The sequence below is a fragment of the Pseudomonas sp. Marseille-Q1929 genome, assembly GCF_017316265.1.
GTDB lineage: Bacteria > Pseudomonadota > Gammaproteobacteria > Pseudomonadales > Pseudomonadaceae > Aquipseudomonas.
The window spans coordinates 113,510-164,690 of the sequence record NZ_JAFLWU010000013.1; the positions used below are offsets into that span (position 1 = coordinate 113,510).

The 51,181-nt window shown below is 59.2% G+C and carries 38 protein-coding genes (1 of these 38 only partly in view); 20 read left to right on the forward strand and 18 right to left on the reverse strand.

Features of this window, described 5'->3' with window-relative positions; genetic code table 11:
* Together trmA and J1G37_RS16055 are read right to left on the reverse strand one after the other, a co-directional pair.
* Positions 1–890, reverse strand: the 5' portion of a protein-coding gene (gene trmA / locus J1G37_RS16050; RefSeq protein WP_124527808.1) for a tRNA (uridine(54)-C5)-methyltransferase TrmA. The gene continues 190 nt to the left of window position 1, outside the view; only the first 890 of its 1,080 coding nucleotides appear in the window; its start codon is at positions 888–890; its stop codon lies off the left edge, out of view.
* A complete protein-coding gene (locus tag J1G37_RS16055; protein WP_017737405.1) occupies positions 887–2,182 on the reverse strand; it encodes an NCS2 family permease in 1,296 nt (431 codons plus the stop codon). The genes trmA and J1G37_RS16055 overlap by 4 nt, the downstream gene beginning before the upstream one ends.
* 222 nt (positions 2,183–2,404) lie before the next feature.
* Between J1G37_RS16055 and J1G37_RS16060 the strand changes: the two genes are divergently transcribed.
* Positions 2,405–2,851 (forward strand): DUF4879 domain-containing protein, encoded by a 447-nt coding sequence (locus J1G37_RS16060; RefSeq protein ID WP_207043222.1) that lies wholly within the window; start codon positions 2,405–2,407, stop codon positions 2,849–2,851.
* A 92-nt stretch (positions 2,852–2,943) separates the two neighbouring features.
* Here the strand turns inward: J1G37_RS16060 and J1G37_RS16065 are convergent, their stop codons facing one another.
* Together J1G37_RS16065 and J1G37_RS16070 are read right to left on the reverse strand one after the other, a co-directional pair.
* Positions 2,944–5,895, reverse strand: coding sequence for a membrane-targeted effector domain-containing toxin (locus tag J1G37_RS16065; protein ID WP_242551610.1), 2,952 nt, complete (start codon positions 5,893–5,895; stop codon positions 2,944–2,946).
* Positions 5,896–6,035: 140 nt separating this feature from the next.
* The gene (locus J1G37_RS16070) at positions 6,036–7,274 is read right to left on the reverse strand and encodes an MFS transporter (protein ID WP_207043223.1); all 1,239 of its coding nucleotides are present in this window, start codon (positions 7,272–7,274) and stop codon (positions 6,036–6,038) included.
* A 317-nt stretch (positions 7,275–7,591) separates the two neighbouring features.
* Here J1G37_RS16070 and J1G37_RS16075 point away from each other — a divergent pair, with 317 nt between their 5' ends.
* Genes J1G37_RS16075 through J1G37_RS16085 form a run of 3 tightly spaced genes read left to right on the forward strand, consistent with a single transcriptional unit; the run spans position 7,592 to position 10,220 of the window.
* Positions 7,592–9,031, forward strand: coding sequence for a cytochrome ubiquinol oxidase subunit I (locus J1G37_RS16075; protein WP_017737408.1), 1,440 nt, complete (start codon positions 7,592–7,594; stop codon positions 9,029–9,031).
* A gap of 1 nt (position 9,032) precedes the next feature.
* Positions 9,033–10,040 (forward strand): cytochrome d ubiquinol oxidase subunit II, encoded by a 1,008-nt coding sequence (gene cydB, locus J1G37_RS16080; RefSeq protein WP_124527804.1) that lies wholly within the window; start codon positions 9,033–9,035, stop codon positions 10,038–10,040.
* 12 nt (positions 10,041–10,052) lie between these two features.
* Positions 10,053–10,220, forward strand: coding sequence for a DUF2474 domain-containing protein (locus J1G37_RS16085; protein ID WP_017737410.1), 168 nt, complete (start codon positions 10,053–10,055; stop codon positions 10,218–10,220).
* Positions 10,221–10,287: 67 nt separating this feature from the next.
* Here the strand turns inward: J1G37_RS16085 and J1G37_RS16090 are convergent, their stop codons facing one another.
* Together J1G37_RS16090 and J1G37_RS16095 are read right to left on the reverse strand one after the other, a co-directional pair.
* Positions 10,288–11,412 carry a methyltransferase gene (locus J1G37_RS16090; RefSeq protein WP_207043287.1) on the reverse strand — a complete coding sequence of 375 codons (1,125 nt, stop codon included), beginning with the start codon at positions 11,410–11,412 and terminating at the stop codon, positions 10,288–10,290.
* A gap of 159 nt (positions 11,413–11,571) precedes the next feature.
* Positions 11,572–12,282 (reverse strand): LuxR family transcriptional regulator, encoded by a 711-nt coding sequence (locus J1G37_RS16095; RefSeq protein ID WP_207043224.1) that lies wholly within the window; start codon positions 12,280–12,282, stop codon positions 11,572–11,574.
* Positions 12,283–12,738: 456 nt separating this feature from the next.
* Between J1G37_RS16095 and J1G37_RS16100 the strand changes: the two genes are divergently transcribed.
* Positions 12,739–13,515, forward strand: a complete 777-nt coding sequence (locus J1G37_RS16100; protein WP_207043226.1) for a ferredoxin--NADP reductase — start codon at positions 12,739–12,741, stop codon at positions 13,513–13,515.
* Between the two features lie 45 nt (positions 13,516–13,560).
* Here J1G37_RS16100 and mscL read toward each other — a convergent pair whose 3' ends face one another.
* A complete protein-coding gene (gene mscL, locus J1G37_RS16105) occupies positions 13,561–13,977 on the reverse strand; it encodes a large-conductance mechanosensitive channel protein MscL (protein WP_017737414.1) in 417 nt (138 codons plus the stop codon).
* A gap of 287 nt (positions 13,978–14,264) precedes the next feature.
* On the opposite strand from mscL, the gene katB reads away from it, so the two are divergent.
* The 3 genes from katB to radA are packed head-to-tail and all read left to right on the forward strand — an operon-like array spanning position 14,265 to position 17,807.
* Entirely contained in the window at positions 14,265–15,806 is a 1,542-nt protein-coding gene (gene katB, locus J1G37_RS16110) for a catalase KatB (protein WP_207043231.1), read from the forward strand.
* Positions 15,807–15,864: 58 nt separating this feature from the next.
* Entirely contained in the window at positions 15,865–16,404 is a 540-nt protein-coding gene (locus J1G37_RS16115) for an ankyrin repeat domain-containing protein (RefSeq protein WP_207043232.1), read from the forward strand.
* A gap of 35 nt (positions 16,405–16,439) precedes the next feature.
* Positions 16,440–17,807 (forward strand): DNA repair protein RadA, encoded by a 1,368-nt coding sequence (radA, locus tag J1G37_RS16120; RefSeq protein ID WP_017737417.1) that lies wholly within the window; start codon positions 16,440–16,442, stop codon positions 17,805–17,807.
* A gap of 128 nt (positions 17,808–17,935) precedes the next feature.
* Here the strand turns inward: radA and J1G37_RS16125 are convergent, their stop codons facing one another.
* Positions 17,936–18,304 (reverse strand): PilZ domain-containing protein, encoded by a 369-nt coding sequence (locus tag J1G37_RS16125; RefSeq protein WP_207043233.1) that lies wholly within the window; start codon positions 18,302–18,304, stop codon positions 17,936–17,938.
* Positions 18,305–18,478: 174 nt separating this feature from the next.
* On the opposite strand from J1G37_RS16125, the gene J1G37_RS16130 reads away from it, so the two are divergent.
* The 3 genes from J1G37_RS16130 to yjiA all read left to right on the forward strand — a co-directional run bounded on the left by J1G37_RS16130 (position 18,479) and on the right by yjiA (position 21,886).
* Positions 18,479–20,545, forward strand: coding sequence for a carbon starvation CstA family protein (locus tag J1G37_RS16130; RefSeq protein WP_159937320.1), 2,067 nt, complete (start codon positions 18,479–18,481; stop codon positions 20,543–20,545).
* Positions 20,546–20,560: 15 nt separating this feature from the next.
* Positions 20,561–20,758 carry a YbdD/YjiX family protein gene (locus tag J1G37_RS16135; RefSeq protein ID WP_017737420.1) on the forward strand — a complete coding sequence of 66 codons (198 nt, stop codon included), beginning with the start codon at positions 20,561–20,563 and terminating at the stop codon, positions 20,756–20,758.
* Positions 20,759–20,926: 168 nt separating this feature from the next.
* Positions 20,927–21,886: a GTPase gene (gene yjiA / locus J1G37_RS16140; protein WP_207043234.1), complete on the forward strand. Its 960-nt coding sequence runs from the start codon at positions 20,927–20,929 to the stop codon at positions 21,884–21,886.
* Between the two features lie 184 nt (positions 21,887–22,070).
* Here the strand turns inward: yjiA and glyA are convergent, their stop codons facing one another.
* Positions 22,071–23,324 carry a serine hydroxymethyltransferase gene (gene glyA / locus J1G37_RS16145; protein WP_017737423.1) on the reverse strand — a complete coding sequence of 418 codons (1,254 nt, stop codon included), beginning with the start codon at positions 23,322–23,324 and terminating at the stop codon, positions 22,071–22,073.
* Positions 23,325–23,570: 246 nt separating this feature from the next.
* The gene (locus tag J1G37_RS16150) at positions 23,571–27,422 is read right to left on the reverse strand and encodes a bifunctional diguanylate cyclase/phosphodiesterase (RefSeq protein WP_207043236.1); all 3,852 of its coding nucleotides are present in this window, start codon (positions 27,420–27,422) and stop codon (positions 23,571–23,573) included.
* Positions 27,423–27,707: 285 nt separating this feature from the next.
* On the opposite strand from J1G37_RS16150, the gene ettA reads away from it, so the two are divergent.
* Together ettA and gdhA are read left to right on the forward strand one after the other, a co-directional pair.
* Positions 27,708–29,372 carry an energy-dependent translational throttle protein EttA gene (gene ettA / locus J1G37_RS16155; protein WP_017737425.1) on the forward strand — a complete coding sequence of 555 codons (1,665 nt, stop codon included), beginning with the start codon at positions 27,708–27,710 and terminating at the stop codon, positions 29,370–29,372.
* Positions 29,373–29,722: 350 nt separating this feature from the next.
* Positions 29,723–31,060: an NADP-specific glutamate dehydrogenase gene (gene gdhA, locus J1G37_RS16160; RefSeq protein WP_207043238.1), complete on the forward strand. Its 1,338-nt coding sequence runs from the start codon at positions 29,723–29,725 to the stop codon at positions 31,058–31,060.
* Positions 31,061–31,075: 15 nt separating this feature from the next.
* Here gdhA and J1G37_RS16165 read toward each other — a convergent pair whose 3' ends face one another.
* The 4 genes from J1G37_RS16165 to J1G37_RS16180 all read right to left on the reverse strand — a co-directional run bounded on the left by J1G37_RS16165 (position 31,076) and on the right by J1G37_RS16180 (position 34,339).
* A complete protein-coding gene (locus J1G37_RS16165; protein WP_207043240.1) occupies positions 31,076–31,432 on the reverse strand; it encodes a hypothetical protein in 357 nt (118 codons plus the stop codon).
* Positions 31,433–31,520: 88 nt separating this feature from the next.
* A complete protein-coding gene (locus tag J1G37_RS16170) occupies positions 31,521–31,814 on the reverse strand; it encodes a chorismate mutase (protein ID WP_207043242.1) in 294 nt (97 codons plus the stop codon).
* Positions 31,815–31,905: 91 nt separating this feature from the next.
* Positions 31,906–33,759 (reverse strand): DUF4105 domain-containing protein, encoded by a 1,854-nt coding sequence (locus J1G37_RS16175; RefSeq protein WP_207043244.1) that lies wholly within the window; start codon positions 33,757–33,759, stop codon positions 31,906–31,908.
* A 91-nt stretch (positions 33,760–33,850) separates the two neighbouring features.
* Positions 33,851–34,339: a DUF3015 domain-containing protein gene (locus tag J1G37_RS16180; protein ID WP_026137099.1), complete on the reverse strand. Its 489-nt coding sequence runs from the start codon at positions 34,337–34,339 to the stop codon at positions 33,851–33,853.
* Between the two features lie 267 nt (positions 34,340–34,606).
* On the opposite strand from J1G37_RS16180, the gene J1G37_RS16185 reads away from it, so the two are divergent.
* Both J1G37_RS16185 and J1G37_RS16190 read left to right on the forward strand, forming a co-directional pair.
* The gene (locus tag J1G37_RS16185) at positions 34,607–37,045 is read left to right on the forward strand and encodes an ATP-binding protein (RefSeq protein ID WP_207043246.1); all 2,439 of its coding nucleotides are present in this window, start codon (positions 34,607–34,609) and stop codon (positions 37,043–37,045) included.
* Between the two features lie 313 nt (positions 37,046–37,358).
* Complete coding sequence (locus J1G37_RS16190) at positions 37,359–37,667, forward strand: hypothetical protein (protein WP_207043247.1); 309 nt, start codon at positions 37,359–37,361, stop codon at positions 37,665–37,667.
* 3 nt (positions 37,668–37,670) lie between these two features.
* Here J1G37_RS16190 and J1G37_RS16195 read toward each other — a convergent pair whose 3' ends face one another.
* Positions 37,671–39,494, reverse strand: coding sequence for a hypothetical protein (locus tag J1G37_RS16195; protein ID WP_207043250.1), 1,824 nt, complete (start codon positions 39,492–39,494; stop codon positions 37,671–37,673).
* Between the two features lie 161 nt (positions 39,495–39,655).
* Here J1G37_RS16195 and J1G37_RS16200 point away from each other — a divergent pair, with 161 nt between their 5' ends.
* On the forward strand, positions 39,656–40,144 hold the full coding sequence (locus J1G37_RS16200; RefSeq protein ID WP_017739158.1) for a TIGR00645 family protein: 489 nt from the start codon (positions 39,656–39,658) through the stop codon (positions 40,142–40,144).
* A gap of 15 nt (positions 40,145–40,159) precedes the next feature.
* Here J1G37_RS16200 and J1G37_RS16205 read toward each other — a convergent pair whose 3' ends face one another.
* Together J1G37_RS16205 and J1G37_RS16210 are read right to left on the reverse strand one after the other, a co-directional pair.
* Positions 40,160–41,593: a glycosyltransferase family 39 protein gene (locus J1G37_RS16205; RefSeq protein WP_207043252.1), complete on the reverse strand. Its 1,434-nt coding sequence runs from the start codon at positions 41,591–41,593 to the stop codon at positions 40,160–40,162.
* Positions 41,594–41,737: 144 nt separating this feature from the next.
* The gene (locus J1G37_RS16210; RefSeq protein ID WP_207043254.1) at positions 41,738–42,235 is read right to left on the reverse strand and encodes a hypothetical protein; all 498 of its coding nucleotides are present in this window, start codon (positions 42,233–42,235) and stop codon (positions 41,738–41,740) included.
* A 337-nt stretch (positions 42,236–42,572) separates the two neighbouring features.
* On the opposite strand from J1G37_RS16210, the gene J1G37_RS16215 reads away from it, so the two are divergent.
* From J1G37_RS16215 to J1G37_RS16230, 4 genes are read left to right on the forward strand one after another with little or no spacing between them, the layout of a single operon-like run.
* Positions 42,573–44,549: a class I SAM-dependent DNA methyltransferase gene (locus tag J1G37_RS16215; protein ID WP_207043256.1), complete on the forward strand. Its 1,977-nt coding sequence runs from the start codon at positions 42,573–42,575 to the stop codon at positions 44,547–44,549.
* On the forward strand, positions 44,546–45,928 hold the full coding sequence (locus J1G37_RS16220; protein WP_207043258.1) for a restriction endonuclease subunit S: 1,383 nt from the start codon (positions 44,546–44,548) through the stop codon (positions 45,926–45,928). Before J1G37_RS16215 ends, J1G37_RS16220 begins: the two co-directional genes overlap by 4 nt.
* Entirely contained in the window at positions 45,928–49,128 is a 3,201-nt protein-coding gene (locus J1G37_RS16225) for a DEAD/DEAH box helicase family protein (RefSeq protein WP_207043260.1), read from the forward strand. The genes J1G37_RS16220 and J1G37_RS16225 overlap by 1 nt, the downstream gene beginning before the upstream one ends.
* A gap of 25 nt (positions 49,129–49,153) precedes the next feature.
* Positions 49,154–50,065: a restriction endonuclease gene (locus J1G37_RS16230; RefSeq protein ID WP_207043262.1), complete on the forward strand. Its 912-nt coding sequence runs from the start codon at positions 49,154–49,156 to the stop codon at positions 50,063–50,065.
* An 863-nt stretch (positions 50,066–50,928) separates the two neighbouring features.
* On the opposite strand, the gene J1G37_RS16235 is transcribed toward J1G37_RS16230, so the two are convergent.
* Positions 50,929–51,181: transposase (locus J1G37_RS16235; RefSeq protein WP_207043264.1), on the reverse strand; the 253-nt coding region annotated here is incomplete at its 5' end.

Below are 51,181 nucleotides of genomic sequence, written 5' to 3' on the forward strand. Positions count from 1 at the left end.
CCTGCACGCGGCGGATCGACGAACACGCTGCCGAATTCGTAGCTCTTGAGGTCGATGCCGTGCAAGCGACGGAACGGGCGCACTTCATTCAGGGCTTCGGTGAGTTCTTCGGCGGAGAGGCGCACCAGGGTGACGTTCTCCACCGCATTTTCATCGAGGTTGCTCAGGGCGGCATTGACCGAGGTCTTGCTGATCTCGGTGGCCAGCACTTTGCGCACGCGGGTGGCCAGGGGCAGGGTGAAGTTGCCGTTGCCGCAGTACAGCTCCAGCAGGTCATCCGGGCGATCGCCCAGCGCTTCATAGGCCCAGTTGAGCATCTTCTGGTTCACGGTGCCGTTGGGCTGGGTGAACGCGCCTTCGGGTTGGCGATAGCTGAAGGTGCGACCGCCGACGTCGAGTTTCTCCACCACGTAGTCCTGGCCGATCACATCGCGTTTGCCCTTGGAGCGGCCGATGATGCTCACGTTCAAGTCTGCCGCCAGTTTGTTCGCGGCGGTGTGCCAATGCTCGTCCAGCGGGCGGTGATAGCACAGGGTGATCATCGCGTCGCCGGCCAGGGTGGTGAGGAACTCCACCTGGAACAGCTTGTGGCTCAGGGCGGCGCTGGCTTGCCAGGCGGCCTTGAGTTGCGGCATCAACTGGTTGATGCGCAGGCTGGCGATGGGGAATTCTTCGATCAGGATCGGCGTGCGCTTGTCGTCCTGGGAAAACATCGCGTAGTGGCGATCACCGCCTTCGCGCCACAGGCGGAACTCCGCCCGCAGGCGGAAGTTCTGCAGCGGCGAGTCGAATACCTGTGGTTCAGGCGCATCGAACGGGGCCAACAGGTCACGCAAGCGCGTGACCTTGTCTTGCAGTTGAGCGGTGTAGCTTGCGGCGTCAAAAGTCATGCGTTGAACCAGCCCAGCTTGATCACAAACAGAATCGACAGAATCACCAGCGCCGGGTTCAGCTCACGGTAGCGGCCCGAAAGCAGCTTGATGGCGGTCCAGGCGATGAAACCGAAGGCGATGCCGTTGGCGATGGAGTAAGTGAAGGGCATCGCCAGGGCGGTGATCACCACCGGCGCTGCAACAGTGATGTCATCCCAGTCGATTTCTGCCAGGCCCTGGGTCATCAGTACGGCCACGAACAGCAGCGCTGGCGCGGTGGCGAAGGCCGGGACGCTGCCTGCCAATGGCGAGAAGAACAACGCCAGCAGGAACAGGATCGCCACGACGATGGCGGTCAAGCCGGTGCGGCCGCCGGCGCTCACGCCCGCTGCGGATTCAATATAGCTGGTGGTGGTCGACGTACCCAGCAGCGAACCGGCCATGGCGGCGGTGCTGTCGGCGATCAGCGCACGGCCCATTTTTGGCATGTGGCCGTCCTTGCCCATCAGGCCGGCGCGCTTGGCGACGCCGATCAGGGTGCCGGAGTTGTCGAACAGGTCCACGAACAGGAAGGCGAAGATCACGCTGACCAAGCCGATATCCAGCGCGCCCTTGATGTCCAGTTGCAGGAAGGTCGGGCCCAGGGACGGTGGCATCGACACTACGCCGCCGAACGGGGTTACGCCCAAGGCGATCGACGCAATGGTCACCGCGAGGATGCCGATCAGCACCGCGCCGCGCACGGCCAGGGCTTCCAGCGCGACGATCAGCACGAAACCGAGGGTGGCAAGGATCGGCGCCGCTTTGGTCAGGTCACCGAGGCCAACCATGGTGGCCGGGTTGCTGACGACGATGTCGGCGTTGTGCAGGGCGATCAACGCCAGGAACAGGCCGATACCCGCGGCAATCGCCGAGCGCAGGGGCAGTGGGATGGCGTTGATGATCCACTCACGGATGCGGAAGATCGACAGCAGGAAGAACAACACCGCCGAAATGAATACCGCGCCCAGCGCCACCTGCCAGGTATGGCCCATGTGCAGGACCACGGTGTAGGTAAAGAAGGCGTTGAGGCCCATGCCCGGCGCGAGTGCGATCGGGTAGTTGGCGATCAGGCCCATCACGGTCGAACCGATGGCCGCCGCCAGGCAGGTCGCGACAAACACCGCGCCCTTGTCCATGCCGGTCTGGCTGAGGATGCTCGGGTTGACGAACAGGATGTAGGCCATGGCCAGGAATGTGGTGATACCCGCGAGAATCTCGGTGCGCACATTGGTGTTGTGGGCTTTGAGTTGAAACAGCTTTTCCAGCATGCCGGCTCCCTGTGACGCTATTTTGCGTCGTGATTTGTTGACCTCTAAGTCAAAGCACAAACTGCGCCAAGCGCCTGTGGTTTCAGAGAGGATCGGAAAAAGCGGCGCATCATACCAGCAGCCGAGGCCCTGTGGTGTTCGGCCTCGCCCTTGTGAACAATCGCTCAGGATCATGGCCTTGAGGCATACTGCGCCGACGTTCAAACCAGGGTCATCGACAGCATGAAAAAAGCCAACGCGTGGAGTCTAGCTCTGATCCCTTGTCTCGGCCTGTGGCTCGGCGCAGCACCGGCGTGGGGCGCGACTGCACCGCCGTTGAGCGAGGTGCGGGTGTTCAAGGTCGAGTCGGCGCGCTGCACTGAAACCATTCCCGAACGCGCGCAGGGCACGCAGATGTGTACCCACCGTGGGCCCACCAAAGTCTCGGTGATGGAAGTCGGCCTGGGCAACAACCCCGTGGGCCGCTTCGATGGTGCCGAGCTGAACGGGCAGCGCACGCCGGTGTGCCAGGTTGGCAGCGTCAGCGAGGTGTGCAACGGCGCTGGCACGTTGATGGGCTACATCTATGTGTTCGACCTGAATGTCGAAGCCCAAGGCTGGTTTGAATACAGCAACTCGTCGATCAACGGCCCGCAGAACACCCTGAAGACCTTACTCAATATCCGTTGATCCATTGCCGGGTACGCCACCGTTTTTGAGTTCCCAAGGGCAGGTCACTCAAAAAACGGTGGGGGCTTCAGACGCTTTCTGTTGCTCTGCGCTCAATGAGTTCCCAGGTCAATATATATTGCGGTCTTGTCACGCGATTGAGTGATCGAGGTTGGGGTGTTTGAAGGAGCATTGTCGATGGACACTCCCGTTGCGCCCGTCAGCTCCGAGATGCCTCGAACGGGAGGTTCACCGTCGTAGGTGAATACGTGGTCGCTACCGACTCTTGCCACCCATTTCTCCCCCGGGTTCATTGCCTGATCGTGCTCGATCACTTTGCTGGCGTAGAAGTTCATGTTTTTCAGTCGCCTGGTTTTTGGTTCAGCAGAGGGCACGTCAATCGCTTTGACTCGAATACCGTTCTTTCGCATGGTTAAAAGGAGATTTCTATTCGTATAAGGCTCATGCCCGAGGTGCGCACGGTCGATCAACTTTAAGTTCTGGCGCAGCGCGGGTGAGAACTCACCCGTTTCGAAAAATTTGTCCAGGTCGGGTTGAAGTGAATGTTCGAACCCTTCCGAATAATACGTGCTCACTTTGTTTGCCTTAAAGCGCTCGGCATTGTCGATAGAGAAGCGCAGCGCAGCAGACTGGCTATGATCCTCGCCGATAATCATGCCAGGTGACTTTTGATACACCGTATCAATGACGTCGCTTTGCGACGCGTTTTTGGGCAGATCTGAAAGTGTTGGACGGGCCTTTGTCTTTGCGCTTTTGTGATACGTGTCGGCATCCTGCTTAAGGCGTTTATCGATTTTTTCGGTCGTTTTCGATGAGTGAGGTTCTTCTTTGGTCGGGTAGTCGTAGGCGCCAGGATCAAACTCTTGAGCCCCGGAGTCTTTCTTTTGCCAAGGGAGTTTTATCCCTCCCTGCACGCGAACCGCTTCCCATGTCTCGTCGCCGACGTTGCGAACCGTCATCACGGGTTTGCGGGTGAATGGGTCGATAATCTCGACGGTGTCGCTGCCCAGTTTAAAGTTGCTCTTGATCTCAAATACCCGGGTGGTGTTTTCGTCAAAGCTCACTTTGATCAACCACCGGTCTTCACCGCGCGAGCCTTTGACGTAATAGACACCGTTGGCGTTTGGGGTGACGCCTGAGATCAGTTGTTCACCGTCCTCAACGGCGTAGTCCTTGATTTCATTCGACTCAATGCCAGGTTTTGGATTGGTGTGCGGTTCAATTTCATTTTCTGGCGCCGGCGTAGAGGGGGTTGTTTCGCTGCTGGGCGGCACGGCCTCCTCCTCGGGTATTGTCCGTGGAGGTTTGACTTCATCGACGACACCTTCGCCAGCACTGCCCCCTTTAAAGATACGAGGGGCTACGACCGACGCGGCATTGAATACGCCAAAGATGATTCGTTCATTGCCTTTGGGTTTATCTTTTATTTTATCGTCGATCCCTATACCCGTTGAGATTGCCCCTACCGTCAGGTAGAACACTCCCAGCGCCGCCTCGACCTCAGGCATCACTAAAGCCAGCGGGGCTAGGAACAGCGCAGCTTTCATGGCTTTGTCCACGAAGGCCAGGACATTTTTTTTATTGACGTCTGCATCAGTGGTTATTTCAGTGGCGGCATCGGCGTATGAGCGATCCTTTTGGCGCTTAGCGACTTCATCGAACGGCAGGTTGCTGGGCTCGGTCGTGATGAAATCCTGCGGGTCCCAGTACCCGGTAAATGCCCGATGGTCATAGGAAAACAACCCGCCAGGTGTTTCGCGTTTTTGCGGCCAAGTTCCCAGCCCGGCGAGGGTCTCGTCTATACCCGCTTGCGCGTAGCCGTTGGGCTTGTCCTTAAGGGGAAAGTGCGCGGCCATGGCTTCACGTTTAACCGGATCAGCCATTTGCCCGGCGAGCCATGTTTTCATTTCAGCCTGGCTACTGAAACTGTGAATGGGTGAGGAGTTCCCTGGTATGTAAAGCAGGGTCAGGGGAGGGATCTTGTTTCCGTTGGCGTCCAGTTTGACTTTGGTATCGGTGATGTACATAAGGTCGGTGGACTGATAGTTGCCAAGTTTTAGCAACCCAACTTCAATGTTAGGGTCCTTGGGTGGGTTCTTTTGCAGTTGTTCATACGTGATATCCGGCCATGACGCTTGGTTGTCTGGTAAACCTGCAGCCCGTCTAGCCAGGTCCCGACCCTCGGCGGTCAGGCTTCCCTCCTGGTGCTGGGCCATGGCTGATTTGGCGAAAGATGCTTTGGCTATCGTCGGATATTGTTCTTTGTGACGGCTCCAGAACGTGTCCAGGAACGTCGTGTAGGGTGTCTGAAAGTCGGCCTTCCAAATCAGGCTCTTGAACTCTTTTGGCGTGATCGAACTTTGATTTCCACCGTTGTACACCGGCGCAGCTTCTTCAGCGGATTCAATGTAAATCCCTTGATAGGTGTGCGTGATGTCAGATTTTTCACTGTTTGGGTTAAAGCGGCTCGGGAAGTCAAATACGCCAGGCTTTTTGGTTTTTATGTCGGGCTTGACGATTACCTCTGGGCCGCCCGGGTAGTAGGGCACCAAGTAGCCTTTTCCTTCTGGGGTATCTTGTGCGTTCGTGATGAGCGCCTGGGTCAGGGAGATTCTTTTGATGACTTTTGCGGGATAAGGGGGCTCCCCCGTGGTGTTGTAATCGAACGTAACCAGAAAAGTGTTATCCGGGTCTATATCCCACTTTTCCTTTTCGGCAGGTGACTGTGCCTTCGCGGCCATCTCGGCGAATTTTTTCTTGAGGAAGAGGGAGGCTTCTTGTGAGACGGTTTTGTACGACTCGTTAAGTTCCGTCGTGACGGGGTCGATGCTGGGGTTGGGGCCCACATTGGCGGGTACAGATATTTTCTGCCCAACTTCGATATTTTTGTCGGGTTCAGGGTTGTCACTGACACTGTTTTCCTGACTTGGATTTGAGTTGATAGCCCGTTTGTCACGAGTGGGCGGATCAGCGTTCTCTTGGTGAGATAACGCTGGCTCAGGAAAGATGCGCTGAGTGGGCGAGGTTGTAGCGTGGATGTGCATAGATGTCGTCCAGAAGTGTTTCTCGGTAATAAGCTCCTTTTGTGTGGCTGCGTAGTAAGAAGAGTTCCGGCGCCTGTATCAGCTTCTTCATCCTCTGAGGTACGACATTGCGCCGGCGAAATGGACCAATGTAACGGTGTTTAAGCGCTTTTCTGCTCCGCCGGCACATGCATGCGGTCGCGATTGGCCAGGGTCGGGAACAGTTTGATCCACGTCCCGGTCACCACCAGCGTGCCGATCCCGCCCATGACTACCGCTGGCACGGTGCCAAACCAGTGGGCGGTAATCCCCGATTCAAACTCGCCCAACTGGTTGGACGCGCCAATAAACAGGCCGTTGACCGCGCTGACCCGACCGCGCATTTCATCCGGCGTCTCCAACTGCACGAACGATGCACGGATCACCATGCTGATCATGTCGGCCGCGCCCAGCACCACCAGCACCGCCAATGAAAACCAGAACGAGGTCGACAGGCCGAACGCGATGGTCGCCACGCCAAACACGCCGACGGCGGTGAACATCACGCGGCCGACGTGGCGGTCTACCGAGAACCGCGCCAACCACAACGACATCAACAACGCCCCCACTGCCGGCGCCGAGCGCAACAGGCCCAGGCCCCAGGCGCCGGTCAGCAGAATGTCCTTGGCGAACACCGGCAGCAACGCGGTGGCGCCCCCCAGCAGCACGGCGAACAGGTCCAGGGAGATAGCGCCGAGGATGTCCGGGCGGCTGCGGATAAAGCGGATGCCGGCCAGCAGCGAATCCAGGGTGGCCTTGCCTTTGTTGAGCGGCGTCTGGCGGGCGGGCAGGTTGAGGGTCAGCCCGCAAGCAATCAGGTACAGCACCACGGTGGGGCCGTACACCCACACGCTGCCAAACGCATAGAGCAAACCGCCGAGGGCCGGGGCGACGATGGTTGCCAGTTGCTGGGCCGACTGCGACGACGCCACCGCGCGCGGGAACAACGCGCTGGGCACGATGCTCGGCAGCAACGCCTGGGTGGTGGGCATTTCAAAGGAGCGTGCGGCGCCGAGCAGGAAGGCGAGGATAAAGATCATCTCGCGGGTGACGTTGCCGGTCAGGCCGCCAATGGCCAGCGATAGTGCAATCAACGCCTGCAGTGTCTGGCAGATGGCCGCGACCTTGCGCCGTTCATAGCGGTCGGCCACATGCCCGGTGTGCAGCATGAATAGTACGCGCGGGACGAACTCCACCAAGCCGACCAAACCCAGGTCGAGCACGTTGCCGGTCAATTGGTAGAGGTTCCAGCCAATGGCCACGGTGAGCATCTGGAAGCCGCTGGCGGTGAAGATGCGCGCCAGCCAGAACGCGATGAAAGGGCGGTGGTGGCGCAACAGCAACACGGGTTCACTGGGCATCGGGAATTCAGGTCAGGGCCGGAGGAGAGGCCGAGATTAGCATTAAGTTGTAACAGATAGTTGCTGAAACTGAGCTGAGACAGTCTGTCACGCGGCAAAAGACCACGCCGTCCTACATTGAAAATGGGACTACTCTTTCAGCAATGCTTGATCCAGATCAAAACCTCCCCAGGGATTGCTCTGGCGGCCTTAGGGCCTGATTCCCTACGTGGTTGGTTAAAAAAAGAACGAATTGAAATTCGCCAGACTCCATATCCGTGGGGGCAGTGGGTGCAGGCTCCCGCCAGCAGCCGGTATTACCTGACAGAGGAAGACTTATGTTCGGTTTGGAGGCGCTAGATCTCGCCCGAATTCAATTCGCGTTCACCATCTCATTCCACATCCTGTTCCCGGCGATCACCATCGGCCTGGCCAGTTACCTTGCGGTGCTGGAAGGCCTGTGGCTCAAGACCCACAACGACACCTACCGCGACCTCTACCATTTCTGGTCGAAGATCTTTGCCGTCAACTTCGGCATGGGCGTGGTGTCCGGGTTGGTGATGGCCTACCAGTTCGGCACCAACTGGAGCCGCTTCTCGGACTTCGCCGGCGCCGTCACCGGGCCGCTTCTTACATACGAAGTGCTCACGGCCTTCTTCCTTGAGGCGGGTTTCCTCGGGGTGATGCTGTTCGGCTGGAACAAGGTGGGGCGCAAGCTGCACTTTTTCGCCACGGTGATGGTGGCCGTCGGGACGTTGATCTCCACCTTCTGGATCCTTGCGTCCAACAGCTGGATGCAGACGCCCCAGGGCTTCGAAATCATCGACGGCCGAGTCATTCCGACCGATTGGCTGGCGGTGATCTTCAACCCATCCTTCCCTTACCGCCTGGCGCACATGGCTACGGCAGCGTTTGTGGCCACCGCGTTTTTCGTCGGTTCCTCCGCCGCCTGGCACTTGCTGCGTGGCAAGGACAACCCGGCGATCCGCAAAATGCTCTCGATGGCGATGTGGATGGCCCTGATCGTTGCGCCTATCCAGGCGGTGATCGGTGACTTCCACGGCCTCAATACCCTGAAGCACCAACCGGCGAAAATCGCCGCGATTGAAGGCCACTGGGAAAACAAAGGCAATGAGCCGACCCCGCTGATCCTGTTCGGCTGGCCGGACATGAAGGCGGAAAAGACCAAGTACGCCGTCGAAATCCCCTACCTGGGCAGCCTGATCCTGACCCACTCCCTGGACAAACAGGTGCCGGCCCTCAAGGAGTTCCCGCCTGAGGATCGCCCCAATTCGACCATCGTGTTCTGGTCGTTCCGGGTCATGGTCGGCCTGGGCTTCCTGATGATCTTCACCGGTCTGTTCAGCCTTTGGTTACGCCGGGGCGACAAGATGTACACGTCCAAGCCGTTCCTGTACCTGGCGCTGTGGATGGGACCGTCGGGGTTGATCGCGATTCTCGCCGGTTGGTTCACCACTGAAATCGGTCGCCAGCCGTGGGTGGTCTACGGGCTGATGCGCACGGCGGATGCGTCCTCCGGGCATAGCCTGGTGCAGATGACGATCACCCTGGTGTTGTTCGTGGTGGTGTACTTCGCGCTGTTCGGCGCCGGTCTGGGCTACATGATGCGTCTGGTGCGCAAAGGTCCGCAGACCCACGAAGGCGATGAGCCGACCCACGGTGGTCCTGGCCAGAAACGCACCCCAGCCCGTCCTCTGTCTGCCGCCGATGATGGCAGCGATGACGACCACACCCACATCCAGCACAAGGGGCATTGAGATGGGTATTGATCTTCCGCTGATCTGGGCCGTGATCATCATCTTCGGCATCATGATGTACGTGGTCATGGACGGCTTCGACCTGGGTATCGGCATCCTCTTTCCGTTTATCCCGGGCAAGACCGACCGTGACGTGATGATGAACACCGTCGCCCCGGTGTGGGACGGCAACGAAACCTGGCTGGTCCTCGGCGGCGCGGCGTTGTTCGGCGCGTTCCCACTGGCGTATTCGGTGGTGTTGTCGGCGCTGTACCTGCCGCTGATTCTGATGCTGATCGGCCTGATCTTCCGTGGCGTGGCCTTCGAGTTCCGCTTCAAGGCCAAGGACGATAAGCGTCACCTGTGGGACAAGGCGTTTATCGGCGGCTCGCTGGCGGCGACGTTCTTCCAGGGCGTGGCGCTGGGGGCGTTTATCGATGGCATCCCGGTGGTGGACCGCCAGTTCGCCGGCGGCTCGCTGGACTGGGCGACGCCCTTCACGATGTTCTGCGGTGTGGCGCTGATCGTGGCCTACGCGCTGTTGGGCTGCACCTGGCTGATCATGAAGACCGAAGGCTCGTTGCAGGAAAAGATGCACAACCTGGGGCGGCCGTTGGCCTTCGCACTGTTGGCGGTGATTGGCATTGTCAGTATCTGGACGCCGCTGGCGCACCCGGAAATCGCTGCGCGCTGGTTTACTTTGCCGAACCTGTTCTGGTTCCTGCCGGTGCCGATCCTGGTGCTGGTGACCCTGTACGGTTTGATCCGCGCCGTGGCGCGCAATGCGCACTACACGCCGTTCCTACTGACGCTGGTGCTGATCTTCCTCGGCTATAGCGGCCTGGGGATCAGCCTGTGGCCGAACATCATCCCGCCGTCCGTGTCGATCTGGGATGCCGCCGCGCCGCCGCAAAGCCAGGGCTTCATGCTGGTGGGCACGCTGTTTATCATCCCGTTCATCCTGGGCTACACCTTCTGGAGCTATTACGTGTTCCGCGGCAAGGTCACCCACGAAGACGGTTATCACTAGGAGGGTCGTTCCATGTCCGGCAAACCTTCGTTGCACGAGATTGAACAGGCCGAGAAGCAGCCACTGTGGCGGCGCTTGGGGTGGTTGGCGATGATCTGGACCGGCAGCGTGCTGGCCCTGTTTGTCGTGGCCAGCCTGATGCGTATGTTCATGAATGCGGCGGGCCTGAGCACACACTGACATCCCAAAACCGGGCTTGATGGCCCGGCCTTTCAACCCTGCCCTTCGCAAGAGCGGCAGGGTTTTTTTACTTGCGCGCCTTGAGGATCACGAATTTTGGCGTGGTGGCGACTTGCTCTACGCCGCGAAACAGCCGTGCCAGCTTGGTGTGATAACCCAAGTGGCGGTTGCCGACTATATAAAGGGCGCCACCCACCACCAGTGTTTCCCGTGCCTGCTGGAACATGCGCCAGGCGAGGAAGTCGCCGACCACTTGCTGCTGGTGGAACGGCGGGTTGCACAGCACCACGTCCAGGGAATCGGGCTCCTGGCCGGCCAGGCCATCGGCGGCGCGAACGATCACCTCACGTTGGCCGAGGGCGGCTTGCCAGTTCTCCTGCGCCGACTGCACGGCCATATAGGACTCGTCCACCAGGGTGTACTGCGCGTCGGGGTTTTGCAGGGCGCTGGCAATCGCCAGCACGCCGTTGCCGCAGCCGAGGTCCGCGACGCGGGCACTTCCAAGGTTTTTCGGCAGGTGCGGCAGGAAGGCCCGCGTGCCGATATCCAGGCCTTCGCGGCAAAACACGTTGGCATGGTTGAGCAGTTCGATGGCGGGCGTGTCCAGCATGTAGCGGGTCGGGTAGGGCGAGACCGCCAGGGGGCGATCCTCAACGGTGGCGATCAACAGCCGCGCTTTTTTTACGGCGAGCGAGGCGTGCATCGGCCCGATATAACGCTCCAGTAACTCCCCGGCGGCCCGGGGCAAGTGCTTGATCATCGCCCCGGCGATGACTTCGGCGCCGGGTGCGAGTTGGCCTTGCAGGCGAATCAGTTGCTCTTCCAGCAGCGCCAGGGTCTTGGGGACACGGATCAGGACCCGGTCAAAGGGCCCGCTCGGCACCTGGCTGGCAGGTATGAACTGCACCGTATCGAAGGCCTTGCCGTTGCGCGCCAGGTTCTTCTCAAGCCCCTGGGCCGCGAGGAACGAGTCGCCGCTGGAGGTCACCTGCACCCGGCCTTCCAGGCTGGCAGCCAGGGCACCAAAGCTGTCGTTGAGCACCAGCACGCGGGTGGCGGCGCTCGGCTGCTGTTGCGCCAAATGGCTGAGCAGGTACTCGTCGGCGGCATCGAAGGCTTGCAGCGGATCGTTGTGTTGTTCTGGCTGGCGAATCAGATCGAGCTGGGCGAAGGGGCTTTCGAGCAGGGGCATGGCGGGGAGGCTCTGGGTCATCGATGGGTGTTCGGCAGTTGCCGGCCAAACCGTCTGAGTGAACGGCGAGGCGAGACCCGGAGGCTGCTTCATCACTCAGAATTGGCCGTAAATGTTACGTTTTTTCCGATCGGATTACATGGGGTGTTTCTGCACTGTCTAGAAAAGCCCTGCTCTGGACGCGCAGAGAACGGCAGCGATCTTGTTGGTGACACCGAGCTTTTTGAGTGCGCTGCTGATGTGAAAGCCTACCGTGCGCGGTGAGATCGAGATAATGCTCGCGATTTCTTCCGCGGTCTTGCCCATGCCTGACCACTTGAGAATTTCTGTTTCTCGCGCCGTCAGCGTGCAAGGGGAGTTGATACTGGACTTGTCCGCGTACTGCTGTGCAACGGCAGCGTGCATGGCATGGCACAACCACAAGACGTTGCCGGCCTTTTCATACAGCTCTTGCGGGCTGACTTCACCGGTACTGCGCCCCAGCGTCAGCATGCTATAGACACCCTGGAAGTCGTGGACAGGTTGTGTCCATGCCTGATGCACTCCAAACGATTGGGCCAGTGACCACAACCCAGGTGCGGCACTGAACGCCTTCTCTTCCCATACGATAGGCAGTACGCAGCGTTTGCAGTGGGCAACTACAGGGTCTACATCAAAGAAGTGAGCTTGTTGATAGAGATTGCTCCATCCATTTGGATAGTTGTTGATTTGGATCGGCTTGGTTTGGTTGTTGGGTAGTTGAGAACTCATTGTGAAGGAACAGTATTGGAAGCCGAGTTCAAGGATATGGTGGGTGACCATGTCAAAAATTGCTTCGATCTCGCTTTTATCTTCCAGTTTGGGGAGCCGAGTATTACGCCAGTTCACCATTGGTAAATCTCCATGGGTTTCTGCGTGGCTTGGGTACGTCCTCATCCCAGAGCTGCACGAAAATTAGTGTAGGACATGCCTTACACGGTTATGAGAAAAAAAATTGAATTTCTGCCGGGTCGTACAGGGCTTGTTTGTGTGCGCGGAGCAGCTTTTTGACACGATAATCTACCGGTCGATGATTTTTTATTAAATTTAAGGGGTTGTAGGTAGTGTCAGGGTGATGGCGGTTACAGGGGGCTTTTCATCTAGTGGTAAATCGCGCGCGTGTTAATAGCCAAATAGTTAGTCGGAACTAATGCCGTCGGTTTTAGCCCGATGGGCTTGAACATTTGACGCACTTTCCCGCGTGCGCAATGCAAACGCTCTGGCCCGCGGCAATGCCAGTACAAATCAACGGTGTTTGCGCACACGGCTTTGAGCGACACTAGGCGCCTGTGTAAAACGGAGTTCCCCATGACGGCCAGTGCTGAGAAATTTACCCGGCAGACCTTGCTCGACGTGCAATCGCTGACCCCAAGCCTCTTCACCTTGCGCACCACCCGTGATCCAGGCTTTCGGTTCACCGCCGGCCAGTTCGTACGCCTGGGCGTGACCAAGGCGGATGGCAGCACCGTATGGCGTGCTTATTCCATCGTGTCGTCGCCATTTGACGAGCATCTGGACTTCTTTTCCATCGTCGTCCCCGGTGGTGAGTTCACCAGCGAGCTGAGCCGCTTGCAGGTAGGCGATACGTTGATGGTGGAACGCCAGGCCACGGGCTTCCTGACCCTGAACCGTTTTGTCGACGGGCGTGACTTGTGGCTGTTGGGCACGGGCACCGGGGTGGCGCCGTTCCTGTCGATCCTGCAGGACTTCGAAGTCTGGGAGAAGTTTGAGCGCATCATCCTGGTGTACAGCGCCCGGGAGGCCAAGGAGCTGGCGTACCAGTCACTGATCAATACATTGGGCGAGCGCGAATACCTGGCCGAGTACGCGCACAAACTCACCTACATCCCCATCGTCACTCGCGAGCAGCACCCGGGCGCCTTGAACGGGCGCATCACCACGCTGATCGAAAATGGCGAACTGGAGCGCGCCGCAGGCGTTGAGCTAGCCCCGGAACATTCCCGGGTGCTGATTTGCGGCAACCCGCAGATGGTCGATGACACCCGCCAGTTGCTCAAGCAGCGCGACATGCAACTGAGCCTGAGCCGACGCCCGGGCCAGGTGGCGGTGGAAAACTACTGGTAATAAAAAAGGCACCTCATGCAGGCGCCTTTTTCAAACCCGCTCCTGTCAGAGCGGTTTGTCGTTCTGTGCCTTGAGCAGATCGCGGATCTCACCCAGCAACACTTCTTCCTTGGTCGGCGTCGGCGGCAGGCTTGGCGCCACGGCCTCTTCACGCTTCAGGCGGTTGATCGCCTTCACGCCCATGAAGATCGCAAACGCGACGATCACAAAGTCGATCACGCTTTGGATGAACTTGCCGTACGCCAGCACCACCGCAGGCACGTCGCCTTGTGCGGCCTTGAGCGTTATCGCCAAATCACCAAAGTCCACGCCGCCGATCAACAGACCGATGGGTGGCATCACCACGTCGCCTACAAACGAGGAAACAATTTTGCCGAAGGCTGCGCCGATGATGATACCGACGGCCATATCGACCACATTACCTTTGACCGCGAAGGCCTTGAACTCACTGATCACGCCCATAGGTTATTCCTTGTTACAGATGAGAAGGGTGGAGGTCAGTGTAAGTCAGTCGTAGAGGGCTTGCGCGACACAACTGTTAACACTGTTAGGTTTTATCGACACATTAAATCGCAAATAGTTTGCAAAGTGCCATCAATTGCGCGCGAATTACTCGTCATTTCAACGGCTTACCACATTTTTTTCTCAATCGGCCCGGTGGTGTTTTTCTATTTATCTTCTGGCGCTCGGGTCACTAGCCTCTGGCAAGCACAACTGAATGTGCACTAAAAAAACCAGAGGAAACCTCGATGAAGAACCCAATGAACCGCGGGCCTGTTTCAGCGCGATCCGTGCTGGTACTGGTGACCGCCAGCCTGCTGTCCCTGTCGGTGCAGGCTGCCAACCTGACCCGCGATAACGGCGCTGCCGTGGGCGACAACCAGAACTCGCAAACCGCCGGCGCCAACGGCCCGGTACTGCTCCAGGACGTGCAGCTTATTCAAAAGTTGCAACGCTTCGACCGCGAACGCATCCCCGAGCGTGTGGTGCATGCCCGCGGCACGGGGGCCCACGGTACGTTCACCGTTACCGACAATCTCAGCGACCTGACCAAGGCCAAGGTCTTCGCCGCAGGCGAGGCGACCCCGGTATTCGTGCGCTTCTCGGCCGTGGTCCACGGCAACCATTCCCCGGAAACCCTGCGCGACCCACGCGGTTTCGCCACCAAGTTCTACACCGCCGAAGGCAACTGGGACCTGGTTGGCAATAACTTTCCGACGTTCTTTATCCGTGACGCCATCAAGTTCCCGGACATGGTCCATGCCTTCAAGCCGGACCCGCGCACTAACCTGGACGACGATTCGCGCCGTTTCGACTTCTTCTCCCATGTACCCGAGGCCACCCGTACATTGACCGAGTTGTACTCCGACTCCGGTACCCCGGCCAGCTATCGTGAAATGGACGGCAATGGCGTACATGCCTACAAGTTGATCAATGCCAAGGGCGAAGTGCACTACGTCAAGTTCCACTGGAAGAGCCTGCAAGGCATCAAGAACCTTGATCCCAAGCAAGTTACCGAAGTGCAGGGGCGCGATTACAGCCACATGACCAACGACTTGGTCACCCATATCAACAAAGGCGACTTCCCCAAGTGGGACTTGTACGTGCAAGTGCTCAAGCCTGAGGACTTGGCCAAGTTTGACTTTGACCCGCTGGACGCCACCAAGATCTGGCCTGATGTTGCCGAGCGCAAAGTCGGGCAGATGGTGCTGAACCGCAACCCGGCGAATGTGTTCCAGGAAACCGAACAGGTTGCCATGGCCCCGGCCAACCTGGTGCCGGGCATCGAACCGTCGGAAGACCGCCTGCTGCAAGGCCGGGTGTTTTCCTACGCCGACACCCAGATGTACCGCTTGGGCGCCAATGCCCTGCAACTGCCGATCAACGCACCTCGGGTGACGGTCAACAACGGCAACCAGGATGGCGCGATGAACTTCGGCAAGACCACCAGCGGTGTGAACTACCAGCCAAGCCGCCTGCTGCCACGGGAAGAACCGCAAGCCGCGCGCTATAGCCAGTCGCCACTGGCGGGCAGCAGCCAGCAAGCGAAGATCCAGCGTGAGCAGAACTTCAAGCAGGCGGGCGATCTGTACCGTTCCTTCAATAAGAAAGAGCGTCAGGACTTGATCGAAAACTTCGGCGGCTCCCTGGCCACCACCGATGACGAGAGCAAGCACATCATCCTGTCGTTCCTCTACAAGGCAGACCCTGAGTACGGCACCGGCGTGGCCAAGGTCGCCAAAGGTGACCTGGCGCGCGTGAAGGCGCTGGCAGACAAACTGACGGACTGATCCGTCGGTCACGGCTGGCGCCCTTGATCGGGCGCTGGCCTTTGGCAGGAGAGCACCCATGCGTATTTCCATAGGACTGCTGTTGGCCACGCTGGCCTTTGTCGCCCATGCCGGGCCTCCCGAACCGGCGGCGCTCAAGGCGCAGTTGCAGGACTACTATTTCGACGCGGCCCGCCGTGGCGATCTCGACATGCTCAACACCTTCATCGACTCTGGCTACAGCCTCAATACCAGGGACGACAAGGGCTATACCGCGCTGATCCTGGCGGCGTATCACGGCCAGGGCCCATTCGTGGAGCGCCTGCTCGCTGCCGGCGCCGACGCCTGTGTGCAGGACAAGCGTGGTAACACTGCGCTGATGGGCGCGATCTTCAAGGGCGAGCTGAAAATCGCCCAGCGCCTGCTGAGCACCGACTGCAACCCCGACCAGCGCAATGGCGCCGGGCAGACGGCGGCCATGTACGCCGGGTTGTTCAAGCGCCTTGAGCTGTTGGACGAGCTGAAAGCCAAGGGCGCTGATCTCAACGCAGAAGACCCCGTCGGCAACAGCGCTTCAAGATTGGCCAGCGGTGAAATCCGGACCCCGGCGTCGCGCTGAGCTATCATCGCGGTTTTTCGGTTGGAGGTTCTCAAATGGCAAAGGCCAAGCGCATGTACGGCTGCACAGAGTGCGGCGCGACCTTTCCCAAGTGGGCCGGCCAGTGCGGCGAGTGCGGTGCGTGGAACACCCTCACTGAAACCATGATCGAAAGCGGTGGCGCCGCAGCGCCTACCGGGCGTGCGGGTTGGACCGGGCAGCAGGCGCAGATCAAGACGCTGGCCGAAGTCAGCGTCGAAGAGATCCCGCGTTTTTCCACCGCCTCCGGTGAGCTGGACCGCGTCCTCGGCGGTGGCCTGGTGGACGGCTCGGTGGTGCTGATCGGTGGCGACCCCGGCATCGGCAAATCGACCATCCTCCTGCAAACCCTGTGCAGCATTGCCAGCCGCATGCCGGCGTTGTACGTCACCGGCGAAGAATCCCAGCAACAAGTGGCCATGCGCGCCCGTCGCCTGGGCTTGCCCCAGGACCAACTGCGGGTGATGACCGAAACCTGCATCGAAAGCATCATCGCCACGGCACGGATCGAAAAGCCCAAGGTCATGGTGATCGACTCGATCCAGACCATTTTCACCGAACAGCTGCAATCGGCGCCGGGTGGCGTGTCCCAGGTGCGTGAGAGTGCGGCGCTGCTGGTGCGCTATGCCAAGCAAAGTGGCACGGCGATCTTCCTGGTCGGGCATGTGACCAAAGAGGGTGCGCTGGCCGGGCCTCGGGTGCTGGAGCACATGGTGGATACCGTGTTGTATTTCGAGGGCGAGTCCGACGGCCGCCTGCGTTTGCTGCGGGCGGTGAAGAACCGCTTTGGGGCGGTCAACGAACTGGGGGTGTTCGCCATGACGGACCGGGGGCTGAAAGAAGTCTCCAACCCATCGGCGATTTTCCTCACGCGCGCCCAGGAAGAAGTCCCCGGCAGCGTGGTGATGGCAACGTGGGAAGGCACCCGGCCAATGCTGGTGGAAGTGCAAGCGCTGGTGGATGACAGCCACCTGGCCAACCCGCGCCGCGTGACCCTGGGCCTGGACCAGAACCGCCTGGCGATGTTGCTGGCGGTGTTGCATCGCCATGGTGGCATTCCGACCCATGATCAGGACGTGTTCCTCAACGTGGTGGGCGGGGTCAAGGTGCTGGAGACCGCGTCCGACCTGGCATTGATGGCGGCGGTGATGTCCAGCTTGCGTAACCGGCCGTTGCCGCATGACCTGCTGGTGTTTGGTGAGGTTGGCCTGTCGGGCGAGGTACGCCCGGTGCCGAGTGGCCAGGAGCGGTTGAAAGAGGCAGCCAAGCATGGCTTCAAGCGGGCGATCGTGCCCAAGGGCAACGCGCCGAAGGAGTCGCCGCCGGGGATCCAGATTATTGGCGTGACACGGCTGGAACAGGCGTTGGATGCGTTGTTCGAATAATCAGCAACACTGCAAAACCAATGTGGGAGCGGGCTTGCTCGCGAATGCGGTGGGTCAGTCAATGAATGTGTATCTGACACACCGCCTTCGCGAGCAAGCCCGCTCCCACAGTTGATTTGTGTTGTTTGTTATGTCTCCAGCAGCGCCGCCAACTCCCGGTGCAGTTCTTCCTCATCGCCCAGGTTCAACTCGATCAACTTTCTCAAGTGACTGATCGAGTCCAGGTCAATGTGCTGGCACACAAACCCCAATTGCCCATTGTCCTCATGGCTCAGCCGCACTTGCATCTTGATAGGGGTCGTGGGGTCCAGGCGTATATCGACATCGAACGGTAGTGCCTTGTTGCCCTTCCAGTCTTCGGGCCGTTGCACCAACAAACCCTTTAACGACAAATCCACCAATTGCACTGGCCATTCCCGGCCGTTTTGCCGAAGTTCGGTCTTGGCATCAAAAGCAATCCGCCGGAAACGACGGCGATCAGACGCTTGCTCGGTCATGGTGAAACCCTCTGGAGATAGGGGGATTGTAGCCCTGCGCCATCATTGGCTCGATATTTCTGCTTTTTTTGCCCACAGAAGGCTCTAGACCAACGTAGGGGGGTGGTCTTTAAAGCCAACAGCGCTAAACTCGGAACGGCTGTCCTTTCTGTCCACCCTGGCTGGAATATAAAAATGAAAAATAATAATAGCCTGCTACGCCACCTACCCTGGCTGGTGCTGGCAATCGTAGGAGCGTGCGCCCTTGGCGTAGTGGCCTTGCGCCGCGGCGAGGCGATCAACGCCTTGTGGATTGTGGTCGCTGCTGTGGCCATCTACCTGGTCGCATACCGCTACTACAGCCTGTTCATCGCGAATAACGTGATGCAACTCGATCCACGGCGGGCTACCCCCGCAGTGATCAACAACGACGGTCTGGACTATGTGCCGACCAACAAACACATCCTTTTCGGTCACCACTTTGCGGCGATTGCCGGTGCAGGCCCCCTGGTCGGCCCGGTGCTGGCGGCGCAAATGGGCTACCTGCCCGGCACGCTCTGGCTGATTGCCGGCGTGGTCCTGGCCGGTGCGGTGCAGGACTTCATGGTCCTGTTCCTGTCCACCCGTCGTAACGGCCGTTCCCTGGGGGATATGGTGCGCGAAGAGATGGGCCGCATTCCGGGGACCATCGCACTGTTCGGCTGCTTCCTGATCATGATCATCATCCTCGCGGTGCTGGCGCTGATCGTGGTCAAGGCCTTGGCCGAGAGCCCGTGGGGCATCTTCACGGTGATGGCGACCATCCCGATCGCGATGTTCATGGGCATCTACATGCGCTACATCCGCCCGGGCCGCATTGGCGAGATTTCGATCATCGGCGTGCTGTTGCTGCTGGGTTCGATCTGGCTGGGCGGGCAGATTGCGGCTGACCCGGTGTGGGCCAAGGCCTTCACCTTCACCGGCATTCAAATCACCTGGATGCTGATCGGCTACGGTTTCGTCGCGGCGGTATTGCCGGTGTGGCTGATCCTGGCGCCGCGTGACTATCTGTCTACCTTCCTGAAAATCGGCACCATCATCGCCCTGGCCATCGGCATCCTGGTCACCATGCCAGACCTGAAAATGCCGGCGCTGACCCAGTTCATCGACGGCACTGGCCCGGTGTGGAAGGGCGGCCTGTTCCCGTTCCTGTTCATCACCATCGCCTGTGGCGCGGTCTCGGGTTTCCATGCACTGATCTCCTCGGGCACCACGCCCAAGTTGCTGGCCAACGAAAGCCACGCGCGCTACATCGGTTACGGCGGCATGTTGATGGAATCGTTCGTGGCCATCATGGCGATGGTTGCCGCTTCGGTGATCGAGCCAGGTGTGTACTTCGCCATGAACAGCCCGGCTGCGGTGGTCGGTTCTGACGTGGTGACCGTGGCGCAAACCGTCAGCAGTTGGGGTTTTGCAATTACGCCTGAGGCGCTGTCGGCCGTGGCCCACGACATCGGTGAAACCACCATCCTGGCCCGTGCCGGCGGTGCGCCGACGTTGGCGGTGGGTATCGCGCAGATCCTGCACAGTGTGTTGCCAGGTGAAAACACCATGGCGTTCTGGTACCACTTCGCGATCCTGTTCGAAGCGCTGTTCATCCTGACTGCGGTTGACGCCGGTACCCGTGCCGGTCGCTTCATGCTGCAAGACCTGCTGGGTTCCTTCGTGCCGGCGCTGAAACGCACTGAGTCGTGGACCGCCAACCTGATCGCGACCGCAGGTTGCGTGGCGATGTGGGGTTACCTGCTGTATCAAGGCGTGATCGACCCACTGGGCGGCATCAACACCTTGTGGCCGCTGTTCGGTATCTCCAACCAGATGCTCGCAGGCATCGCGCTGATGCTGGCGACGGTTGTACTGATCAAAATGAAACGCCAACGCTACATCTGGGTGACCATGCTGCCAGCCGTCTGGCTGCTGATCTGCACCACCACCGCAGGCTTCATCAAGCTGTTCGACGCCAACCCGGCGATTGGCTTCCTGTCGCTGGCGAAGAAGTACAGCGATGCGTTGGCCAACGGCCAGATCCTCGCGCCGGCGAAGAGCATCGACCAGATGCAGCACGTGATCTGGAACGCCTACACCAACGCAACGCTGACGGCGCTGTTCCTGTTCGTGGTATTCAGCATCCTGTTCTATGCGCTCAAGGTCGGCGTCGCTGCCTGGGGCAACAAAGAGCGTACGGATAAAGAAGCCCCGTTCCAGGCCCAGCCGGACGCGTGATAGAGGATTGCAGCCATGTTCAATGACATCAGTCGCCTCGGTAAATACCTCGGTCAGGCCGCGCGCCTGATGGTCGGCATGCCCGACTACGACACGTACGTCGAGCATATGCAAACCAAGCACCCGGACAAGCCGATGATGGACTACAAGACGTTCTTCCGGGAGCGTCAGGAAGCCCGTTACGGCGGCAAGGGTGGGCCCAAGTGCTGTTGAGTTAACGCAATATCCCTGTGGGAGCACGGCTTTATGTGGGAGCTGGCTTGCCTGCGATAGCATCACCTCGGTCTGACTGAAAACCGAGTTGTCTGCATCGCAGGCAAGCCAGCTCCCACATTTGCTTTGTGTGCCTTCATTATTCTTTCACCAAAAAGGAGAATCTCTTTGTCCTCTCCCATCCCCGTCACCATCCTCAGCGGCTTCCTCGGCGCCGGCAAGACCACCTTGCTGCGCCACCTGCTCAAAGCCGAGCACGGCCTGAAAATCGCCGTGATCGAAAACGAATTCAGTGACGCCGGTATCGACACCCAGCTGTTGGGCGATGAACCGGTGCAAGTCATGACCCTGTCCAACGGCTGCGTGTGCTGCACCATCCACACCGACCTGACCAAAGCCCTGTACCTGCTGCTCGAACGCCTGGACAGCGGCGAGATCGCCTTCGACCGCCTAGTGATCGAGACCACCGGCCTGGCCGACCCGGCACCAGTCGCGCAGACCTTTTTTATCGACGAGGAACTGCGTGAGCGCTACATTCTCGACGGCATTATCACCCTGGTGGACGCGGCCCACGCCGAGCATCACCTGACCCAGACCATCGCCCAGGCGCAGATCGGCTTTGCCGACCGCCTGCTGGTGAGCAAGCGCGACCTGGTGGATGACGCCACCTTTGACGCCCTCAGCGAGCGCCTGACACGCATCAACCGTCGCGCGCCGATTCGTGTGGTAGACCATGGCAACATCGACCTGGCCGAATTGCTCGACGTACGTGGCTTCAACCTCAATGCCGGCATGAGCCTGAGACCGGTCAGCAAGGCGCCGTCCATCGACCGCATCTCCAGCCTGGTGCTACGCACCGACCAGCCGCTGGATATCGACCGCCTCAGCGAGTTCATGAACGAGCTGCTGGAAGATCACGGCAAGCAACTGCTGCGCTACAAGGGCGTGCTGAACATTGCTGGGGAAGACCGCCGGATGGTGTTCCAGGGGGTGCTCAAGCTGTACGGGTTCGATTGGGATACCGAATGGGCCGAGGGCGAAGCGCGGGAGAGTGTGATTGTGTTTATTGCTGATGAATTGCCGGAAGACAAAATCCGCGACGGCTTTGCTCGCGTCTACCAATCCTGACTTGAAATCCGATCCACTGTGGGAGCTGGCTTGCCTGCGATAGCGGTGCATCAGGCACTGATGGGCTAACTGAAAGTCAGCTATCGCAGGCAAGCCAGCTCCCACAGGGGACCGTGTTTCAATTTGAGACCGGGCACAAAAAAGCCCGGCTCAAGAGCCGGGCTTTTCATTCAAGCAACTGCAATCAAGCGCCGTACACCGGCAGCTTCTTGCAGATGGCCTTGACCTTCTCACGGACCGCGTCGATCACGGCTTCGTTGTTCAGGTCAGCCAGGATGTCGCAGATCCAGCCAGCCAGTTCCTTGCACTCTGCTTCCTTGAAGCCACGAGTGGTCACAGCCGGGGTGCCGAAGCGCAGGCCGGAGGTGACGAACGGCGAACGTGGGTCGTTCGGCACGGAGTTTTTGTTCACGGTGATGAAGGCTTTGCCCAGGGCAGCGTCAGCATCTTTACCGGAAATGTCCTGCTTGATCAGCGACAGCAGGAACAGGTGGTTTTCAGTACCGCCGGACACCACGTCAAAACCGCGCTCGATGAACACGCTGGCCATGGTCTGGGCGTTCTTCACCACTTGTTGCTGGTAGGTCTTGAACTCAGGCTGCAGTGCTTCCTTGAAGCAGATCGCCTTGGCGGCGATCACGTGCTCCAGCGGGCCACCCTGGGCGCCCGGGAATACGGCTGAGTTCAGCTTCTTCTCGATGTCGGCGTTGGCGCGAGCCAGGATCAGGCCGCCACGTGGACCGCGCAGGGTCTTGTGGGTGGTGGTGGTCACCACGTCAGCGTAAGGCACCGGGTTCGGGTAGACGCCAGCGGCGACCAGACCGGCCACGTGGGCCATGTCGACGAACAGGTAGGCGCCAACCTTGTCGGCGATAGCGCGGAAGCGTGGGAAATCCAGGATCTGCGAGTAGGCAGAGAAACCGGCCACGATCATTTTTGGCTTGTGCTCGACCGCCAGGCGCTCGACTTCGTCGTAGTCGATCAGGCCGTTGGCATCGATACCGTATTGAACGGCGTTGTACAGCTTGCCGGAGGAGGAAACGCTGGCGCCGTGGGTCAGGTGACCGCCGTGGGCCAGGCTCATGCCCAGGATGGTGTCGCCGCCTTGCAGCAGGGCCAGGTACACGGCGCTGTTGGCTTGGGAGCCGGCGTGTGGCTGGACGTTGGCGTAATCGGCGCCGAACAGTTCCTTGGCACGGTCGATGGCCAACTGCTCAACCACGTCGACGTACTCGCAACCGCCGTAGTAGCGCTTGCCTGGGTAGCCTTCGGCGTACTTGTTGGTCAGAACCGAACCCTGAGCCTCCATGACCGCAGGGCTGGTGTAGTTTTCCGAAGCGATCAGCTCAATGTGCTCTTCCTGGCGCACGGCTTCTTGCTCCATGGCGGCAAAGAGATCGGCGTCGTACTTGGCAATAGTCAAATCACGGCTGAACATGGCGGTCCTCAAGGATCGGGGGCAGAAAAGGAGGGCATTCTAACCCAATGGGTTTTAGATGGCATATGAAAGGACATCATGTCGCGGACAAGTGGGGCTCATCTGGGGATAAGTGGTGGCTGTGAGGGCCTCATCGCAGCGGTGCGGCGATCCGACAAGCCAGCTCCCACACTTGAAGGCATTCACAGATCAAAAATGTGGGAGCGGGCTTGCCCGCGATGAGGCCAGCAGCCTCACCACACCACTTCAATCAAACATGAACAGCGCATCATTACTGAACTGCGCCTCAAACCGACTCGCCGGCATCGGCCGCCCGAACAGATACCCCTGCACCTCATCGCAACCATGCTCACGCAGGAAGTCCAACTGCTCATGGGTCTCCACGCCTTCGGCGATCACCGCCAGGTTCAGGCTGTGGGCCATGGCGATAATAGCGCGGGCAATCTGTGCGTCCTGTTCGCCGGATGGCAGGCCATCGACAAAGGTGCGGTCGATCTTCAACACGTCGATGGGGAATTGCTTGAGGTAGTTGAGCGACGAATAGCCGGTGCCGAAGTCATCCACGGCAATGCTCAAGCCCAGGTTTTTCAGGCTGTCGAGGATGTGCATGGCTTCGTTGACTTCGCGCATCAGGATACTTTCGGTCAGCTCCAGCTCCAGGCACGCCGGCGGCAGGCCGGTGTCTTCCAGGATGCTGGCGATGCGCTCGCCCAGTTGGCCGTCGGAGAACTGCCGCGCCGAGATGTTCACCGAGACTTTCGGCACGCGCACCTTGTTCTGGTGCCAGGTCTTGAGCTGGCGGCAGGCTTCGCTGATAACCCAGTCGCCGACGTCCACCACCAGGCCCAATTCTTCCAGCACCGGGATAAAGTCCCCTGGCGGCACCAGCCCGCGACGCGGGTGACGCCAGCGCAGCAAGGCTTCGGCGCCGGTCAAACGTTTGCCATCGCCGCTGAACTGCGGCTGGTAATAGAGCACGAATTCGTTCTGGTCCAGGGCGTGGCGCAGGTCGCTTTCCAGCTCCAGGCGTTCCAGGGCGCTGGCGTTCATGTCGGCCTGGTAGAACTGGAAGTTGTTCTTGCCGCGTTCCTTGGCGTGGTACATCGCGGTGTCGGCGTTTTTCATCAGCTGGCTCAGCTCATTGCCGTCCTGCGGGCTGAGGGCGATGCCGATACTGGCCGTGACAAAGAACTCGCGACCTTCCAGCACAAACGGCTTCACCAGGCTGGCGAGGATCTGCTCGGCCACGTGGATCGCGCGGTTCAGCGCCATTTCGCGGCTGATGCGCGGTTGCAGCAGCAAGGTGAACTCGTCGCCGCCCATGCGCGCCACGGTGTCGTCTTCGGCGACGCAACCGAGCAGGCGCGTGGCCATTTCCTTGAGCATGCGGTCGCCGGCGGCGTGGCCCAGGGAGTCGTTGATCGGTTTGAAGCGGTCGAGGTCGAGGAACATCAGCACCACCCACGACTTCTGCCGCTCGGCCGACTGCAACGCGGTGTGCAGGCGGTCCTGGAACAGCGTGCGGTTGGGCAGGTGGGTCAGGGCGTCGTAATAGGCCAGGCGGTGGATGCGCTGCTCGCTGGCCTTGCGCTCGCTGATATCGCTGAAGAAGCACACGTAGCTGGCCAGGTCGCCTTCGTCGTCGAACACCGCGGTAATGCCGACCCACGCCGGGTAATGCTCGCCGTTGCGGCGCTTGAGCCACACTTCGCCTTCCCAGGTGCTGTGCTGGTGCAACTGCTTGAGCACGTAGCGCAGATGGGCTTCCTGCTGCTCGTCGACGGTGAGCATGTTCGGCAACTGGTCGAGCACATCGGCGACGCTGTAGCCACTGACGCGGGTGAACGCGTCGTTGGCCTGCACGATATAGCCGGCGGGGTCGGTGATCAGGATCGCCGAGGTGGAGTGTTCGAATACTGTGGCCGCCATGCGCAGGTCTTTCTCGGCGCGGCGTTGCTGGCTGATGTCGCGGCCGACGCCAAGGATGCCTTCGAACGTGCCGTGTTCATCCCACACCAGCACCAGGCGCAACTCGATCGGCACTTTGCGCCCGTCGGCGCGCAGGCAGTCAAACAGGAACAGCTGGGTTTGCGCTTCGTCGCGCAGCTTGGCCAGCGCCTCGCTATCGCCGAGGGCGCGGCTGACCTGTTCCACCAGGCTATAGATGCCGGTCAGTTGTTGCGGGTTGGCGATGATCGACTGCCAGCCGTTCTTGAACACCCAATCCACGTCATAGCCCAGCACGGCGTTGACCGAGGGGCTGATGTAGTTGAGGGCCAGTTGGCTGTCGGTGGAGCAGATCACGTCGCTGATGCTTTCGGCGAGCATGCGGTAACGCTGCTCGCTGTCGCGCAGGGATTCGCTGGCTTCGATCTGGTCGGTGATGTCCTTGGCCACGCCGATGATGCGCGTGACTTGCGCCGCCTTGTCCCGGGCCAGGGCCTGCTCGCGGATATCGAAGCGACGCCACTGGTTATTGCGGTGACGGAAGCGCAGCTGGCATTGCAACTGCGTCGAATAGCCGGCCTGGCGCTGCTGTTGGCGCAGGTCGTGGTAATGCTCGGCGTCTTCGGGATGCAGCAGGATTTCCCAGAAGTACTCGCCCATTTGCTGCAATTCGGCCTTGTTATAGCCGAGGGTGTGGCCCAGGTGGTGGTTGCTGAAAATCATGCGCTGGCTGATCACGTCCTGCACATACAGGTGGTCGGGCACGGTGCGTACCACATCCGACCAGAAGCTCTCGCGCTCCACCAGCGACAGCTCGATCAGCTTGCGGCTGGTGATGTCGCTGATGCTCAGGATCACGGCCTTGAAGTCGTCCTGCTGCTCCGGCAGGCGCATCACCAGCCACAGGTATTGTTCGTTGCCGGTGACGTCGTTGAGCTGGATTTCCAGTTCCAGTTGCTTTTGCTCGGTCAAGACCGCTTCGAGCACCTGGTAGCCAATGGCCGTGGCATTGCGCGGGCAATCGTCGATCAGGCGTTCCCAGGCCTCTTCGCACGAGCTGACGTTGAGCAGGCGTACCGCGACCTGGTTGACCTCGGTGATACGCAGTTCCTTGAGCAGTTGCTGGCGTTGCTCGCGGTTGCCTTGCAGCCAGTCGCGCAATTGTTCGCGGGTTTGCAGCCGGGCCTTGTCGAAGAACGCGTTGAGCCCCGACAGGTCGAGCACGCACAGGGCCACGCCGGTGCCTTCGAAAATATCCTGGTAGCGCCGGCGGCCCTCGTGGACCTGACGCTGGCGGCGGCGCATGTTGACCAGCACGAGCACTGGGATCAGCGAGAACGCCAGGCCCAGCAGGCACTTGCCGATGAACGCCGGCAGCAGTTCTTCCAGCACGGCGGTGCGGTCGAACAGCCCGCGCAATTGCCAGTCGCTTTTGCTCAGCGGGGTGACCAGCACGCTTTTATTCAGTTCGTCCGGGGTCAGGGCCGATGCCCATTGCGCCGGCATGCCGCTGTCACGGCTGACCACGCGGTGGTTCAGGCGGTTCTCGATGGCCCACATCGGCCGCTGGCCCTGGCCGTCCTGGCGGGTCAGGTTGACCAGGTAGTTGGGCGCCAGGCGCAGCGCCCAGTAGACCCGTGAGCCGCCGCTGGGCTGGTGCAGCAACAGGTAGATGATCGTGCCGTCGTTGCTGTTGCTCAGGTAATACGGCTGGGAATGGCTGCGCTGCACCAGCTCTTCAAGCCAGGCCGCGTCCTGGCTGTCGCTGGCGCTGTCACTGATGATGGCGCCGCTGGGGGCGAGCAGGGCGATGCTGCGCAGCTCCGGCAGGGAACGCTGCAGCGTGTGCATCAGGGCTTGCTGTTGTTCGTTATTGCGCGGCGGCTCGACCATCGGCAGCAGGTTCAGCGCGATTTTTGCGCTCAGGGCCATGTTCAGGCTGATCTGCTCAGCCAGGTCGGCGCTGTAGTCGATGGTGTATTGCTGCTGATTTTTCTGGTTTTGCTGCAACTGGTCCAGCAACTGCCAGAACAATAAGGCGAGCAACATGAGGACAAGCGTCGCCAATGCGCCTTTCAAGGTGCCGTGCAGGGGAGCTCCCGGCGCTATGTGAGCAGCGCGCAGAGGAGTGGGCGGCGTGACTTTGGACAAGCTGTGATCCTGCGGGTTGGCTGGACTGGCGTGCGACACGCACTATAAGCCGGACGCCGAAGGGCGGCTAGCATGCCTTGAGTTGTGGCAAAGTGCCAGCCCCGCTTGGCTGGACTGACCAAGCGCATTCAGGTAGCTTTGCCGGTTACGCGAGGGCGTTCCAGCCCCAGACATTCAGGCTTTTTTCCGCACGCAGGCATTGATTATCGTCAACGGCCCGCGCGGCGCATGGCCTGACACGGGCTTCGCCCGCTTAATTCATCAGTCACTGACGCTAGGTTCACCATGGCTCAATACGTCTTCACCATGCATCGGCTGGGAAAAGTTGTTCCGCCGAAGCGGGAAATCCTGAAAAACATTTCGCTGTCCTTCTTCCCGGGCGCCAAGATCGGCGTGCTCGGCCTCAACGGTTCGGGTAAGTCCACGCTGCTGAAAATCATGGCCGGCGTTGATACCGAGTTCGAAGGCGAAGCCCGCCCGATGCCCGAGCTGAACATCGGCTACCTGCCGCAAGAGCCGATCCTGGACCCGACCAAGACCGTGCGCGAAGTGGTTGAAGAAGCCGTCGCCGTGATCAAGAACGCCCAGGCGCGCCTGGATGAGGTCTACGCGGCTTACGCTGACGAAGATGCCGACTTCGACAAACTGGCCGCTGAACAGGCCAAGCTCGAAGCCATCCTGCAGGCTGGCGATGGCCACAACCTGGAGCGCCAGCTGGAAGTGGCCGCCGACGCACTGCGCCTGCCGGCGTGGGACGCCAAGGTCGAATTCCTGTCCGGTGGCGAGAAGCGTCGTGTGGCCTTGTGCCGCCTGCTGCTGTCGGCCCCCGACATGCTGCTGCTCGACGAACCAACCAACCACTTGGACGCCGATTCCGTCGCCTGGCTGGAACACTTCCTCCACGACTTCCCGGGCACCGTGGTAGCGATCACGCACGACCGTTACTTCCTGGACAACGTTGCCGGCTGGATCCTCGAGCTCGACCGTGGCGCCGGTATCCCTTACGAGGGCAACTACTCCGGTTGGCTGGAAGCCAAGTCCGACCGTCTGGCCGCCGAATCCAAGCAGCAATCGGCCCACGAAAAAGCCATGAAGGAAGAACTGGAGTGGGTGCGCAAAGGCGCCAAGGCCCGCCAGTCGAAATCCAAGGCACGTCTGCAACGCTTTGAAGAAATGCAATCGCAGGAATTCCAGAAGCGTTCGGAAACCAACGAGATCTACATCCCGGCCGGTCCGCGCCTGGGTGACAAGGTCATCGAGTTCAAGAACGTGTCCAAAGGCTATGGCGACCGCGTGTTGATCGACAACCTGTCGTTCTCCATGCCAAAAGGCGCGATCGTCGGCGTTATTGGTGGTAACGGTGCGGGTAAATCCACGCTGTTCCGCATGCTGATGGGCAAGGAGACCCCGGACTCCGGCAGCATCGAGATCGGCGAAACCGTGCAACTGGCCTGTGTGGACCAGAGCCGCGAAGACCTCGACGGCAGCAAGACAGTGTTCCAGCAGATTTCCGACGGTTCCGACCAGATCCGCATCGGCAACTATGAGATCCCGTCGCGCACCTACGTCGGTCGTTTCAACTTCAAGGGCGGCGACCAGCAGAAGTTCGTCAAGGACCTGTCCGGTGGTGAGCGCGGTCGCTTGCACCTGGCCCTGACCTTGAAAGAGGGCGGCAACGTCCTGCTGCTCGACGAACCGTCCAACGACCTCGACGTTGAAACCCTGCGTTCCCTGGAGGAAGCCCTGCTGGACTTCCCGGGCGCTGCCATTGTGATCTCTCACGATCGGTGGTTCCTTGACCGCGTCGCGACCCACATCCTGGCGTACGAAGACGACTCGCAAGCGGTGTTCTTCGAAGGTAACTACACCGAGTACGAAGCGGACCGTAAAAAGCGCTTGGGCGATGCTGCTGCCCAGCCGCACCGCGTGCGTCACAAAAAGCTGGCCTGATTCGGGTTGGTGGTTTGAAAAAGCGGAGCCTTCGGGCTCCGTTTTTTTTTGTGTGTTTTTCAGGTGGACCGGGGTGGGTTCATCGCAGGCAAGCCAGCTCCCACATTTGATTTGTGAACACCGTCAATGTGGGAGCTGGCTTGCCTGCGATGGCGGTTTATATGTTGGTGCATGCTCTGGGTTGGTAATCCCTTTTCAGGTGCACAAAACCCCTGTTTTTCAGGTTTATTTATATCCAATGCACCATTTAAATTCACAAAAGCGACATTTTGCCCTGTCGCAGTGCGACATGAATTGATAAAGTCCGGCCCAATCTCATTTAAAAACAATCAATTTGCCGAGACTTTTCCATGATCGAATCCGTCGAATCCTTCCTTGCCCGCCTGAAGAAACGCGACCCGGACCAGCCAGAATTCCACCAGGCCGTAGAAGAAGTCCTACGCAGCCTGTGGCCGTTTCTAGAGTCCAATCCGCATTACCTGACCTCGGGTATCCTGGAACGCATCTGCGAGCCGGAACGTGCGATTACCTTCCGGGTGTCGTGGGTGGATGATCATGGCAAGGTCCAGGTCAATCGCGGTTTCCGCATCCAGATGAACAGCGCCATCGGCCCGTACAAAGGCGGCCTGCGCTTCCACCCGTCGGTGAACCTGGGCGTTCTGAAATTCCTCGCCTTCGAACAGACTTTCAAGAACTCCCTGACCTCGCTGCCCATGGGCGGCGGCAAAGGCGGCTCGGACTTCGACCCCAAGGGCAAGAGCGACGCTGAAGTCATGCGTTTCTGCCAGTCCTTCATGAGCGAGTTGTACCGCCACATCGGCGCTGACGTGGACGTGCCGGCCGGCGATATCGGCGTGGGCGCCCGCGAGATCGGCTTCCTGTTCGGCCAGTACAAGCGCCTGAGCAACCAGTTCACCTCCGTACTGACCGGCAAGGGCATGACCTACGGCGGCAGCTTGATCCGCCCGGAAGCCACGGGTTTCGGTTGCGTGTACTTCGCCGAAGAAATGCTCAAGCGAGACGGCTTGCGGGTTGAAGGCAAGCGCGTGGCGGTGTCCGGTTCCGGCAACGTGGCGCAATACGCGGCGCGCAAGGTCATGGACCTGGGCGGCAAGGTGATCTCCCTGTCCGACTCCGAAGGCACGCTGTACGCCGAAAGCGGTTTGACCGAAGAACAATGGTCGGCCCTGCTGGAGCTGAAAAACGTCCAGCGCGGTCGCATCAGCGAACTGGCCGAACGTTTTGGCTTGGAATTCCGCAAGGGCCAGACCCCGTGGGAACTGGCCTGCGACATCGCGCTGCCCTGCGCGACCCAGAACGAACTCGACGCCGACGCCGCCCGCACCTTGCTGCGCAATGGCTGCATTTGCGTGGCCGAAGGCGCCAACATGCCGACCACGCTGGCGGCGGTGGATATCTTTATCGAAGCCGGCATCCTGTTCGCCCCGGGCAAGGCTTCCAACGCCGGTGGCGTAGCCGTGAGCGGCCTGGAAATGTCGCAGAACGCCATGCGCCTGCTGTGGACCGCCGGTGAAGTGGACAGCAAGCTGCATAACATCATGCAGTCGATCCACCACGCGTGCGTGCACTACGGCGAAGAAAACGGCCGGATCAACTACGTGAAGGGCGCGAACATTGCCGGCTTCGTGAAAGTGGCCGACGCGATGCTGGCCCAAGGCATCGTCTAACCCTGCAACCAGGGCCTATTGCGAACGATAGGCCCTGGCGGCATCGCGGTCTTTCTCGTGCTGCCAGGCGCGCTCACGGTCGTCCCAGTGATTGTCCTTGTAGTCGCGCAGCTCTTCGTTTTCACGCATGGCCTTGCACTGGCGAAAGCCGTCTTCCCACCCTTCGGCGTACTCGCGGTCCTTCAGATAACGCGGGACGTTCTTGCGAAACTCCCCGGTAATCACGCCCGCGGCTTGGCGACCGCTGCTGCAGCCGTCATCGAAACCATCGGCAAAGGCCGGTGGATAACCTTTGGCCAATAAATCCTCATGGGTTGATTGGCAACCGGCCAGCCACGCCACCGCGCACAGCAATACCGCATACCGCCACATGACAGACTCCCTGGCCGTTTCCCGGCTGATAGGGAGAAGTCTAGATAGAGGATTGTCGGGGCGTTGTGAAGGGGAGGTGAGAAAGATGTTATGTCGTCAGAGCCGCATGCTCAGCCAATTCCTGCTGGATAAATGCCGCAATCATGGCGCGATAGACCTGTTCGGTGACGTCCGGGTTGGCGCCTACGGTATTGGACAGGTTGCGCACTTTGGCGATGACCTGTTCAACCCGCTGCGGGGCCTTGACGCTGTCGGTGTCTTTTTTGAAGCGGGCGGCTTGGGAGACGTATTGGCCGCGTTCGGCCAGCAGGGTGACGATTTGCTGGTCGAGGCGGTCGATGTTGCTGCGGACTTCGTCGAGGGTGGTGCAGGTAACGGCCATGTTATTGAAGCTCCTGAGGTATCTCTGAATAAACGCGGACCCAATGTGGGAGCGGGCCCACTCTCACATTTGGATCTGGGTCGAGCTCAAGTTAGTAGTGATACCACTTCACTTCCAGCATCACTTCATTCACCGGCGTCGACAAGTGGCTGTACTCGCGCTGCGCACTCAGCCGCACACCCAGGTTGCGCGACAGTTCCCACTGTTGGTTCAGGCTGAGACTACGGCGCACTTCACCATTGGTGAAAAAGTCGCCCTTGGCCTCCAGGCTGAGGTTACCCAGCGGATTCCTCCACAGTACACCGGTGTTGAACCCTGCCGCCGGTGAGATGGCTTCGTTGAAGTCATTGTTGTGTTCCACGCGCACGGTGCCGAGGGCGAAGCCGAGCATGTCGTCGCGCAGTTGCCAGGTGCCGCCGGCGCCGCCGTTGACGTGGGCGACCAGGGTTTCGTCGTCGTGTTTGCCGGGGACGCGTTCAAGGCCGCCAGTGACTTGCCAGGACAGCGGTTGCAACAGGGCGTTGCGCGGCGTCAGGGAGCGAATGGTGGCCAGGTCCAGTTGCTGCAATTGCCAGTGGTTGCCTTCGTACTGGCGCAGTTTCATTTGCAGGATTTCGATCTGCGCGCCGAGCGGGAAGCCTTCGGCGTTGTCGTTGAGGTCGTGGTAGGCCATGCGCAGGCCGTATTCACCAAAGGCCTTGTCGCCCCGGGTACCGATGCCGGCTTGCCAGGTGCGCGATTCATGGCCGTTTTCCGGCAGGCCGGGCGGGGTGATCTTGAGGTCGGGCGCGGGGTTCTGGTTGATCGCGCGCAGCAGTTCGAAGCTGCGTTGGGAACGGGCAGGGTCGCGTTCCAGGCCGTTGGCGCGGTAACGGCCAAGGCGGTAGGCGGCGTCGATGATCAGGGCTTGGCGGTCTTTGGCGATGGCCTTGAAGGCCGGGTCTTGCAGTTGCTTCTGGTCATCGCTGACTTTCAGCACCCATTGCTGTTCATCGCTGTTCAGCGGCTTGGCACGCTCCAGCAACTCGCGTTCGCGGGAAGGCCGGTAGTCGATCTTTTCAACCAGGCCGGCATCTTTGACGGCCTTGACCGTGTCGGTGGGGATCGCGGTCAGCGGGAACTGTTCGGTCAGGCGCAGGCCGGGACGTGCCACTTGGAGCAGTTCCAGCAGGCGATAGGAGCAGTTTTCGTCAAAGAAGAAGTAGTCGAACTTGATCTGCTTGAGTTCCCACACGTGCTCGACCATGCGCTCGGTCTCGACCTGCGTGAGGTTGAGGCGGTATTCCCACAGGTCGCGGTTCTCAAGGCTGCGGTATTCGGAGAGTTTTTCCTGGTACGGCACCAGCGCGAACAGGCCGGGATAGCCGCCCATCAGGCCTTTCCAGGCGTAGAGGATGCTGTTGTCGGAGCCTTCGATATAGGCGCCGAAGTTGATCGCATAGCTGAGCAGGGCGGTCTTGTCTCTTTGCACGTCGGCCTGGTCGATACGCAACAGGGTGTGGCCAAACATCGACGACGGGCTGTTGAGGTAGGCCGCCGGGAAGATCATCACCGCGCTATGGGGGGCGACGTCCTTGAACCATTGCTTGAATTCTTTGCAGTCCACGGCAGGCAGGTCGGTCAGGTGCAACTGATCCTTGAGCCAGCGGGTACGTGCGGGGTAGACGCATTGGGCGTGTTTTTCGCCGAGGCTGGCCGGCGCGTATAGCGCGTCAACGGTGGCCTTGAGTTCGGCGTCGGGGTGGTGCGCGCCATCTGCGGCGAGAAAAAATTTCTGCTCGCTGACGTAACTGCGCCAGCCACTGATTTTGCCGGCTTCGTAATGGCCCAAAGACAGCCAGAACGGATCGTTGGCCAGTTGCTGCAAACGTTGATCATCAAGGTGCGGGGCCGCGTACAGCGGGGCGCAGGCGAAGAGTGCCATCCAGGCAAAGCGTTTGAGCATAGGAGCAACTTAAGTCGGAAAAAGTGAGACCCAAAAGGGGGGCGGGTCCAAAAATACAGCCCGCGCCTGCGGAGGCGCGGGCTGGTCGAGCTTAAGCTTGGGTTGCGTATTTCGCCAAGCGGGCATCGCTTTTCAGTACAGACAGGGTGTTGTTGTGCACGTCGTCAGCGGTCACGTCAGCCTTGCTGAAGATCTGCTGGAAGTGCTCGTGGGTCACGGCCGCGAAGTGCTCGCGATCTTCCGGCGCCACGCCCAGTACCACCGCGTAGGTGGTCAGCGCTTCGCCATTGCCCTTGGCCATGTCTTCGGACAGCTCGTTCATCATGCCATTCATGGCAATCCAGGACTTGCCGCCGTAGGTCAGGGCGCTGTTGGTGCTGCAACCGTTGGTGCCCGAGGTCATGCCGAAGGTGGCGTTGCCGGACGTGCCGTTGGTGGTGGAAGCCAGGAAGTGGGCTGGCGTGCCGCGCTGGCCTTCGAACAGCATGTTGCCCCAACCGCAGTTCGGGCCGCCTGGCGATTCTGCCATTGCATTGAGGGAGACAACGGTGAAGAGAGTACCGAGAAGGATCCGTTTCATAGCTTTGTTCTCTTTGTGTGCAAACCAATGGACAAGGGTTCAGGCGCATCGCAGCGCCCTAGGGGCCAGTTATTAGTCCAACCCGCGCAATTTGGAGTTTAGGCAGGTTCAAGGGGTTCCGTGGTTTTTTATAAAACAATCAGAGATGTCGCGATTTTTTTGTAGGACCTGTTCCTCGTCCACGCTTTCCCAACGACGTGCCTTGCCAGAGCGCGCAAGCGAGAGCCAGAATGCCGACATCTGCCCCGCCTGATGTAAGGAAGCCCGATGCCTGATCCTGTTGCTGCCAGCTTGCGTCTAGCGCCTGAAGCGCTGACTCGCCCTTTCTCCGCTGAACAGTTCAGCTTCTCGACCACCAATGATTTGGAGCCCTTTCGCGGTGTGCTTGGCCAGGAACGTGCGGTTGAAGCCTTGCAGTTCGGTGTGGCCATGCCACGCCCCGGTTACAACGTGTTTGTCATGGGCGAGCCGGGCACCGGCCGCTTTTCGTTCGTCAAACGCTACCTGAAGGCCGAAGGCAAACGCCTGCAGACCCCCTCGGACTGGGTCTACGTGAACAATTTCGATGAGCCCCGCGAACCCCGCGCCCTGGAATTGCCGGGCGGCGCTGCTGCGGCGTTCATCAACGATATCAACGGCTTGGTCGACAACCTGACCGCCACCTTTCCGGCAGTCTTCGAACACCCCACTTACCAGCAGCGCAAAAGTGCCATCGACCGCGCCTTCAACCAGCGTTACGACAAGGCCCTCGACGTGATCGAGCGCCTGGCCCTGGAAAAGGACGTGGCGCTGTATCGCGACAGCTCCAACATCGCGTTCACGCCGATGCTCGACGGCAAGGCCCTGGACGAGGCGGAGTTCTCGCAGTTGCCGGAAGCCGACCGCGAGCGTTTCCATACGGATATTTCCGAGCTGGAAGAGCGTCTCAACGAAGAATTGGCCAGCCTGCCGCAGTGGAAGCGTGAGTCGAACAACCAACTGCGCCAGTTCAACGAAGAAACCATCACCCTGGCCCTGCAACCTTTGCTCGCGCCGCTGTCGGAAAAATACGCGGAAAACGCCGCCGTCTGCGGTTACCTGCAAGCCATGCAGGTGTACCTGCTCAAGACCGTGGTCGAGCAATTGGTGGACGACGCCAAGACCGACGCCCAGGCGCGCAAGCTGCTCGAAGAGCAATACTGCCCAAGCCTGGTGGTGGGCCATCCGGTCAACGGCGGCGCGCCAGTGGTGTTCGAACCGCATCCGACCTACGACAACCTGTTCGGCCGTATCGAATACAGCACCGACCAGGGCGCGCTCTACACCACCTATCGCCAGTTGCGCCCGGGCGCATTGCACCGTGCCAATGGCGGCTTCCTGATCCTTGAAGCCGAGAAAATGCTCAGCGAGCCGTTTGTGTGGGACGCCCTCAAGCGCTCCCTGCAATCGCGCAAGCTGAAGATGGAATCGCCGCTGGGCGAGCTGGGCCGCCTGGCCACCGTGACCCTCAACCCGCAGATGATCCCGTTGCAGGTCAAGGTGATCATCATTGGCTCGCGCCAGCTGTACTACGCGCTGCAGGACGCCGACCCGGACTTCCAGGAGATGTTCCGCGTACTGGTGGACTTCGACGAAGACATCCCGATGGTGGACGAAAGCCTGGAGCAGTTCGCCCAGTTGCTCAAGACCCGCACCTCGGAAGAAGGCATGGCGCCGCTGACCTCGGATGCGGTGGCGCGGTTGGCCACCTACAGCGCACGGTTGGCGGAGCATCAGGGCCGTTTGTCGGCGCGTATTGGTGATTTGTTCCAGCTGGTGAGCGAAGCGGATTTCATTCGCCACCTGGCCGGCGACGAGATGACCGATGCCGGGCACATCGAGCGTGCGCTCAAGGCCAAGGCCACCCGCACCGGGCGCGTGTCGGCGCGGATTCTCGACGACATGCTCGCCGGGGTGATCCTGATCGACACCGACGGTGCCGCTGTCGGCAAGTGCAACGGGCTGACGGTGCTGGAAGTCGGTGACTCGGCCTTTGGCGTGCCGGCGCGGATTTCCGCCACGGTGTACCCGGGCGGCAGCGGTATTGTCGACATTGAGCGCGAGGTCAACCTCGGCCAGCCGATTCACTCCAAGGGCGTGATGATTCTCACCGGTTACCTCGGTAGCCGTTATGCCCAGGAATTCCCGCTGGCGATCTCGGCGAGTATCGCGCTGGAACAGTCCTACGGTTACGTGGACGGTGACAGTGCGTCGCTGGGCGAGGCGTGCACCTTGATCTCGGCCTTGTCGAAGACGCCGCTCAAGCAGTGCTTTGCCATCACCGGTTCGATCAACCAGTTTGGTGAAGTGCAGGCAGTGGGTGGGGTCAACGAGAAGATCGAAGGTTTCTTCCGCTTGTGTGAAGCCCGCGGTTTGACCGGCGAGCAGGGGGCGATCATTCCCCAGGCCAACGTTGCCACGTTGATGCTCGACGAGAAGGTGTTGCAGGCGGTACGCGCCGGGCAATTCCATATCTATGCGGTGCGCCAGGCGGATGAAGCCTTGAGCCTGCTGGTGGGCGAGCCGGCGGGGGCGCCAGATGACGAAGGGCAGTTCCCGGAAGGCTCGGTCAATGCGCGGGTGGTCGAGCGCCTGCGGGTGATTGCGGAGATGATCAGCGAGGAAGACCTGAAGGAAGCGGAGAAGGAGCTGGCGCAGGAGGCGTTGGCGGAAGCCAAGCCCACCTGATGCTCGGTCCCCTGTGGGAGCGGGCTTCTGTGGGAGCTGGCTTGCCTGCGATAGCGGTGTATCAGCCAACAGAAATGGTGGCTGTGAGTCAGTCATCGCAGGCAAGCCAGCTCCCACAGGGGTACAGCAGTACCTTTGGGGGGCTGTCATGAAATTGACTCGGGTTTGGGTCCAACGCCCGTTGGTCCCTACAACCTTGGTTTCTCGCGGTTTTCTTCTATTCTCTGCTCAAGGGATCTCCACAGGAGTCGCAGGATAGAAACAGCCTCGCCGAGCGTTGAGGCTGAACACCGATCTACCGAGGGTCGCCGCCATGCCGCGCAGCCTTTGCCTTACCCGCCAGTGCCTGGGCCTGGTCACCCGTATCGAATGTTCCATTCGCCCTCTTGCGGGGGATAACGGGCTGTGGACCTTGTTGTTTGCCGCCGGAATGACCGGTGAACAGCCGTCCACCATCAAGTCACAAGGCCCGTTTCATGGGCCGGTCGTGGCAGAAACCATGCTGGAATCGATTGTCGACAGCCTCACGCTGCATGGCTATGAGCAGGCCGGCGACCCACAGATATGGTGCCTGCACATGCAGGCCCATTTGCGACAGCTCAATGGCGACACCCACCACTGAGCGCTATTTGCTCTCGGGCTTGTCCAACTTGACCTCGAAACCGTATTGCACGGTGTTCAGGTCGGTGCGCTGGTAGCTTTCCAGGGTGGTTGGCTGGCCGTAGAAATAGTGCACGTCAAACATCGCCGTGCCGTATTCCTCGGCTCGATGGCTGACGCCGAGGATTTCCTTGAGGTAGTTGCCGCTGGCGTCCTTGGCATAGAAGCGCCAGCTGTCGGCGGGGAACTCTTTCTGGTCAACCACCAGCGCGTTGTCCTTGAGCGACAGGCCTTTGGGCAGCTTGGCGGTGTCAATCGTGGCTTTCTCGATGGTGGCCAGGAACAGTGGGATCGAGCCGACCACAAACGCCGGGTTTTCCGGGAACAGGTTGAGGTCGTAGGTAAGGGTGCCGCGTGCCGGGTTGAGCTCGAAGGCTTCGGTCGGCAGCTCGATAGGCTCGCCGCGCTCGCCCTTGTCGTCGGCGGTGAAGAAGGTGATGGGCGCTTCGCTGCTGTTGCGTTCGGCGCCCACCAGGTCGTCATTGAAGGTGAACGGGTGGTCGAACGCGATATGCGCGGCGCTGGCGTCTTCGGTGGACTGGCTGATGGTGACGCTGTTTTTCAGCTGGTCTTCGGTCAGGGTCGCGTCTTTCAGCCAGCTCGCGGCACCGTCGTCATACACCGTGACCGGCATCGGCAAGGCTTGCACGGTTTTTTGCAGGCTGTTCTTGTCGAAGCGCAGTACCGGCAGGTCGAGGTCTTTGCGGGTGAGCGTGGCCTTGGAAAAATCCAGCACGCTGATCTGCAGGTTGTCGATCACGCCATTGAAGTAGACCTTGGCGTAATGGCTGCTCTGCTTGTGTTCGAAGTCTTTCTGTTGGCTGACGAGCTTTTTCTCGAAGGCCTCGGACCACGCCGTCTGTTTTTGCATCTCGGCCAGTTGTTTCTCGTAGAACGCCACTTGCGCGGCGCTTTCGTTGATCGAGCCCGAGCGTGTGAGAAATTGCCCGGTGCTGTCCCGCGCCTCGACCAGCAGCGGGTTGGGCGACTCGTCACCGACCTCCGGGGCCAGGGGGGCGCTGTTGGTCATCTCGACCTCGGCGTAGTTCTTTTCCAGCAACAGCAGCTTGAGGGTGACGGTGCCTTCGGTGCGTGTGCGCCCGACGTCCTGTTTGCTCAGGTCAAAGCTCAACACCTTGCCGGGCGCGATCACTTCCACCGTGCCTTTGAGGCTGACGGGCTGCGGCTGGCTTTTGTTTTCGGTCTCGATGCCGTCGATGAACGGGTAGGTGACGGTCAAATCATCGGGGTTGGTCAGGTTGGAACTGCTGGGGCTCAACTGGATACCGGGGTCGGTTTCTGACCATTCCGGTTGGAAGGGGATGACTTTGTTGTTGCTCAACGTTACCGACTGCCACTCCAGTCCATGGGGGAACGGGAACTGGTCCGGGCTGTTGAAGCTGAAGGGGAAGACCGGCTGCAAGTCCGTCAGGTAGTCGGAATGGGAGGCTTTGCGCAGTACGAAAAGGCCATTGATATAGGTGTCTACCAGCGCCTGGGGCGTAGGGTAATGCGTTAGCAGGGCGAGGGAGTTTTCGCCGTATTCGGCTTCGATGGGTTTGTCGGCGAGTTTGACCCGCGCCCGTTCCAGCAACAGCAGCGAACCGCCAAGGTCGGCGATGGCGTCGCGCAGCTTGGGGTCCTGGATGTTGTCCAGGGATTGTTCGAACGTCGCGGTTTTCTCTTCGAGGGTGGCTTGCTTCTGCTCATCTTTGGGGGAGCAGCCGCTGGCCATCAGCAACACTGCACACAGGCCGAAGCTGGCCAAAGGCGTTCGCACATCCATCATCTGAGTTTTCCTGTCCGACGTCATCGAGCCGATTTAATGGCCTCGACACTAGCAGAAAAATTCTCTTACAGATGCGCCCAGGTCAGTTTTCTCGCGGTTACAGGTGTTTGGTAGCGGCTGGTATACTCGCCGCCATTTCTAGCCCCGCTGTGTGAGATCCCATGGAACGCTTTATCGAAAACACTATGTACGCCTCACGCTGGCTGCTGGCGCCGATCTACCTGGGGCTGTCCCTGGGCTTGCTGATCCTGGCGTTGAAGTTCTTTCAAGAAATCATCCACGTCCTGCCCAACGTGTTCACCATGTTGGAAGCCGACGTCATCCTGCTGCTGCTGTCGTTGATCGACATGGCGCTGGTCGGTGGTTTGCTGGTGATGGTGATGATTTCCGGCTACGAGAACTTCGTCTCGCAGCTGGATATCGATGACAACAAGGAAAAGCTCAACTGGCTGGGCACCATGGACTCTTCCTCGCTGAAGATGAAAGTGGCGGCGTCCATCGTGGCGATTTCCTCGATCCACCTGCTGCGCATCTTCATGGACGCCAAGAACGTCGATCCCCAGCATCTGATGTGGTACGTGATCATTCACATGACCTTCGTCGTCTCGGCGTTTGCCATGGGTTACCTGGACAAGCTGACCAAGCACTGATGCACCGCGCCAGCCTTATTGCTCGACGAAGTAGTAAGGCTGGCGGCCGATCGCCATCTCCTTGATCACCTTCACTGGCTCATCCAGCCCTTTGGTGTGATCCGTCAACGCAACGTTGCCGGGTTTGGCGGTAAGGAATGCGCGCAACTCGGGCTCGGTTTGCAGGAGCGGGACGTAGCCCTGCATATAGAACACCCCGGCCCCGGCAATCCGCTCGTTCGGCTGAAATATCGCCACTTCTCGACCTTCTGCTTGCAGCGCCTGGAGCTGGCTGATCACCGGCACGAACGACTCACGCTTGTCGGCTTTGGGCGCAAACACGCCTGCAGCGACCATATAGCTGGCAACCAGTACGGCGAACACGCCGCCGATCGCCTGCCGATGGTAGCGGTACAGGCCGGGCTTGTGCGCTTTCAGCCATTGCAGCAGGACGAGGCCATATTCCGCAGCCAGCACGGCGGCGGCCGGCGTGAGCGACATCAAGTACACGGTGCGTTTGCTGGACGCCAGCGTCAGCAGGGTGAACTGCGCCACCAGCCAGATGCAAAAAAACAGCTGATAGCGATTGCTCATCAGGCTCTTACGGAAATGCCACAGGCCCAGGTACACCAGGATATTCCACGGCAGGAACGCCTCGGGCAGCTTGGCGATGTAGTAGTAGAACGGCTCGTAGTGCCCGGCCTCGACAAACGAGCCACTGAAGCGGCCGACGCTGTTGGTCCACAACACTTCACCGACGGCCTGCATGCCGCCGCGCTGGAACAGGAACGCCAGCCAGATCATCAGGGGCACCAAGGCCAGCAGGGTGAACAGCCCAGGCTTGAGCCAATCGCCGATGCGCAGGCGCTTGTCCATCACACTGGTCACGGCCAGGTACACAAAAATCACAATGCCCGGCATCGCCAGACCCAGCACGCCTTTGCTCAGGGTGGCGATCACCATACCCGCGGTGAACAGCGCCCATGCGCCGGCCTTGGAGCCCTGGTTTTCGGGGCGCATGGCTTGGTAGAACGCCAGCAGTGCGGTGGTCACGCCGAGGCTGAGCAGCGAGTCTTCACCCACGCCGCGCACGTTGCCCCAATAACTGGCCATGGTTGCCAGGATCAGCGCCGCGCAGAACGCCAAAGTCTGCGGCCGGCCGAACTTGCGCAACATTCCGTAGAACAGCATCACGCTGAACAATCCGGCGAACGCTGACGCCAAGCGTACCGCCCAGGTGGTGCCGCCAAACAGGCGAATCGCCCCGGCGTCGAGCCACAGGCTCAGGGGCGGTTTTTCCAGGAAGGGTTCGCGAAACAACTGCGGCACCACCCAGTTGTTGTCCAAGTGCATGGCCATCGCAATCCCGGCGACGCGGGCTTCGGTGGAGCCTTGCAGTTCATGGCTGCCCAACGCAAAAAAGAACAACACACAGACAAGGAGAAGCAGCAGAGGAACAGGGCGCGTCATGGATTCTGGCTACCAGGGCGGGGGAGCGCTCGGGGGGAGCGGTCATTGCAATGGGCTAGTATCGGTCGGCGATTCTGAATATTTCGTGAACGGATGGATAAATAGTGAGAGGGCAGCCCCTGCGCCGATCTGGCAACGCAAGCGTCAGATCGGCACCGTGCCTATGACAAAAATCCCCAGCGGCCCGCTGAGCTTTTCCACCCGTACCCAACCCTGACGATCAGCGCCGTTTGTGCCGCAGATTTTGATGTCTTTGTGCAATTCCGTATCGAATACGTAGATGCCTTTGCAACTGCGATGGCCTCTTGTTGCGTATTCGTAGGTGGTCGCGTAGCTGCTGAATGTTCTGCTCGTAAGAAGAATGACGACTGATAACAGTGCGGACATGACCAGGCCACTCGCGATGAGTGCGGCGAGCACCAACTTCATCCGTTCCAGCGGCTTTTTACGCAGCAATTCACTCCGCCTGGTGCGCCACTGATGCAACAGCCAGGCGATTGCCAGCAATGGCGATGAGATCAGGCAGATCTTTTCGGTCACTGGTTTGAAGTGAGCGGAGGGCCAGACAATGAACACCAAGGCCACGATCAGCGCCACGAACAGTACGAGGCCGATCAGGTAGGTGTAGGAGTTTCTTTTCAATGCAACGTTCGTCCTTGTAGTTACAGCTTGCTGCCGTTGTGTTCTGGAGGCTGGGGTAGTGGGGCTATTGCGGCGGGATATTCTGCGCTGGTTAAGTGGCCGATCCAAATGCAGTGTGGGCTTATCGTACTCCCCAGCGCCTTATTGGCCCCGGTGACCCATACGTTTTGTAACTGCCGTTGGCAGTGAAACGACCTACGGTTAGCTCTCGGTACTGGCAAAGCCGTCCAAAATGAGGCCCGGTTTAGCGGCATTTCACAACCTAAAGTGCACGCTCCGGATGGGCACTCTCAGGTGTTAGACTTACGTTTTTGCCCGTACTCCAAGGAGTTATTGCGTGAACACGGAAAATCATTCCCAGACGGCAGCGTTTCTTTGGTCCATTGCCGATCTGCTGCGCGGTGACTTTAAACAATCGCAATACGGCCGCATCATTCTTCCGTTCACCTTGTTACGGCGCATGGAGTGCGTGCTTGCTCCGACCAAGAATGAGGTCATCAAGCAGACCTTCGCCCAAGAAGGCCGACCGGATACCGTGCGCGAGATGATTCTGCTGCGAGCTGCCGGTCAGCAGTTCTTCAACGCCTCGCCGCTGGCCCTTGGTACGTTGTCTGACACACAGACTGCCGCCGACTTGATGAGCTACGTGCAGGCGTTCAGCAAAGATGCACGCGAGATCTTCGAGCATTTCCACTTCGAAGACTTCGTACAGCAGTTGGAAACCGCCAACCTGCTGTACCAGGTGGTGCAGCGTTTCGCGGCAACTGATCTGAGCCCCGAGTTCATCAGCAACTTCGGCATGGGCATCATCTTCGAAGAGCTGATCCGCAAGTTCGCAGAAAGCTCCAACGAAACCGCCGGGGAGCACTTCACCCCGCGCGATATCGTGCACCTCACTACCTCGTTGGTGATTACCGACCAGGACCACAAGCTCGCGCCCAACAGCATCGTCACCATCTACGACCCAACCGCCGGCACCGGTGGCTTTCTGTCCGAGGGTGATGAGTACATTCAGGCCATCAGCGAAAAGGTTAGCGTGTCGCTGCACGGTCAGGAGCTCAACCCTGAGTCCTACGCCATCTGTAAGGCGGACATGCTGATCAAGGGCCAGGACGTAGCCAGTATCAAGCTCGGCAACACCCTTTCCAACGACCAGTTGGCCGACAAGCGCTTCGACTTTATGCTCAGCAACCCGCCGTTCGGCGTTGAATGGAAAAAGGTGCAGAAGCAGATCACCGATGAGCACAGTCACAAAGGCTTCGACGGGCGCTTCGGCCCTGGGCTGCCGCGCGTGTCAGACGGCTCGCTGCTGTTCCTCATGCACCTGGTCAGCAAGATGCGTGACCCGCGCGACGGTGGCTCGCGCATTGGCATCATCCTCAACGGCTCGCCGCTGTTTACCGGCGGCGCGGGTTCGGGTGAGTCGGAAATTCGCCGCTACCTGCTGCAGAACGATCTGGTCGAAGCCATTGTCGCGTTGCCGACCGACATGTTTTACAACACCGGCATCGCTACCTATGTGTGGATACTCAGCAACCACAAGGCCGCCGCGCGCCAGGGCAAGGTGCAGTTGATCGATGGCAGCCAGCATTACGCCAAAATGCGCAAATCGCTGGGCAGCAAGCGTCAGTACATCACCGAGGATCAAATCAGCGAGCTGGTGCGCCTGTATGGCCGCTTCGAGCATACCGGGCAGAGCAAAGTCTTCCCCATCGACGCCTTCGGCTACCGCCGCATCACCGTCGAGCGCCCGCTGCGCCTGAACTTCCAAACCAGCGTCGAACGCATCGCTAAGGTGCTGGAAGAAAAAGCCCTGCAAAAGCTCGACAGCACTGCCCAGGAATACCTACTGGCCGCCCTACAAGCGATGGACGCCAGTCAACTGCACCGCAACCGCGAGCAGTTCAGCAAGCTGCTGAAAAAAGCTCTTACCGCACACAGCATCAGCCTCAGTACACCAGAACTGAAAGCCCTGATGAGCGCCCTAAGCGAGCGCGACCCCGAGGCGGATATCTGCACCACCAAGGGCCAGCCGGAAGCCGACGCTGGCTTGCGCGATAACGAGAACGTGCCGCTGGGCGAATCAGTGCACGACTATTTCCAGCGTGAAGTCATCCCCCATGTGCCGGATGCCTGGATCGACGAGAGCAAGACCGATGCCCAGGACGGCGAAGTCGGCATCGTCGGTTTCGAGATTCCGTTTAACCGTCACTTCTATGTGTTCCAGCCGCCGCGCCCGCTGGTCGAGATCGACCGCGATCTGAAAGCCTGCACTGACCGTATCAAGCAGATGATTGAGGGCCTCTCGGCATGAGCTTCCCGAAGTATTCGGCGTATAAAAAATCTGGGGTGACATGGCTAGAACAGTTGCCGGAGCATTGGAGTTATGTCCGACTACAAAACATTGCGCAGGTAATAGACCCTCAACCTGACCACCGAGCCCCTGCACTTGCTGAAAATAATGATGGCTATCCGTATGTTGGCATTCGAGATGTTAATCAAGATGGATCATTGAATTTTGACACTGCGCGCAAGGTGGATATTTCTGCAATTATCAAGCAAGAGGCTAGTTTCTCCATAGATGTGGGTGACATAGTTTATTGCAAGGTAGGCACATTAGGTCTGCCAAGAAAAATTCGGGCTCACGGTCGTTGCGCTCTATCTGCAACTCTAGTTCTTATAAAATCTGGTGATGTAGATAGTCAGTTTTTGATGTATAGCCTAGATGCGGCGCATACATACGAGCAGGTGAATTGTTTATCAACTGGATCAACTCGGGCAGCGCTAGGAATTGATCAAATTAGGAAGTTTTTCCAACCATATCCACCCAAACATGAGCAAATCTTTATCGCCCGCTTCCTCGACCACGAAACCGCCCGCATCGACGCGCTTATCGAAGAGCTGCAGCGCCTGATCGAAGTGCTCAAGGAACAGCGCAAGGCCATGATTTCTCTTGCCGTCACCAAAGGCCTCGACCCGACGGTGCCGATGAAAGACTCCGGAGTGGAGTGGCTAGGCGAAGTTCCGGAGCATTGGGAAGTTAAACAACTCAAGCATGTGGTAGATCCTAATACGTCAATTACCTACGGCATCGTTCAAGCCGGCCCAGAGTTTGAAGGTGGTATCCCATATATTCGGACCAGCGACATGAGTGGAAAAGCACTTCCAATCTCAGGTTATCCACTCACATCTCCTGAAATTGATGAGTCTTATGCAAGATCGCGTGTGCGGCCAGGAGACATTGTCATGTCTATACGCGCATCTGTTGGGAAGTGTTTGCCGGTCCCGGATGAATTGAAAGTAGCCAATCTTACGCAGGGCACTGCAAAGATTTCGGCTGGTCAAGGCATCACGCGAAACTTTCTTCTCGCGTTCCTCAATGCCGAGGCTACTCAAAACTACTTCGACTTAATGGCAAAAGGCGCAACATTCAAAGAAATTACTCTTGATGCATTACGGCGAACGCCAGTGCTTCTACCGCCAGCAGGTGAACAAATCAAAATTGACCAATTCGTGGCTAGGAACGCTGATTTATTGAATGAAACTTGTAAGCAAGCAATCCAGAGTCTTTCGTTACTTCAAGAACGCCGCTCCGCCCTAATCTCCGCCGCCGTCACCGGCAAAATCGACGTACGCGGCTGGCAGCCACTGGCCAGCGCGCCAATTCCTGAATTACTAGAAGAGGCCGTGTAATGGCGGACAGCAAGGAAGCTCAGTTTCAACAGGACATTATCGACGCCCTGGCCGTCCAAGGCTGGCTGGTCGGCACGGCCAGCGGCTACGACCGCCGCACGGCGCTCTATACCGAAGATGTACTGGGCTACTTCAAGGAGGCCTGGCCGGAGCGCTGGGACAAGTTCGCCAAGGCCAACCCGAACAATCCTGATGGCGTGCTGGTGCAAAAGCTCGTGCGCGAGCTGGAACAGAGCGGCACCCTAGATGTGCTGCGCCATGGCTTCAAGCTGCCGGCTGTGAAGGTGGAACTGTGCAGCTTCCAGCCCGACCACGGCATGAACCCGGACACCCTCAAGCGCTACCAGTGCAACCGCCTTCGGGTTGTGCCGGAGGTGTCTTACTCACCGCATGCGCGTGATACCGGCAGCAGCGGGCAGAGTTACGACCCGCGCCTGGACTTGGTGCTGTTCGTCAACGGTATCCCCACTGCGACGCTGGAGCTGAAAAGCGAGTTCAAGCAGTCGGTGGAAAGCGCCAAGCGCCAGTACCGCAATGATCGCCCGGTAAAAGACCCGCTGACGCGCAAGCCCGAGCCGTTGCTGACCTTCAAACGTGGCGCGCTGGTGCACTTTGCTGTGGGCCAAAACGAAGTGGCGATGACCACCAAGCTGGCAGGTAAAGACACTTTCTTCTTGCCGTTTAACCTCGGCAGCGCAGAAGGTGGCGCGGGCAACCCGATGCCTGAGGACGACAGCCAATACGCCACTAGCTACCTGTGGCAGCATCTATTGCAGCCAGATGCCTGGCTAAAAGTACTGGGCCGCTTCCTGCACTTGGACAAGAAAACCAGCGAAGGCTTCGACGGCACGCTGGTGACCAAAGAAACAATGATCTTCCCTCGTTTCCACCAATGGGAAGTGGTCAATAAGCTGATCGATACCACCCGCACCGAAGGGCCGGGCAAGCGATATTTGATTCAGCACAGTGCAGGCTCTGGCAAGTCCAACTCCATCGCCTGGACCGCTCATCAATTGGCCTCGCTGTACGATGATGCCGGTCAGCGCCTGTTCAATTCGGTGATCGTGGTCACCGACCGCACGGTGCTGGATAGCCAACTGCAAAACACCATCTACCAGTTCGAACACGCCCAAGGCGTGGTCAAACCGATTAGTCGCGATATCGGCAACCAAAGCAAATCCGAACAACTGGCCGAAGCCCTGGCTGAGCAGACGCGCATCATCATCGTCACCATCCAGACCTTCCCGGCGCTGTTCGATGCGCTGGACAAGTATCCCAAGCTGGCCAGCGGGCGCTATGCGGTGATCGCAGACGAGGCGCACTCCTCGCAAACTGGCTCATCGGCGAGCAAGCTGAAACAGACTCTCGGCAGCGATGCGCTGGAAGCAGAGGAGGTCAGCGCCGAAGAGCTACTGGATGCAGCCGTACAAGCTCGCCAACCCAATGAGCGCATCAGCTACTACGCGTTCACTGCAACACCCAAAGCCAAGACCCTGGAGCTGTTCGGGCGCCCGGTCGACCCAACGCTGCCGGCCAGCTCCAGCAATAAGCCGGAGGCATTTCACCTGTATTCCATGCGTCAGGCCATTGAGGAGGGTTTTATCCTCGACGTACTGCGCAACTACACGACCTACAGCACCGCCTGGAAGATCGCCCACCCGGATGGCGAAGACGATGAGGTGGACAGCAAAAAAGCGCGCATCAAGTTGGCGCGTTGGGTGCGCTTACACCCGTATAACATCAGCCAGAAGGTCGAAGTGATCGTAGAGCATTTCCGCGCCAACATTCGCGGTCTGCTCAATGGTCAGGCCAAGGCCATGGTAGTGACCAGCAGTCGTCAAGAAGCTGTTCGTTATCAGCTGGCATTAAAAGCTTATGTGCAGCAGATGGGTTACAACGATGTGCACCCGCTGGTGGCGTTCTCCGGCAGCGTGTTGCCGGATGAGGTTATACCCGAAGAGGTCACGGAAAACAGCAGCCTTCTTAACTCGGGCCTGAATGGTCGCGACCTGGCGGATGCTTTCGACACCCAAGACTTCAATGTGATGATCGCGGCCAATAAGTATCAGACCGGCTTCGATCAGCCCAAGCTGTGCGCCATGTACGTGGATAAGAAACTCCAAGGTGTGGACTGCGTGCAGACCTTATCGCGGTTGAATCGCACCTTTGGTGACAACAAACAAACCTTTATCCTCGACTTCTTTAACGAGCCGCAGGATATTCTCGACGCCTTCTTGCCGTACTACACCAAGGCTGAGCTGACCGACGTGACAGACCCGCAGATCATCTATGACCTGCAAAAGAAGCTGGATGCCGAGGGTATCTATCACTGGCAAGAGGTCGAAGCGTTTGCCTTGGCCTTCTTCGACCCTAAAGCCCAAGCCAGCAAGCTCAGTTATTACTGCGCGCCGGCTAAAGAGCGGTTTGCCAAACGCTATGCCTTCTCGTTGGAATCTCGTCAGCAGGCGCTCGATTACAAGCGCACCGCTGAAGCCAATGGGGACAGCGCTGGCTTGAAAAAAGCCGAGCACGCATTAAAAGAAGCTGGCGAGCAGGTCGATCAGCTCGACCTATTCCGCAAGAACCTGCAAAGCTTTGTGCGCCTGTACGAGTTTCTGTCGCAGATCGTGCCTTACGAAGATCGCGAACTAGAGCAGCTCTGTGTGTACGCCAAGCATCTGCACCCGCTGCTGCGCGTTGATCGCCTGCTAGAGGACGACGTGGATGTGGGCGAGCTGCAACTGAGCCACTACCGCCTGAGCAAGCGCGCGGAACACCTGATACGCCTGAACGAGGAAACTGGCAAATACACCGTCAAACCCGGCAGTGACGTGGGCAGTGGTAAGCCGCATGATCCGGAGAAGAAGCGCTTATCCGAAATCATTGAGGCGCTGAACGATATCTTCGGTGCCGAAGTGAGCGACGACGACCAACTGCAGTTCCTTACCGGCATCGCCCAGCGGATCAGCCGTCAGGAAGATGTGATGGCCCAGGTGAACAATCATTCGGTGGATCAAGTGATGCACGGCCTGTTTCCCAAGCGTGTCCTCGATACAGTGTTGGACGCTATGACTGACCACGAGAAGCTCTCGCTGGAAGTGCTAGATAACGAAACGAAGAGCCGCGCGTTTGCGCTGGTGATTTTGAAGATGCTCAAGACCGCGGCTTCCTTCGACGAAGCCCGTGTGGGCGGCGCCTAGCAGCCGGTAAGATTAAGGAGCAACAGTGGCAATTCCGGACTTTCAAAGTGTGATGCGCCCGGTGCTGAGCACCGTTCAGAATGGTGCGCCACTACCGCTCAATGAGTTGCGCGAGCGGGTGGCTGATCAATTCCAATTGACCGAGGACGAACGCAAGGAGCGCCTACCTTCTGGTCAGCAGACGGTGATCAACAATCGAGTGGGCTGGGCTCGCACCTATTTGAATAAGGCCGGGCTGCTGTGCATTCCGGCCAAGGGCATGGTGCAAATTACCCCGCGTGGCCTTGATGCTTTGACTAATGGACCGCAGCGCATCACGGTGAGCTGGTTGAAGCAGTTTCCCGAGTTTGCGGACTTCCATACGACCAAACAGCAATCAGTTGGCGCTCCCTCCCTGCTGAACGTTGGTATTTCCGAAACCACGCCAGACGAACAGTTGGCCGAAGCGCATCAAGCTCTGATGCAGTCCCTGGCGGATGAGCTGCTGACGCAAGTTCGGCTAGCCACCCCCAGCTTCTTTGAGCAGTTGGTGGTCGATCTCATGATCGCCATGGGTTACGGCGGCTCGCGTAAAGAGGCTGGTAGGGCGACCCAAGCGACCAATGATGGCGGTATCGACGGCATCATCAAAGAAGACAAGCTCGGCCTCGACGTAATTTATCTACAGGCCAAGCGTTGGATCAACACGGTGCATCGCCCGGAGATCGATAAGTTTATCGGCGCACTGACTCGCCAGCGTGCGCGTAAAGGGGTGTTCATCACTACCTCAGAGTTCTCCGAGGGCGCGCGCACTGCAGCGCTGGGGTTGGATATCAAGGTGGTGTTGATCGACGGTGTTGAGTTGGCGCGACTGATGGTAGAGAACAACCTGGGCGTGAGCGTCAAGCAGGTGTACGAGGTGAAGCAACTCGATAGTGATTACTTCACGGGCGAGTGACTGGTAATGACTGCGCTGAACGAAATTTTTGACACGTGCGGTGATTGTGCAAGGTTTTTTCAATTTGGGGCGCACTGCGTGCCGAATTGAGCTAGACCCTGTTCAACGTTGGCAATCACTGGTTTCCAGACACAAAAAAAGACGCCCTAGGCGTCTTTTTTTGTTGAGTTGGTGGAGCCGGGGGGATTAAATATTTGTATCTAAGTTACTGTTTTAAAATGCATTTTTGTTTGTATTCTGCGTAAGTGCCCCCATAAGTGCCCCCACGCACATATTTTCGATGAACGGCTATTTGGGGAGTTGAACTGGCGTCCTGAATTATCGTTCTGCGACAAGGCGGAGCTAGCCAGTCACCGGCGGGCATTAGATGGTGTCGGTCGTGCACAGCATGGTATCGGTTATCTGGCGACCAGGGTTTGATCCTAGCCCAGGCCGGGGCGCTGGGTAGCTCGGGCCACGCAATTGGGGTTTTTCCGCGGTCGCGCACCATGGGCTCATCTAGGACGTCTGAGCTGAGGTGCGGTATGAAACACTCGATGGTTACCTGTCAAAACTGTGGCAAAGCGATGGTTCCGAGAGCGACATATAGCCGTGGCTTCTGGGGCTATTCGCCTTCGTCGAATCACTGTCCCTTTTGCCTGAGTGAGAATTGGCATGGCGGAAATCCGGGGTTAGGGACTCGGCTATTTGCGTTAATTGGCCTAGCTCTAGGTGTTCTGGCCTGTGTGGTGATGGGAGCGTTTCTGTTCAAAGTGCAGTGGTGGCTGGGCGTTGAAGGACAATGGCCTCTATTGAGCCTAACCACATGCGCAGTGTCAGTTATCGCGGGGTATCGATTTTACAACTGGTTTGTAGATTTCTGACTAGGCTTTGTACGAAAAGTATTGCCGCATGCAACGTAGGCTGCAGGCCAAGGTGACCATGGCTGCAAAGCTCTTGGCCAGCTTGTCATAGCGAGTGCCGATCCTGCGATTTTCTTTCAGCCAGCTAAACATCCGCTCAATGATGTTCCGTTGCCGGTATTTGGGCCGGTCAAACAGTCGGGGCAAGCCAGGTCGAGGTTTGCGCGGCATAGCGCGCAATGGGATTACCGGCTGCATTCGGTAACGGTCGCAG

Bases quoted from the DNA above. Each gene is read 5' to 3' on its own strand.
- J1G37_RS16055 (WP_017737405.1), bottom strand. From the start codon at position 2,182: ATGCTGGAAAAGCTGTTTCAACTCAAAGCCCACAACACCAATGTGCGC.
- J1G37_RS16060 (WP_207043222.1), top strand. From the start codon at position 2,405: ATGAAAAAAGCCAACGCGTGGAGTCTAGCTCTGATCCCTTGTCTCGGC.
- J1G37_RS16065 (WP_242551610.1), bottom strand. From the start codon at position 5,895: ATGCACATCCACGCTACAACCTCGCCCACTCAGCGCATCTTTCCTGAG.
- J1G37_RS16070 (WP_207043223.1), bottom strand. From the start codon at position 7,274: ATGCCCAGTGAACCCGTGTTGCTGTTGCGCCACCACCGCCCTTTCATC.
- J1G37_RS16075 (WP_017737408.1), top strand. From the start codon at position 7,592: ATGTTCGGTTTGGAGGCGCTAGATCTCGCCCGAATTCAATTCGCGTTC.
- cydB (WP_124527804.1), top strand. From the start codon at position 9,033: ATGGGTATTGATCTTCCGCTGATCTGGGCCGTGATCATCATCTTCGGC.
- J1G37_RS16085 (WP_017737410.1), top strand. From the start codon at position 10,053: ATGTCCGGCAAACCTTCGTTGCACGAGATTGAACAGGCCGAGAAGCAG.
- J1G37_RS16090 (WP_207043287.1), bottom strand. From the start codon at position 11,412: ATGCCCCTGCTCGAAAGCCCCTTCGCCCAGCTCGATCTGATTCGCCAG.
- J1G37_RS16095 (WP_207043224.1), bottom strand. From the start codon at position 12,282: ATGGTGAACTGGCGTAATACTCGGCTCCCCAAACTGGAAGATAAAAGC.
- J1G37_RS16100 (WP_207043226.1), top strand. From the start codon at position 12,739: ATGACGGCCAGTGCTGAGAAATTTACCCGGCAGACCTTGCTCGACGTG.
- mscL (WP_017737414.1), bottom strand. From the start codon at position 13,977: ATGGGCGTGATCAGTGAGTTCAAGGCCTTCGCGGTCAAAGGTAATGTG.
- katB (WP_207043231.1), top strand. From the start codon at position 14,265: ATGAAGAACCCAATGAACCGCGGGCCTGTTTCAGCGCGATCCGTGCTG.
- J1G37_RS16115 (WP_207043232.1), top strand. From the start codon at position 15,865: ATGCGTATTTCCATAGGACTGCTGTTGGCCACGCTGGCCTTTGTCGCC.
- radA (WP_017737417.1), top strand. From the start codon at position 16,440: ATGGCAAAGGCCAAGCGCATGTACGGCTGCACAGAGTGCGGCGCGACC.
- J1G37_RS16125 (WP_207043233.1), bottom strand. From the start codon at position 18,304: ATGACCGAGCAAGCGTCTGATCGCCGTCGTTTCCGGCGGATTGCTTTT.
- J1G37_RS16130 (WP_159937320.1), top strand. From the start codon at position 18,479: ATGAAAAATAATAATAGCCTGCTACGCCACCTACCCTGGCTGGTGCTG.
- J1G37_RS16135 (WP_017737420.1), top strand. From the start codon at position 20,561: ATGTTCAATGACATCAGTCGCCTCGGTAAATACCTCGGTCAGGCCGCG.
- glyA (WP_017737423.1), bottom strand. From the start codon at position 23,324: ATGTTCAGCCGTGATTTGACTATTGCCAAGTACGACGCCGATCTCTTT.
- ettA (WP_017737425.1), top strand. From the start codon at position 27,708: ATGGCTCAATACGTCTTCACCATGCATCGGCTGGGAAAAGTTGTTCCG.
- gdhA (WP_207043238.1), top strand. From the start codon at position 29,723: ATGATCGAATCCGTCGAATCCTTCCTTGCCCGCCTGAAGAAACGCGAC.
- J1G37_RS16165 (WP_207043240.1), bottom strand. From the start codon at position 31,432: ATGTGGCGGTATGCGGTATTGCTGTGCGCGGTGGCGTGGCTGGCCGGT.
- J1G37_RS16170 (WP_207043242.1), bottom strand. From the start codon at position 31,814: ATGGCCGTTACCTGCACCACCCTCGACGAAGTCCGCAGCAACATCGAC.
- J1G37_RS16175 (WP_207043244.1), bottom strand. From the start codon at position 33,759: ATGCTCAAACGCTTTGCCTGGATGGCACTCTTCGCCTGCGCCCCGCTG.
- J1G37_RS16180 (WP_026137099.1), bottom strand. From the start codon at position 34,339: ATGAAACGGATCCTTCTCGGTACTCTCTTCACCGTTGTCTCCCTCAAT.
- J1G37_RS16185 (WP_207043246.1), top strand. From the start codon at position 34,607: ATGCCTGATCCTGTTGCTGCCAGCTTGCGTCTAGCGCCTGAAGCGCTG.
- J1G37_RS16190 (WP_207043247.1), top strand. From the start codon at position 37,359: ATGCCGCGCAGCCTTTGCCTTACCCGCCAGTGCCTGGGCCTGGTCACC.
- J1G37_RS16195 (WP_207043250.1), bottom strand. From the start codon at position 39,494: ATGATGGATGTGCGAACGCCTTTGGCCAGCTTCGGCCTGTGTGCAGTG.
- J1G37_RS16200 (WP_017739158.1), top strand. From the start codon at position 39,656: ATGGAACGCTTTATCGAAAACACTATGTACGCCTCACGCTGGCTGCTG.
- J1G37_RS16205 (WP_207043252.1), bottom strand. From the start codon at position 41,593: ATGACGCGCCCTGTTCCTCTGCTGCTTCTCCTTGTCTGTGTGTTGTTC.
- J1G37_RS16220 (WP_207043258.1), top strand. From the start codon at position 44,546: ATGAGCTTCCCGAAGTATTCGGCGTATAAAAAATCTGGGGTGACATGG.
- J1G37_RS16225 (WP_207043260.1), top strand. From the start codon at position 45,928: ATGGCGGACAGCAAGGAAGCTCAGTTTCAACAGGACATTATCGACGCC.